The 52800-nt window shown below is 69.8% G+C and carries 64 protein-coding genes (2 of these 64 running past the window's edge); 35 read left to right on the top strand and 29 right to left on the bottom strand.

The genetic code is table 11. From position 1 onward, the window contains the following. Nucleotides 1-127 carry the 3' portion of a DUF2256 domain-containing protein gene (locus CPCC7001_RS15960; RefSeq protein WP_369699351.1) on the top strand. It extends 83 nt beyond the left edge of the window, so only the last 127 of its 210 coding nucleotides appear in the window; its start codon lies beyond the left edge, outside the window; the stop codon is at nucleotides 125-127. Here CPCC7001_RS15960 and CPCC7001_RS00540 read toward each other — a convergent pair. Then, nucleotides 34-1356 carry an aminotransferase class I/II-fold pyridoxal phosphate-dependent enzyme gene (locus tag CPCC7001_RS00540; protein WP_006911446.1) on the bottom strand — a complete coding sequence of 441 codons (1323 nt, stop codon included), beginning with the start codon at nucleotides 1354-1356 and terminating at the stop codon, nucleotides 34-36. The two genes, CPCC7001_RS15960 and CPCC7001_RS00540, sit on opposite strands and share 94 nt — an antisense overlap. Before the next feature lie 40 nt (nucleotides 1357-1396). Further along, entirely contained in the window at nucleotides 1397-1672 is a 276-nt protein-coding gene (locus CPCC7001_RS00535; protein ID WP_006909360.1) for a hypothetical protein, read from the bottom strand. Between the two features lie 129 nt (nucleotides 1673-1801). Here CPCC7001_RS00535 and CPCC7001_RS00530 point away from each other — a divergent pair, with 129 nt between their 5' ends. Further along, entirely contained in the window at nucleotides 1802-2071 is a 270-nt protein-coding gene (locus tag CPCC7001_RS00530; RefSeq protein ID WP_006910921.1) for a YciI family protein, read from the top strand. A 23-nt stretch (nucleotides 2072-2094) separates the two neighbouring features. Here the strand turns inward: CPCC7001_RS00530 and CPCC7001_RS00525 are convergent, their stop codons facing one another. Further along, nucleotides 2095-2448: a c-type cytochrome gene (locus CPCC7001_RS00525; protein WP_043369224.1), complete on the bottom strand. Its 354-nt coding sequence runs from the start codon at nucleotides 2446-2448 to the stop codon at nucleotides 2095-2097. A gap of 101 nt (nucleotides 2449-2549) precedes the next feature. Further along, entirely contained in the window at nucleotides 2550-2915 is a 366-nt protein-coding gene (locus CPCC7001_RS00520; protein WP_006909361.1) for an AbrB family transcriptional regulator, read from the bottom strand. 182 nt (nucleotides 2916-3097) lie between these two features. Here CPCC7001_RS00520 and CPCC7001_RS00515 point away from each other — a divergent pair, with 182 nt between their 5' ends. Together CPCC7001_RS00515 and CPCC7001_RS00510 are read left to right on the top strand one after the other, a co-directional pair. Then, nucleotides 3098-3607 (top strand): hypothetical protein, encoded by a 510-nt coding sequence (locus CPCC7001_RS00515; RefSeq protein ID WP_006911406.1) that lies wholly within the window; start codon nucleotides 3098-3100, stop codon nucleotides 3605-3607. Next, nucleotides 3600-4130 carry a Nif11 domain/cupin domain-containing protein gene (locus CPCC7001_RS00510; protein WP_043369222.1) on the top strand — a complete coding sequence of 177 codons (531 nt, stop codon included), beginning with the start codon at nucleotides 3600-3602 and terminating at the stop codon, nucleotides 4128-4130. The genes CPCC7001_RS00515 and CPCC7001_RS00510 overlap by 8 nt, the downstream gene beginning before the upstream one ends. Here CPCC7001_RS00510 and CPCC7001_RS00505 read toward each other — a convergent pair. From CPCC7001_RS00505 to CPCC7001_RS00485, 5 genes are all read right to left on the bottom strand, one after another. After that, a complete protein-coding gene (locus tag CPCC7001_RS00505; RefSeq protein WP_006911160.1) occupies nucleotides 4066-4512 on the bottom strand; it encodes a phosphate-starvation-inducible PsiE family protein in 447 nt (148 codons plus the stop codon). The two genes, CPCC7001_RS00510 and CPCC7001_RS00505, sit on opposite strands and share 65 nt — an antisense overlap. A 119-nt stretch (nucleotides 4513-4631) precedes the next feature. Next, entirely contained in the window at nucleotides 4632-4880 is a 249-nt protein-coding gene (locus CPCC7001_RS00500; protein ID WP_006909442.1) for a hypothetical protein, read from the bottom strand. 42 nt (nucleotides 4881-4922) lie between these two features. Next, complete coding sequence (locus tag CPCC7001_RS00495; protein WP_006909532.1) at nucleotides 4923-5261, bottom strand: hypothetical protein; 339 nt, start codon at nucleotides 5259-5261, stop codon at nucleotides 4923-4925. Nucleotides 5262-5266: 5 nt separating this feature from the next. Continuing rightward, nucleotides 5267-5632 carry a YkvA family protein gene (locus CPCC7001_RS00490; protein ID WP_006909268.1) on the bottom strand — a complete coding sequence of 122 codons (366 nt, stop codon included), beginning with the start codon at nucleotides 5630-5632 and terminating at the stop codon, nucleotides 5267-5269. 40 nt (nucleotides 5633-5672) lie between these two features. Next, a complete protein-coding gene (locus tag CPCC7001_RS00485) occupies nucleotides 5673-6593 on the bottom strand; it encodes a sigma-70 family RNA polymerase sigma factor (RefSeq protein ID WP_043368418.1) in 921 nt (306 codons plus the stop codon). A 181-nt stretch (nucleotides 6594-6774) separates the two neighbouring features. Between CPCC7001_RS00485 and CPCC7001_RS00480 the strand changes: the two genes are divergently transcribed. Together CPCC7001_RS00480 and CPCC7001_RS15415 are read left to right on the top strand one after the other, a co-directional pair. Continuing rightward, nucleotides 6775-7281, top strand: coding sequence for a DUF2214 family protein (locus CPCC7001_RS00480; protein ID WP_006911653.1), 507 nt, complete (start codon nucleotides 6775-6777; stop codon nucleotides 7279-7281). A 120-nt stretch (nucleotides 7282-7401) separates the two neighbouring features. After that, the gene (locus CPCC7001_RS15415) at nucleotides 7402-8157 is read left to right on the top strand and encodes a peptidase (RefSeq protein ID WP_225867128.1); all 756 of its coding nucleotides are present in this window, start codon (nucleotides 7402-7404) and stop codon (nucleotides 8155-8157) included. 55 nt (nucleotides 8158-8212) lie between these two features. Here the strand turns inward: CPCC7001_RS15415 and hisIE are convergent, their stop codons facing one another. Beyond that, a complete protein-coding gene (gene hisIE / locus CPCC7001_RS00470) occupies nucleotides 8213-8860 on the bottom strand; it encodes a bifunctional phosphoribosyl-AMP cyclohydrolase/phosphoribosyl-ATP diphosphatase HisIE (protein ID WP_043369218.1) in 648 nt (215 codons plus the stop codon). A gap of 107 nt (nucleotides 8861-8967) precedes the next feature. Between hisIE and CPCC7001_RS14890 the strand changes: the two genes are divergently transcribed. The 11 genes from CPCC7001_RS14890 to CPCC7001_RS00420 all read left to right on the top strand — a co-directional run bounded on the left by CPCC7001_RS14890 (nucleotide 8968) and on the right by CPCC7001_RS00420 (nucleotide 19268). Then, nucleotides 8968-9435, top strand: coding sequence for a 6-carboxytetrahydropterin synthase (locus CPCC7001_RS14890; RefSeq protein WP_043368417.1), 468 nt, complete (start codon nucleotides 8968-8970; stop codon nucleotides 9433-9435). Next, nucleotides 9432-10394 (top strand): permease, encoded by a 963-nt coding sequence (locus CPCC7001_RS00460; protein ID WP_006909169.1) that lies wholly within the window; start codon nucleotides 9432-9434, stop codon nucleotides 10392-10394. Before CPCC7001_RS14890 ends, CPCC7001_RS00460 begins: the two co-directional genes overlap by 4 nt. Further along, nucleotides 10394-11062: a TIGR03943 family protein gene (locus CPCC7001_RS00455; RefSeq protein ID WP_043368416.1), complete on the top strand. Its 669-nt coding sequence runs from the start codon at nucleotides 10394-10396 to the stop codon at nucleotides 11060-11062. The genes CPCC7001_RS00460 and CPCC7001_RS00455 overlap by 1 nt, the downstream gene beginning before the upstream one ends. After that, nucleotides 11062-12426, top strand: a complete 1365-nt coding sequence (locus CPCC7001_RS00450; RefSeq protein ID WP_006911739.1) for a hypothetical protein — start codon at nucleotides 11062-11064, stop codon at nucleotides 12424-12426. The genes CPCC7001_RS00455 and CPCC7001_RS00450 overlap by 1 nt, the downstream gene beginning before the upstream one ends. A 24-nt stretch (nucleotides 12427-12450) precedes the next feature. Next, nucleotides 12451-12870: a Fur family transcriptional regulator gene (locus CPCC7001_RS00445; protein WP_006910444.1), complete on the top strand. Its 420-nt coding sequence runs from the start codon at nucleotides 12451-12453 to the stop codon at nucleotides 12868-12870. A gap of 53 nt (nucleotides 12871-12923) precedes the next feature. Then, nucleotides 12924-13385, top strand: a complete 462-nt coding sequence (locus CPCC7001_RS00440) for a lectin-like protein (protein ID WP_006910235.1) — start codon at nucleotides 12924-12926, stop codon at nucleotides 13383-13385. Between the two features lie 25 nt (nucleotides 13386-13410). Beyond that, complete coding sequence (locus CPCC7001_RS00435) at nucleotides 13411-14586, top strand: GTP-binding protein (protein WP_006910051.1); 1176 nt, start codon at nucleotides 13411-13413, stop codon at nucleotides 14584-14586. Between the two features lie 199 nt (nucleotides 14587-14785). Continuing rightward, the gene (locus CPCC7001_RS00430) at nucleotides 14786-16249 is read left to right on the top strand and encodes an iron uptake porin (RefSeq protein WP_006909950.1); all 1464 of its coding nucleotides are present in this window, start codon (nucleotides 14786-14788) and stop codon (nucleotides 16247-16249) included. A gap of 114 nt (nucleotides 16250-16363) precedes the next feature. Then, nucleotides 16364-16507: a hypothetical protein gene (locus tag CPCC7001_RS15410; RefSeq protein ID WP_006910725.1), complete on the top strand. Its 144-nt coding sequence runs from the start codon at nucleotides 16364-16366 to the stop codon at nucleotides 16505-16507. 143 nt (nucleotides 16508-16650) lie between these two features. Then, nucleotides 16651-17724 carry an extracellular solute-binding protein gene (locus CPCC7001_RS00425; protein WP_006909710.1) on the top strand — a complete coding sequence of 358 codons (1074 nt, stop codon included), beginning with the start codon at nucleotides 16651-16653 and terminating at the stop codon, nucleotides 17722-17724. Beyond that, nucleotides 17721-19268 (top strand): iron ABC transporter permease, encoded by a 1548-nt coding sequence (locus CPCC7001_RS00420; protein WP_006909939.1) that lies wholly within the window; start codon nucleotides 17721-17723, stop codon nucleotides 19266-19268. Before CPCC7001_RS00425 ends, CPCC7001_RS00420 begins: the two co-directional genes overlap by 4 nt. Before the next feature lie 3 nt (nucleotides 19269-19271). On the opposite strand, the gene CPCC7001_RS15405 is transcribed toward CPCC7001_RS00420, so the two are convergent. Together CPCC7001_RS15405 and CPCC7001_RS00415 are read right to left on the bottom strand one after the other, a co-directional pair. After that, nucleotides 19272-19412, bottom strand: a complete 141-nt coding sequence (locus CPCC7001_RS15405) for a hypothetical protein (protein WP_006909386.1) — start codon at nucleotides 19410-19412, stop codon at nucleotides 19272-19274. Nucleotides 19413-19503: 91 nt separating this feature from the next. Further along, nucleotides 19504-20100, bottom strand: a complete 597-nt coding sequence (locus CPCC7001_RS00415; RefSeq protein WP_006911730.1) for a Crp/Fnr family transcriptional regulator — start codon at nucleotides 20098-20100, stop codon at nucleotides 19504-19506. Between the two features lie 217 nt (nucleotides 20101-20317). On the opposite strand from CPCC7001_RS00415, the gene CPCC7001_RS00410 reads away from it, so the two are divergent. From CPCC7001_RS00410 to CPCC7001_RS00400, 3 genes are all read left to right on the top strand, one after another. Continuing rightward, entirely contained in the window at nucleotides 20318-20854 is a 537-nt protein-coding gene (locus CPCC7001_RS00410; RefSeq protein WP_071778238.1) for a hypothetical protein, read from the top strand. Then, nucleotides 20854-21864, top strand: a complete 1011-nt coding sequence (locus CPCC7001_RS13855) for a hypothetical protein (protein WP_050757012.1) — start codon at nucleotides 20854-20856, stop codon at nucleotides 21862-21864. Before CPCC7001_RS00410 ends, CPCC7001_RS13855 begins: the two co-directional genes overlap by 1 nt. Nucleotides 21865-21996: 132 nt before the next feature. Beyond that, nucleotides 21997-22890: a hypothetical protein gene (locus tag CPCC7001_RS00400; RefSeq protein WP_198006430.1), complete on the top strand. Its 894-nt coding sequence runs from the start codon at nucleotides 21997-21999 to the stop codon at nucleotides 22888-22890. A gap of 21 nt (nucleotides 22891-22911) precedes the next feature. Here the strand turns inward: CPCC7001_RS00400 and CPCC7001_RS00395 are convergent, their stop codons facing one another. The 4 genes from CPCC7001_RS00395 to CPCC7001_RS00380 form a co-directional block, all read right to left on the bottom strand. Further along, on the bottom strand, nucleotides 22912-23811 hold the full coding sequence (locus CPCC7001_RS00395) for a bile acid:sodium symporter family protein (RefSeq protein ID WP_006909565.1): 900 nt from the start codon (nucleotides 23809-23811) through the stop codon (nucleotides 22912-22914). 5 nt (nucleotides 23812-23816) lie between these two features. After that, a complete protein-coding gene (locus CPCC7001_RS00390; RefSeq protein WP_006909978.1) occupies nucleotides 23817-24203 on the bottom strand; it encodes a YidH family protein in 387 nt (128 codons plus the stop codon). A 79-nt stretch (nucleotides 24204-24282) separates the two neighbouring features. Next, nucleotides 24283-24735 carry a DUF1622 domain-containing protein gene (locus tag CPCC7001_RS00385; protein WP_006911220.1) on the bottom strand — a complete coding sequence of 151 codons (453 nt, stop codon included), beginning with the start codon at nucleotides 24733-24735 and terminating at the stop codon, nucleotides 24283-24285. A 3-nt stretch (nucleotides 24736-24738) separates the two neighbouring features. Continuing rightward, nucleotides 24739-25752, bottom strand: coding sequence for a formylglycine-generating enzyme family protein (locus CPCC7001_RS00380; RefSeq protein WP_006910124.1), 1014 nt, complete (start codon nucleotides 25750-25752; stop codon nucleotides 24739-24741). A gap of 116 nt (nucleotides 25753-25868) precedes the next feature. Here CPCC7001_RS00380 and CPCC7001_RS00375 point away from each other — a divergent pair, with 116 nt between their 5' ends. Together CPCC7001_RS00375 and CPCC7001_RS00370 are read left to right on the top strand one after the other, a co-directional pair. Beyond that, the gene (locus tag CPCC7001_RS00375) at nucleotides 25869-27686 is read left to right on the top strand and encodes a mechanosensitive ion channel family protein (RefSeq protein ID WP_156796621.1); all 1818 of its coding nucleotides are present in this window, start codon (nucleotides 25869-25871) and stop codon (nucleotides 27684-27686) included. A 228-nt stretch (nucleotides 27687-27914) separates the two neighbouring features. Beyond that, on the top strand, nucleotides 27915-29540 hold the full coding sequence (locus CPCC7001_RS00370) for a mechanosensitive ion channel family protein (protein ID WP_006910126.1): 1626 nt from the start codon (nucleotides 27915-27917) through the stop codon (nucleotides 29538-29540). Nucleotides 29541-29674: 134 nt separating this feature from the next. On the opposite strand, the gene CPCC7001_RS14885 is transcribed toward CPCC7001_RS00370, so the two are convergent. Next, nucleotides 29675-29824, bottom strand: coding sequence for a hypothetical protein (locus CPCC7001_RS14885; protein ID WP_006911577.1), 150 nt, complete (start codon nucleotides 29822-29824; stop codon nucleotides 29675-29677). A gap of 78 nt (nucleotides 29825-29902) precedes the next feature. Here CPCC7001_RS14885 and CPCC7001_RS13850 point away from each other — a divergent pair, with 78 nt between their 5' ends. After that, complete coding sequence (locus CPCC7001_RS13850) at nucleotides 29903-30175, top strand: hypothetical protein (RefSeq protein ID WP_050757011.1); 273 nt, start codon at nucleotides 29903-29905, stop codon at nucleotides 30173-30175. A 3-nt stretch (nucleotides 30176-30178) separates the two neighbouring features. Continuing rightward, nucleotides 30179-30622 carry an alpha-ketoglutarate-dependent dioxygenase AlkB gene (locus CPCC7001_RS13845; RefSeq protein ID WP_006909392.1) on the top strand — a complete coding sequence of 148 codons (444 nt, stop codon included), beginning with the start codon at nucleotides 30179-30181 and terminating at the stop codon, nucleotides 30620-30622. Nucleotides 30623-30755: 133 nt separating this feature from the next. On the opposite strand, the gene CPCC7001_RS00360 is transcribed toward CPCC7001_RS13845, so the two are convergent. Beyond that, nucleotides 30756-32258: an arylsulfatase gene (locus CPCC7001_RS00360; RefSeq protein WP_006910947.1), complete on the bottom strand. Its 1503-nt coding sequence runs from the start codon at nucleotides 32256-32258 to the stop codon at nucleotides 30756-30758. An 83-nt stretch (nucleotides 32259-32341) separates the two neighbouring features. Between CPCC7001_RS00360 and CPCC7001_RS00355 the strand changes: the two genes are divergently transcribed. Next, nucleotides 32342-33343, top strand: coding sequence for a helix-turn-helix domain-containing protein (locus CPCC7001_RS00355; RefSeq protein WP_006909864.1), 1002 nt, complete (start codon nucleotides 32342-32344; stop codon nucleotides 33341-33343). On the opposite strand, the gene CPCC7001_RS00350 is transcribed toward CPCC7001_RS00355, so the two are convergent. Genes CPCC7001_RS00350 through CPCC7001_RS00340 form a run of 3 tightly spaced genes read right to left on the bottom strand, consistent with a single transcriptional unit; the run spans nucleotide 33340 to nucleotide 36527 of the window. Then, a complete protein-coding gene (locus CPCC7001_RS00350) occupies nucleotides 33340-34335 on the bottom strand; it encodes an HAD family phosphatase (RefSeq protein WP_050757010.1) in 996 nt (331 codons plus the stop codon). The genes CPCC7001_RS00355 and CPCC7001_RS00350 overlap by 4 nt on opposite strands. A 10-nt stretch (nucleotides 34336-34345) precedes the next feature. Next, nucleotides 34346-36046 carry a SulP family inorganic anion transporter gene (locus tag CPCC7001_RS00345; protein ID WP_225867127.1) on the bottom strand — a complete coding sequence of 567 codons (1701 nt, stop codon included), beginning with the start codon at nucleotides 36044-36046 and terminating at the stop codon, nucleotides 34346-34348. Between the two features lie 10 nt (nucleotides 36047-36056). Continuing rightward, on the bottom strand, nucleotides 36057-36527 hold the full coding sequence (locus CPCC7001_RS00340; protein WP_043369202.1) for a Fur family transcriptional regulator: 471 nt from the start codon (nucleotides 36525-36527) through the stop codon (nucleotides 36057-36059). Nucleotides 36528-36631: 104 nt separating this feature from the next. Between CPCC7001_RS00340 and CPCC7001_RS00335 the strand changes: the two genes are divergently transcribed. Beyond that, on the top strand, nucleotides 36632-37579 hold the full coding sequence (locus CPCC7001_RS00335; RefSeq protein ID WP_006910403.1) for an NAD(P)-dependent oxidoreductase: 948 nt from the start codon (nucleotides 36632-36634) through the stop codon (nucleotides 37577-37579). Here CPCC7001_RS00335 and CPCC7001_RS00330 read toward each other — a convergent pair. Genes CPCC7001_RS00330 through CPCC7001_RS00310 form a run of 5 tightly spaced genes read right to left on the bottom strand, consistent with a single transcriptional unit; the run spans nucleotide 37567 to nucleotide 41989 of the window. Then, complete coding sequence (locus CPCC7001_RS00330; RefSeq protein WP_006911713.1) at nucleotides 37567-38577, bottom strand: lysylphosphatidylglycerol synthase domain-containing protein; 1011 nt, start codon at nucleotides 38575-38577, stop codon at nucleotides 37567-37569. The two genes, CPCC7001_RS00335 and CPCC7001_RS00330, sit on opposite strands and share 13 nt — an antisense overlap. Next, nucleotides 38574-39803 (bottom strand): nickel pincer cofactor biosynthesis protein LarC, encoded by a 1230-nt coding sequence (gene larC, locus CPCC7001_RS00325; RefSeq protein WP_006910035.1) that lies wholly within the window; start codon nucleotides 39801-39803, stop codon nucleotides 38574-38576. Before larC ends, CPCC7001_RS00330 begins: the two co-directional genes overlap by 4 nt. Then, the gene (locus tag CPCC7001_RS00320; RefSeq protein WP_006910065.1) at nucleotides 39803-40447 is read right to left on the bottom strand and encodes a hypothetical protein; all 645 of its coding nucleotides are present in this window, start codon (nucleotides 40445-40447) and stop codon (nucleotides 39803-39805) included. The genes larC and CPCC7001_RS00320 overlap by 1 nt, the downstream gene beginning before the upstream one ends. Beyond that, nucleotides 40444-41208, bottom strand: coding sequence for a DUF554 family protein (locus CPCC7001_RS00315; protein WP_006909566.1), 765 nt, complete (start codon nucleotides 41206-41208; stop codon nucleotides 40444-40446). Before CPCC7001_RS00315 ends, CPCC7001_RS00320 begins: the two co-directional genes overlap by 4 nt. Nucleotide 41209: 1 nt before the next feature. Beyond that, on the bottom strand, nucleotides 41210-41989 hold the full coding sequence (locus CPCC7001_RS00310; RefSeq protein ID WP_006910433.1) for a hypothetical protein: 780 nt from the start codon (nucleotides 41987-41989) through the stop codon (nucleotides 41210-41212). Between the two features lie 78 nt (nucleotides 41990-42067). Here CPCC7001_RS00310 and CPCC7001_RS00305 point away from each other — a divergent pair, with 78 nt between their 5' ends. Beyond that, nucleotides 42068-42925, top strand: a complete 858-nt coding sequence (locus tag CPCC7001_RS00305; protein ID WP_006911353.1) for a lipopolysaccharide assembly protein LapB — start codon at nucleotides 42068-42070, stop codon at nucleotides 42923-42925. On the opposite strand, the gene CPCC7001_RS00300 is transcribed toward CPCC7001_RS00305, so the two are convergent. After that, complete coding sequence (locus tag CPCC7001_RS00300; RefSeq protein WP_050757009.1) at nucleotides 42867-43271, bottom strand: hypothetical protein; 405 nt, start codon at nucleotides 43269-43271, stop codon at nucleotides 42867-42869. The two genes, CPCC7001_RS00305 and CPCC7001_RS00300, sit on opposite strands and share 59 nt — an antisense overlap. 97 nt (nucleotides 43272-43368) lie before the next feature. Between CPCC7001_RS00300 and xth the strand changes: the two genes are divergently transcribed. Both xth and CPCC7001_RS00290 read left to right on the top strand, forming a co-directional pair. Further along, nucleotides 43369-44205: an exodeoxyribonuclease III gene (xth, locus tag CPCC7001_RS00295; protein ID WP_006910872.1), complete on the top strand. Its 837-nt coding sequence runs from the start codon at nucleotides 43369-43371 to the stop codon at nucleotides 44203-44205. Between the two features lie 42 nt (nucleotides 44206-44247). Next, on the top strand, nucleotides 44248-45993 hold the full coding sequence (locus CPCC7001_RS00290) for an alpha/beta hydrolase (protein ID WP_006909347.1): 1746 nt from the start codon (nucleotides 44248-44250) through the stop codon (nucleotides 45991-45993). Nucleotides 45994-46001: 8 nt separating this feature from the next. On the opposite strand, the gene CPCC7001_RS00285 is transcribed toward CPCC7001_RS00290, so the two are convergent. Then, complete coding sequence (locus tag CPCC7001_RS00285) at nucleotides 46002-47474, bottom strand: FAD-linked oxidase C-terminal domain-containing protein (RefSeq protein ID WP_006909104.1); 1473 nt, start codon at nucleotides 47472-47474, stop codon at nucleotides 46002-46004. A gap of 161 nt (nucleotides 47475-47635) precedes the next feature. On the opposite strand from CPCC7001_RS00285, the gene hemL reads away from it, so the two are divergent. From hemL to CPCC7001_RS00255, 6 genes are read left to right on the top strand one after another with little or no spacing between them, the layout of a single operon-like run. Next, complete coding sequence (gene hemL / locus CPCC7001_RS00280) at nucleotides 47636-48952, top strand: glutamate-1-semialdehyde 2,1-aminomutase (protein WP_006910529.1); 1317 nt, start codon at nucleotides 47636-47638, stop codon at nucleotides 48950-48952. A 6-nt stretch (nucleotides 48953-48958) separates the two neighbouring features. Then, a complete protein-coding gene (locus tag CPCC7001_RS00275) occupies nucleotides 48959-50083 on the top strand; it encodes a TRAP transporter substrate-binding protein (RefSeq protein ID WP_006909139.1) in 1125 nt (374 codons plus the stop codon). A gap of 2 nt (nucleotides 50084-50085) precedes the next feature. Continuing rightward, complete coding sequence (locus tag CPCC7001_RS00270) at nucleotides 50086-50634, top strand: TRAP transporter small permease subunit (protein WP_006909256.1); 549 nt, start codon at nucleotides 50086-50088, stop codon at nucleotides 50632-50634. 5 nt (nucleotides 50635-50639) lie between these two features. Next, nucleotides 50640-52013: a TRAP transporter large permease subunit gene (locus CPCC7001_RS00265; protein WP_006911621.1), complete on the top strand. Its 1374-nt coding sequence runs from the start codon at nucleotides 50640-50642 to the stop codon at nucleotides 52011-52013. Between the two features lie 7 nt (nucleotides 52014-52020). After that, on the top strand, nucleotides 52021-52425 hold the full coding sequence (locus tag CPCC7001_RS00260) for a YccF domain-containing protein (RefSeq protein WP_006911774.1): 405 nt from the start codon (nucleotides 52021-52023) through the stop codon (nucleotides 52423-52425). A 37-nt stretch (nucleotides 52426-52462) separates the two neighbouring features. Beyond that, the gene (locus tag CPCC7001_RS00255; RefSeq protein ID WP_006909849.1) at nucleotides 52463-52663 is read left to right on the top strand and encodes a Nif11-like leader peptide family natural product precursor; all 201 of its coding nucleotides are present in this window, start codon (nucleotides 52463-52465) and stop codon (nucleotides 52661-52663) included. A 7-nt stretch (nucleotides 52664-52670) separates the two neighbouring features. Here the strand turns inward: CPCC7001_RS00255 and CPCC7001_RS00250 are convergent, their stop codons facing one another. Then, a protein-coding gene (locus tag CPCC7001_RS00250; protein ID WP_156796619.1) for a hypothetical protein crosses the window boundary here: on the bottom strand, nucleotides 52671-52800 show its end. Its footprint extends 1184 nt past the window's final position; 130 of the gene's 1314 nt are visible here — the last part of the coding sequence; its start codon lies beyond the right edge, outside the window — the gene reads right to left on this strand; it ends in the stop codon at nucleotides 52671-52673.

Below are 52800 nucleotides of genomic sequence, written 5' to 3'. Positions count from 1 at the left end.
CCGCAAGTGGAAGGCCGTCTGGGAGGAGGTGCGCTACTGCTCGGACCGCTGCCGCAGCAGTGCCCGCACGCCGGAAAACAGACGCCGCAGGGCCTCCTCCAGCTCGGAGGCGGACAACAGCCCGTAGCTGATCCGAAGAACGGCGCCATCCACCGGCAGCCCCGCGACCCCGCCCTCGAGACCGAAGCACTCGCCCGCGATGGTGGCCACCCGGTGCTCCAGCACCAGCCGCCGCATCAGGGCCAGACCGCGACCGGCCGGCACGGTTGCTCCAGCCGCCCGGGATGCTCCCGCCGAGCGCCCCGGCTCCACGGCCAGAAGCCCGTAGAACGCCCCGTCCGGGTCACCCAGCAGCCGCACGGGCAGCCCCTCCTGCCGGGCCCGGGCCACGGCGTCAAGCAGCTGACGGCGCCGATGCTGCAGTGCACCGATGCGCGGGGCACACCAGGCCGGGCCGGCGCGCAGGGCCGCCACCGCCGCCCGCTGCATTAGCCGTGGCGGACAGATCAGCACGGTGTCCTGCACCTTGGCCAGGGCCTCGGCCAGCTGACGCGGCACCGCCATGAAGCCCAGCCGCCAGCCGGCCATGCCATACGCCTTGGAGAGGGTCTGCAGGGTCACCGTGTGGGCCCCACTGCCCGGAAGAGAGCCGGGACTCCAATGGGGTTCGCGGCCATGCACGAACAGGGCGTAGGCCTCGTCGGCGATGTGCAGCAGGCCGTGGTGGGCGCAGAGGGCATTGATCGCCTCCATCACCGGCCTGGGCATCACCGCGCCGCTGGGGTTGTTGGGTGACACGGTCACGATCGCCCGGGTCCGCGGCGTGATGGCGGCGGCCAGGCGCTCGGGGTCGGGGATCAGGCCGGCGTCCACGGTCAGGGGCCGACCACCCGCCAGCTGGATCGCCATCACGTGATTGAAGTAGTAGGGCAGCGGCAGGATCACCTCCGAGCCGCTGTCGCAGATCACCTGGGCGATGGCGTGGAACGCCATGTTGCTGCCGGCGGTGACCATCAGGGTGCTGGCCTGAAGGTCGAGGCCGTGATGCGTGGTGAAACTGGCGGCGATGGCGGCCAGCAGCTCCGGATCACCCGCCACCGCGCCGTAGCGATCCAGGCTGGCTCCAGAGCCCGAGGCCCCGGGTGTGGCTTCGGCCATGGCGGGATCAACCGCATGCACCACCGCTTCGGCCACGGCCTTCGGGGGCCCCCAGCCCACCATGCCCTGGGCCAGGGAGAGAGTGCCTGGCGTGCGGGACACCAGGGCGGCCAGCTCAGGAATCACCGGACTCAGCACCCCGGCAAGCCGGGCTGCCGGCCCCGGGCCGCCGGGCAGCCCCCCATTCCCGCTCAGCATGGCCGGTTCCCTGCCGGAGGAACCCCGGCGTTCAGGACGATCAGAGGTTGTACTTCTTGGCCGTGCGGGCCTTGCAGATCGCCTTGGCCTGTTCCTGGGTCTTGCGGTTCTTCATCTCCTGCACCACGCAGTCGCAGGTGTAGTCGGCCATGCCGGCTGGAGCAGGCTTGCCGGAGGCTTTCACCTCATCATTCACGGCTGCCAGGCAGTACTTGCGGATCATGAAGTCCATCATGTTGGCCCGGGCCGGCAACCCGGACGCCAAGACGCCGGCGACCAGAATGATCAGAGCGGCAACGTGCTTGGACTTGGGCATCGGTTCGCAGACGGGACAACAGTGAGACCAGTCCTATCACTGCCAGGCCAGCGAACCGAACGGCGGGCCGCCACCTCGTTCCGCTTTCCAGACCGGCCCCGATAGGGTCAGCGGAGCCACAACGCTGCCATGGCCCGCTTCGTCCTGTGGGGCACCTACTGCGACAATGCCCTGGAGAAACGCGCTCCCTTCCGCGAGGAACACCTCGCCGGCCTGAAGCAGCAACAGGAAGCCGGCACCCTGATCACCCTGGGGCCGACGGAAGGCAGCACCCATGTGTTCGGCATCTACGAGGCGGAGTCCCGCGAGCAGGTGGAGGCGCTGCTGCACAACGATGTGTACTGGCGCCAGGGGATCTGGACCCGGCTGGAGGTGCATCCCTGGATTCAGGCGTTCTGAATCCGCGAGGTCTGCCGCGGCTGTCAGCTGCGCGGCCAGCCCGCCTGGGCCTGCTCCCACACCCAGCGGGCCACGGCCACAACGCCGTCGTCTCCGAGCACATCGCCGTAGCCACCCATCTGGCCCACACCGGCCGCGGCGATGGCCGCGATCGCCTGCTCCGAAGCCACCCCCTGGCGCTCCAGGGCAGCCAGCCGGAGAGTCTTGCGGCGGCGGATGATGTTGCCGCCGTTGAGGTGACAACCGGCGCAATGATTCTCAAACAGCCTGGCTCCATCGGCCGCAGGCAGCGCTGCTGAAGCGGCCTGCACCGGAAGCGACACAACCAGACCGATGATGAGCAGCGCCACGGCGGCGCGTCTGAACCAGGACTGCATCACGGGCCGAAGCTCCAGAACCACAACAAAGCCTGCCAGAAGCCCGGTGGCGACTGGCAGGCGGCGCCGGCTCCCGGCCGGATGTCAGGGAGTGGGACGGATCAATCCTCGTCTTCGTCGGTGGAGCCGGCGGGGATGAGGCGGATCTGCTTGCGGCCCAGCTTGATCTCGAACTCGTCACCGGGCTTCAGGTCCAGCAGGGCGGTGTAGGCCTTGCCGATCAGCAGGTTGCCGTTGCCCTGAACGGTGGCCACGTAGCTGAGCTTGCGTCCACCCTTGCCGACCTTGCCGGAACCGCCGAGCTCAACACCCTTGGCCTCCAGCAGGGCTTCATAGAACGCCGTAAAGTTGAGGCGCTCTCCCCCATCCTTCTTGGTGGAGACGTAACCGCAGGCGCGGACGATCTCCGATTTGGTCACATCACCAAGTTCCTTGACCTTGGCGAGCAGTTCAGATCCGGTGAGCATCGATCGGGGTGGCAGTAGGGGGAATCTTCCCTCTGTGACATCTCAAATGTACATCACCGCATGCGCATGACAAGGATCGTGAGAGAGCATGGCTGGCGGAACAGAAATTCACCCCGGCGTAGGCCCCCGACAAGCAGGAGGGTGCGCCAGGTGATAGAACACGGCCAGCACCCCCCGGGTGGATGAACCGCTTGCGCATCCTGGAAGCCAGGGATCTGAATCAATTGCTGGCGGTGTATCAGGACGCGGTGTCGACCCAGGCCGTTGACCTCTACACACCCCTTCAGATTGCGGCCTGGTCAGGCCATGCCCAGCGCAGCAATGTGATCGCCCGCTGCCTGGCGGCGGGCTACGGCCTGGGCATCCACAGGGAGGGCAATCCGTCCTGCCTGGAAGCATTCGGCATCCTCCATCCCTCCGATCGCCTCGCTCTGCTCTACTGCCGGGGTTCAGCCTGCCGGCAGGGGCACGCCACGGCCATTCTGGAGCGGCTGGAAGCCCACGCCCGCGCTGCTGGCGTTCCCCAACTGCGCACCGAAGCCAGCCAGCTCTCGAGGCCGTTGCTGCTCCGGCGGGGCTGGACCATGGAGGCGGAGGAAAACGTGGAACTCGGGGGCGAACAGTTCCTCCGGTGGCGGATGATCAAGCCCCTGTCTCTCCTGCCTGCTGGCGGTGACCCCAGCCGTGGCTGAAGCCCAACTGCAGCAATTTCTCCAGAAAGTGCGCCAGCTGAATGCCTTCGTGGCGCTCACCGAGGCGGACCCGGCCCTGCGTGACGCTCTGAGGGACTGCTCCCATCACCACGAGGTGGTGGCCCTGGCCCGCGACTGTGGCTTCGAGATCGGTCGGCGCTGGGGGGAGCAGCGGGCTCCGTTGCCCGCCGGCTCCAACCTGCTGCGTGGTCCCTGCCCTCCCGAAGGCCAGGAATGCACCGAGGTGCTGGTCCAGGGCGAGGGCTGGAGACTGGAACGGATCCATTCCTGCACGGCCTCCACACCCCCCGGTCAGTGGTACGACCAGCCGGAGAGCGAATGGGTGACCCTGCTGCAGGGATCGGCCCTGCTCCAGTTCGCCGATGAGGAGGTGCCCCGCAGCCTGGGCCCTGGTGACAGCGTTCTGATCGCTCCGCACCGGCGCCACCGGGTGGTGGCTACTGACCCCGCCCCCGGATCCGTATGGCTGGCCCTGTTCTTTCAGGAGGCTTCCGCAGGGTGAGGGACCGCACCAGCCAGTAGGCCGCGGCCAGGGCCAGCACCGCAACGCCCAGGCCCGCCAGCAACTGGGGCTTGCTCTCGGCACCGGCCGGCAGCACGATCACCTTCCGGGCCACGGCGGTCATCGCCGTGAGCAGCACCAGCTCGATCTGCACCACATGACGGCGCAGATAGGAGGTGATGTTCTGCAGCACCTCCACCGCAATGAGCAGGTTGAGCAGATCACCCAGCACCCGGTTGAGCTTGTCGCCGAGCCACGGCGTCTCCGGAACGCTCAGCGCCAGAACCACCTGCCAGATCAACTGACAGGTGGCGGCCGCCATCACCACCACCAGCACCAGGCCCAGCAGCTTGGCGAGCTGCTGTTCGGCGCGATCGATCACATAGAGGTAGTTGACGTCGTCAAACAGCCGTTTGACCAGGGAACGAAACCGGGGCAGGGGTCATGGGGCGACGGCGCCCATATCTTGCATCAACACTCCGGGGTTGCCGGCTCAGCCGTTCAGTTCTGGAACAGCTCGTACTGGGGGCGGGCCTGGGTGTCGCCGGGCGGATTCTCCAGCTCGGTGTCACAGGTGATGGCACCATCCGGCGCGGTGACGCAATTGGTGGGTTTCACCTTGGTGGAGGGGCCCACCGTGCTTCCAGGCCCCAGCAGGAAGCTCTCGGTCTGGGCCAGACCATGGCGGGGCGCCAGCAGAGCCCCGGCAACCATCAGGCTGGCGAGCAGCAGGGCATTGAAGGCAACCATGACCGGTAGACACCGCGATGGCCCCACTCTGGCGAAACCGGTTCAGTCGTGCAGCTCCCCGCGGATTTCCTGCAACAACAGATCGAGCTGGCCCAGCGAGGTTTCTTCGATCCCGCCGGTGGGGCCTGGGGCCGATGATCCGGACACCCCTTCAGCGGCTTCACGCTGCCAGCGCTCCTCGATCGCACACAACCGGCCTGCCAGACCCGCCAGTCCCTCACCGGCATAGGTGCGCTGGAGCGTCTCCAGCAGCACCGGCATCCGGATCGAACTGGCCTGCAGCGCCCGGCGCAGATCCGCCTGGGTGCGGCCGGTGTGGCGCAACCAGTCCTTGAGGAAGGCCTGAAGCTCGTCGAGCTGATCAGGACTGAGGCTGGCCATCGGCATCAGCGGCCCAGGGGAAACCAGCGATCCAGTCTGCGCTGCGCCCGCAGCCGGATCGCCTCGGTGCGATGGCGGCCGCAGATGCCCAGGAGGGCGGTGAGGGCCACGAGGTCATCGCTGAATCCAGCCACAGGAATGAAATCGGGAATCAGATCGAGCGGCACCAGCAGATAGGTGAGGGCCGCCAGCACCGTGAGCTTGGCCGGGGCGGGCGTGTCGTCATCCAGCAGCAGTTCGAGGCACTCGAGGGCCGGCCGCGCCAGGCTGCGGCCTGCCCGGCGCAACAGCTTCAGCAGCAGGGCTTCATCCACCACGGTGCTCTCGAGAACTTCGCCCTCGAGCACCTCGGATTCAACAGACTGGGACACGGACAGCAGCAGCGGCCGACCTTCACATTGTGGGGGGCCCTCAGGCCTCCACCAGGCCGCACTCGATGCCGGTTTTCCGCAGTTTGCGCAGCGCCCGCTGCACCACCTGCCGGCAATATTCGCGGCTGCAGTCGAGCTGGCGAGCCACTTCAGCCAGCGTGCGCCATTCGTGGCTCCCATCCAGACCGAAGCGCAGCATCACCACCGTGCGCTCCTTCGGCGTGAGGTTGGAGGATTCCAGCAGCTTCCACACCGAGGCGCTGCGCTCGGCCAGTTCGGCCCGCTCCATCGGAGCCAGTTCCGGACTGGGCAGCACATCCACCAGTTCGGAGGGATCTGCCTTCGACTTCACCACCCCCTGCAGGCTCACGGTGATGCTGCGCAGTTCGCAGCCCAGCAGTTCCTCCACCTCCGCCAGCGGCAGCTGCATCTCCCCTGCCAGAGCCTTCGGGCTCGGCGACACCCCGTGCGACTGGAGGTAACGGGCCTTGGCGGCGCGAAGGCGGGTGAGCTTTTCGTTCACATTGACGGGAATCCGAATCGTGCGGCTCTGGGTGGAGAGCGCCCGGTTGAGTCCCTGGCGGATCCACCAGTAGGCGTAGGTGCTGAAACGGTGACCGCGGGTGGGGTCGTACTTCTCCACGGCGCGGGTGAGGCCGAGGGTGCCCTCCTGGATCAGATCCAGCAGGTCCAGACCTTTGTTCTGGTAGCGCTTGGCCAGGTTCACCACGAGCCGGAGATTCGCCGTGATCATCTGATTTTTGGCCCGCTCCCCCAACCGCAGCACGCGCTTCTCCCTGTCGTCGTACTCGCAGGCAGGTCCCTGACCGCCGGCTTCGCGGCAACGCTCCTGCAGCACGGCCATGGCCTGCACCTTGCGGCCCAGGGTGAGCTCCTGTTCGGGTGTGAGCAGCTGATGCCTGCCGATCTCACCCAGATAAGCGCTCAACGAGCTAGCCATGGTTTCCGTACCCAATGAAATGAAGCTACGGACTTTTCAGGCCAAACAAGAAACCAGCGGAAAAGCTTCCAACTTTCCGATCTAGTGCTGAATTTCAGCAACACTTCAGCATCACACGGCCACGCGCACCAACGCAGATCGGAAGCAACCGCTAACATCCCACGCTGTTCACAACCCTGGGATGGCACTGCTGGCCGCACTTCCCTTCGACCTGCCTGACGGTGTCCTGCCCAGAGCCGGGGTGGCCTATGTGCACTACCTCAGCTTCATGGTGTGCTTCGGCGCCCTGGTGCTCGAGCGCCGGCTGATCGCGCCCAACCCCAGCCGGCAGAACGCCACCTTGATGGTGATCACGGACATCGTGTACGGCCTCGCCGCCCTTGCCCTGCTGGGCAGCGGCATCCTGCGGGTGCTGGTGTACGGCCAGGGAAGCAGCTTCTACACCGAAAATCCGCTGTTCTGGTGGAAGGTGGGCCTCTACCTCTCGGTGGGTGCCCTGTCGCTGTACCCCACGATCACCTACATCCTCTGGGCCATCCCCCTGCGCAAGGGCGAGCTGCCCCAGGTGAGCGAGGCCCTGGCCGTTCGCCTCGGCTGGATTCTGAACATCGAGCTGGCCGGGTTCGCCCTGATTCCGCTGCTGGCCACCCTGATGGCGAGGGGGGTGGGGCTGCCAGCCGCCGGCTGAGCTTGTCCTGCATGCAGGGATGGGCGTTTCGCTCCCCTTCACCTTCCTGACACCCCGCCGATGCTGCTTCGCCGGCTGTCTCCGCTGCTGGGCCTCACGGGCTTGGTGCTTCCGGCCTTCTTGCTTGCGGCTGTCGCAGCCCCGCAGCAGGCCCGGGCCGCTCAAGCCTGCCCGCGGTTGCAGCAGAGCCTGCCGGTGCCTCCGCCCGAGCCGGGTTCCCGCCCTGGGGCTCCAGCGGCCGTCCAGGCCAGCGACTACCGCCACCGGATCCGCCCGACCCATCTCGGCTGGCCGCGCCGCGACATCTGGTGCGTGTGGATCGAACCGGGCGCCAGTGACGGCCCAGCTGCCCGCTGGGACAGACGCTGGCGCCAGGCGGTGGATGCGGCCCTGAACGAATGGAGCAGCCTGCTGCCGATCGTCGTGGTGGACGACCCGCAGCGCGCCCAGGTGCAGGTGCTGCGCCGCCGGCCGCCGTTGCGGGGTGGCCGTGCCAGCCATGGCCGCGCCGAACTGGAGCTGTGGAAGGTTCAGCGCGACGAGCGCTGGGCCCTGGAGCCGCGGGTTCTGGTGAGCATCAGTCCGGCCCAACGGCTGGAAGCCACCCAGGCCACGGCACTGCATGAACTCGGCCATGCCTTTGGCCTGTGGGGCCACAGCGATGTGGCCACCGACGCGATGGCCGCCGTGCCCGGGGCCCAGCCCGTGCTGGTGCTCAGCGCCCGGGATCGCGCCACCCTGCTGTGGCTGCAGCAGCAACCGGCTCTGGGCGCAGGTTCAGGCGCGGTACGCCCGCCGGAGCCTGCGCAGGAGCAGAAACGACCCGGCGGCGGGGAGGGGCGCCCCTGGCGGATGGACTCAGGCTCCGACCGATGAGCCAGTGATCGTCGCGCCCCGGGCGTGTGATCGGGATCACTCCGCCGCCTGCTGGTCAGGGCCTTCGCGGGGCCCCACGCCGCGCCGCCAGCACCTGCTGCACCTGGCGCCAGCTCACGCCGTGGTGGGCCAGGGCCACCTGCAGGTGGAACACCAGGTCGGCCGCCTCTCCGGCGATGGCGTCGGCCTGGTCGTCCTTGCAGGCCATCACGAACTCGGCGCTCTCCTCGCCGATCTTCTTGAGGATGCGGTTGGCGCCGCCCTCCAGCAGCTTGTTGGTGTAGCTCCCGGGCTCGGGACGGTCGCGGCGACCCTCGATCACCCGCATCAGCTCGGTGCACACATCCGCCGGCGGCGGCGGGGCGGCGGCACCGCCCTCGGTGGGCAGCGGGCCCTGCTCGTAGAAGCAGCTGCGGGCGCCGGTGTGGCAGGCAACCTGGCCGGCCTGCTCGATGCTGAGCAGCAGCACGTCGGCATCGCAGTCGTAGCGGAGCCCCCGCAGCCGCTGGATGTGGCCGCTGGTGGCGCCCTTGTGCCAGAGCTCCTGACGGGAGCGGCTCCAGTAGTGCACCTCCCCGGTGGCCAGGGTGCGCTCCAGCGCCTCCCGGTTCATCCAGGCCACCATCAGCACGGCCCCATCCAGCCAGTCCTGGGCCACGGCGGGGATCAGGCCGTCGGCGTTGAAGCGCAGCACCTGCGCCAGGGCGTCGGCCGATGGCCAGGGGCCCGTCGACCCCTCGGCAGACCGTGGGTCACGCTGAAATGGTGCTGCCAAGGCCACCGCTCTGCCGCTTGCGGCAATCCTCCTCCATGCCGTCTCCCGCGGCCCACAGCTGCAGCAAGACCTTCCGGGGCTACCCCTGCTGCCACCGGCAGTGGCGCCATCCCGGGCACTGCCGCTTCGTGCACGGCTACAGCCGCGGCTTCACCTTCTGGTTCGCCGCCAATCGCCTCGATGCCTGCGGCTTCGTGGTGGATTTCTCCAGCCTCAGGCCCCTGGAGGCGCAGCTGGCCGCCCAGTTCGACCACACCTTCCTGGCCAATGCCGACGATCCCCTGCTGGAGCAATGGCAGGCTCTGCATGCGGCCGGGGCCCTGGATCTGCGGGTGATGGAGAACGTGGGCATGGAAGCCAGTGCCGCCCTGGTGTGGGAGTGGGCAAATGCGCTGCTGCTGGAGCGGGACGGCGGCCGCACCTGCTGCTGGAGGACCGAGGCGCGGGAGAACAGCCGCAATGCCGCCTGCTACGAGGCCGTGCCCTCCTGGTTCCAGCCGTGAGCCTCACCCGCCTGGCCACCGCCTGGGCCCTGTTCCAGGGGTTGCTGCTGGAGGCGCTGCCCTTCCTGCTGATCGGGGTGGCGATCGCCTCCCTGGCCCGGCGCTTCGCGCCCGGCGGGAGGTGGCTGCGGCGACTGCCCTCCCACCCCGTGTGGGGCCCGCTGGCCGGAGCGGCCCTGGGCTTCGCCCTGCCGGCCTGCGAGTGCGGCAACGTGCCGGTGGCGCGGCGCTTGCTGGTGGGGGGGGCACCGGTGGGCACAGGCCTGGGATTTCTGTTCGCCGCGCCGGTGCTCAACCCGATCGTGCTGGCCAGCACCTGGGCGGCCTTTCCCGACCAGCCCTGGATGCTGCTGGCCCGCCCCCTCGGGGCAGTGGTGCTGGCCCTCGGACTGGCCCTGGTGCTGCGCCAGCTGCCGGAGGGGGAGCTGTTCCGCGCCGACCTGCTGGAGGAACGGCGCATCAACCAGCCCCTGAGCCAGGTGAGCCTGCTGGAGCGGCGCACCGGCCTGGTGGGCCTCACCGCCCCGATGGCGCCGCCGGAACCCGTGCAGCGGCCCAGCTGGGCCACGGTGTTGCGGCACGGCAGCCGGGAGTTCACCGACCTGGCCCTGCTGCTGGTGATGGGCTGCGCCATCGCCGCCCTGGTGCAGAGCCTGCTGCCGCGCCAGTGGCTGCTGGCGGTGGGAGCCGCCCCCACCCTGTCGATCCTGGCGCTGATGCTGCTCAGCCTGGTGGTGTCGGTGTGCTCCAGCGTGGATGCCTTCCTCGCCCTGGGCTTCGCCGCCCAGGTCACCCCCGGCGCGCTGCTGGCCTTTCTGCTGCTGGGTCCGGTGATCGACCTGAAGCTGGTCGGCCTGCTCGGACTGCTGTTCCGGCCCCGGGGCCTGGTGCTCACGGCGGCCGGAGCCAGCCTGCTGGTGCTGCTGATCGGGCAGTGGATCAACCTCTGGAGGCTGTGATGGGGAGGTTCGCGGGCCGACTGCTGCAAGCCGTGCCCCTGGCCCTCTGGGCCGCCGTGCTGCTGCGCAGCGCCGCCGACGGGCGCCTGGATCTCCTGCTGCGCGAAGCCTTCCATCCGCTGGTGTGGGGCGCGGGGCTGCTGCTGCTGGCCCTGGCCCTGTTGCGGTTGGCCGGCCCCACCGAGCGGCCGGAACGCGGCACGGCCTGGCGCGACCTGCTCACCGCTGCCATGGCCGCATTGCTGCTGCTGCTCCCCCCCAACCCCTCCTTCGCCGATCTGGCCAGTCAGCGACCGAGCGATGAAACGGCCGAGGCGGAGCTCAGCTTCGTGCTGCCGCCGGCCCAGCGCAGCCTCACCGACTGGGTGCGGCTGCTGCGCAGCCAGCCCGATCCGGCCCTGTTCGCCGGCGATCCCGCCCGGATCAGCGGCTTCGTGCTGCCGGTGCCCGGCGAGGCGCCCCAGCTGGCCCGCCTGCTGGTGCGCTGCTGCCTGGCCGATGCCACCCCGGTGGGGCTGCCGGTGCGCTGGCCTGCCGGCGAGCCCCTGCCCCAGGCGGACCAGTGGCTGGCGATCAAGGGCACCATGGCGGTGGACTCCGGCCGCCTGGTGGTGGTGCCGGAAGAGATCCGCCCGATTCCGCGGCCGGAACGGCCGCTGGAGCCCTGATGCCGATCGCCCCACCCCATCGGCCGCTGCTGGCGGCGCTGGCCGTGCCGGCCGTGCTGGCGGTGATCCAGCAGCAACTGCTGCTGCGGCTGCCACCGAGGCTGGAGGGGCTCGGCAATGCGCCGGCCAGTTCCGGGCCCGCCGCCCTGCAGGCGCGCTTCAGCCGGCCGATGGATCCGGCCAGCCTCCAGAGCGGCAGCCGCCTCGATCCGCCGCTCGCGCACCGCTGGCTCGGCAGCGGCGACAGCCTGCTGCTCAGCCTCGCCGAAGGGCAGACCCTGCGCCAGCCGCTGCAGCTCGACCTGTCGGGCAGGGATCGCCGGGGCCTGGCCCTGCCCGCCAGCCGCTGGCTGTGGGATCCACGGCCGCGGCTGCTGGCGGTGGTGAGCCAACCCGGCGGAGAGCAGCTTCAGGTCCGGGATCACGATGGCCGCTGGACACCGATCAGCCCGGTGTGGCCCGCCATCCCCGTGGCCGTGCCCCTGGGCGATGGATCCGGCGTGGCCGCCGCCAGCCGCGACCCCTCGGGGCAGCTGCGGCTGTGGACCATCGCCCTGCGGCAGCGGAATCTGGCCAGCCAGGACCAGGGCCTGGTGACCCTGCAGGTGGAGCCGCCCCAGCCCCTGGGCGACCCGGCCGTGACGTTCGCCCATCTGAGCAGCAACCGCCGCGGCGAGCTCCTGGTGCAGAGCGGCAGCCTCGAGGAGGCTGGCAGCACGGCCCTGCTGTTGCGCCCCAGGGGAGATGGGCGGCCCCAGGGGCGCAGCAGGCCGCTCCCGTGGCAGGCAAGCGGGCCGATGCTGCTGCTGCCGGGGGGTGGCGCCGTGGTGGTGCCGGACACCGACGGACTCCATCTCGAAACCCTGCCGCCGCGCCCGCCCCGCCGCCAGACCCTGCCCGGCAGCCGCGATCTGAGCAGCTTCTGCCCGCAGGCGGGCCGGGCGGTGCTGCTGCGGCACTGGCCGGATTTCCGCCGCTCCCTCGAGCTGGTGGAGCCGGGCCGGGCCCCGCAGCAGCTGTGGCTCGGCAGCCAGGCGGTGGTGGCCAGTGCCTGCAGCCGTGGCGGCGAGCGGGTCTGGGCCCTGCTGGTGGAGGGCCGAGGCGAACCCGAGCTCTCCATCCTGGTGCTGGACCGCCGCGGCACGGAGCTGGCCCGCCGCCGGCTCGAGGGCTGGGAACTGGAGCCCGGAACCGGACTGCAGTACGACCCGAGCAGCGAGCAGCTGCTGGCGGCCCTGCGCCCGCTCGGGGGGATCGACGCCCCACCGGCCCCGGCCCAGCCCGTGCTGATCGACGCGGCCAGCCTGGAACTGCGCCCGCTGCCCAGGCCGGTGAGTCAGGTGCAATGGCTGCCTGCGGGCTAGAACGGCTCCACTGATCGCAGGTCCGTGGGTCCGAAGCTCAATGCCAGGCAGAGCCGGTTGCTGGACGCGCTGCGCCAGGCCGGAGAGGAGCTGTCGGGCCAGGATCTCCACGCCCTGCTGCGGGCGGGCGCCACGCCGATGGGGCTGGCCACGGTGTACCGCCAGCTGCAGCAGTGGGGACTGGTGCGCTGCCGCCATCTGCCCAGCGGCGAGGCCCTGTTCGCCCCCACCGAGCGCGACGATCACCACCTCACCTGCGTGGACTGCGGCCACACCCAGCGCCTGGACCGCTGCCCGGTGCACGGCCTGACGTTGCCCCAGGGCGAGCTCGGGGGATTCCTGCCCCTGTTCCACACCCTGGAGTTCTTCGGTCTGTGCCAGGCCTGCCAGCAGCGCCAGGGCTATGCCTCTTCTCCACCGCTTTCTCCATCCCGCAGCTCCTAGCCTGAGGGGAGCGTCGTCGTAGGTTTCGGGCTCAGCAGCATGGGCGTCGCAGCATGAGCGAGGTTGTTGACCGGCTCACCGGTCGCGGCTTCCGGGTGTTCACCCGCAAGCGCAGCGCTTACGTTCTGCTCGAAGGCCCCCTGAGCTGGAAGAAGGCCCGCAAGCGGGCCCGTCGGTTGGGGGGCGATCTCGCCACGGTGAACAACCGCAGGGAGAACCGCTTCCTCACCAAGCGCTTCTCGCCCATCGCCGCCGATGACTGCGGACTCTGGATCGGCCTCAAGCGCAACAACCGCACCGGCCGTTTCGGTTGGTCCTCCGGTCAGCGGGCCAAATACCGCAACTGGCTGCCCGCCGGCACACCCGGATACCGCCGGGCCGAGCCGAGCCTCGAAGCCAGCCAGAAGTTCGTCCATCTCTATTTCAACCCCAACGCCTTCGGGCGCTGGAAGAATTCCGACAACACCTACCGCGATGTGCTGATCGGTGGCGGCATCGCTGAATTCAGCCTCTAGACGCCCCCGCAGTTTCCCTCCATCCATGCCCTCTTCCACCGCCAGCTCCCAGGAGAGCCCCCAAACGGGCACGGCCCCAGGCGCCGTTGCCGAGAGCCCGCCGAGTCCCCTGCCGGTGACGATCCTCACGGGCTTTCTCGGGGCCGGCAAGACCACACTCCTCAACCACATCCTCTGCAATCAGCAGGGGCTCAAGACCGCCGTGCTGGTGAATGAGTTCGGCGAGATCGGCATCGACAACGATCTGGTCGTGGCCACCGGCGACGACATGGTGGAGCTCAGCAACGGCTGCATCTGCTGCTCGATCAACGGCGAGCTGCTGGATGCCGTCTACCGGATCCTCGATCGCCCCGACCCGGTCGACTATCTGGTGGTGGAAACCACCGGCCTGGCCGATCCGCTGCCGGTGGCCATGACCTTCCTGGGCAGCGACCTGCGGGACACCACCCGGCTCGACTCGATCATCACCCTGGTGGATGCCGAGAACTTCGGCCCGGAGATTCTCGACGGGGAGGTGGCCCGGGCCCAGGTGGTGTACAGCGACATGATCCTGCTGAACAAGTGCGATCTGGTCGATGACCAGCGGCTGGACGCTCTGGAGGACGAGCTGCGCCAGATCAAGACCGACGCCCGCATCCTGCGGTCGGTGAAGGGGGAGGTGCCCCTGCCGCTGCTGCTGAGCGTGGGCCTGTTCGAAAGCGACCGGGTGGTGGCCCAGCAGACCGCATCCACAGCCCATGACCACGGCCATGACCACAGCCATGACCACGGGCACGACCACAGTCACGACCATGCCGATCACAGCGGCTGCGATCACGACCATGGCCACTGTGAGCACGACCATGCCCATGGGGATGACCACCAGCACGGGTCCGCTGCCGACCATGCCGCGATCGAGGGTTTCACCTCCCTCTCGTTCGAGAGCGAAGGGCCCTTCGCCCTGCGCAAGTTCCAGAACTTTCTCGACAACCAGCTGCCCGCAGGCATCTTCCGGGCCAAGGGCATCCTCTGGTTCAACGAGAGCGAGCGGCGGCATGTGTTCCACCTGGCCGGCAAGCGCTTCTCGATCGACGATTCCGACTGGCCCAGCGCCGCGCGCAAGAACCAGATCGTGCTGATCGGCAAGGATCTCGACCACGCCCAGCTGCGCCGCCAGCTCCAGGCCTGTGTGGCCAGGGACGCCGGCAAGGGCTTCGGCTGAGGGTTCACCGCTGCGGCGATCCCCGTTGGTCACGGCGGCTTCAGCCTCATGGCCCAGGCGCCGCCTGCGCAGTGGCCCCAGCTTGGAGTGCCCCGTGGCTGGGCCGGAGGAGCCACCGGACCCGATCCGGTGACGCATCAACTGAGAACCATTATCATTCTGTGATTCGCCCTGGGCGCTTCCCGGGTGGTCCCTTCCCATGAACCGATTCCACCGCCTGCTCCTGGCCCCCGCAGCTCTGGGCCTGCTGGCCCCCGTGGCCGCCACGGCTTCTGAGATCAGGACCGAGCTCAACATGGACGGCGTCAACCAGTACGCCTCCCAGGAGCAGGTCACCAGCATCTCCCAGTTTTCCGACGTTCAGCCCACCGACTGGGCCTACCAGGCCCTCTCGAACCTGATCGAGCGCTACGGCTGCGTCGCCGGCTATCCCGACGGCACCTACAAGGGCCAGCGGGCCATGACACGTTTCGAGGCGGCCGCCCTGCTCAACGCCTGCCTCGATCGCGTCACCGAGGTGACCGATGAGCTCAAGCGCCTGATGGCCGAGTTCGAGAAGGAGCTCGCCATCCTCAAGGGCCGCGTCGACGGCCTCGAGGCCAAGGTGGGTGAACTGGAGGCCAGCCAGTTCTCCACCACCACCAAGCTCAGCGGCCAGGCCACGATGGTGCTCGGCGGCGTCGGCAACACCGGTTTCGGCGACAACGTCACCGCCAACTACGACGTGCAGCTGAGCTTCGACACCAGCTTCAGCGGCAAGGACCTGCTGCGCACCACCCTACGAGCCGGCAACTTCGGCAGCTCGGTGTTCGGCAATGGCAACTCCGCCCTGGGCATCAGCTTCGGTGAGGAAGACGCCGCCGACTCCGTCTTCATCGATCGCCTCTTCTATCAGTTCCCCATTGGCGAGAACGTCATCGCCACCGTGGGTGCCAACGTCGCCCAGGACGACATCGTGCTCTGGCCCACCGCCTATCCGGTGGACATGGGCCTCGACATCTTCAACTACGCCGGCGCCCAGGCCACCTACAACAAGACCCAGGGTGCTGGGGCCGGCCTGCAGTGGCAGAGGGAAGGCTGGGCCTTCACCCTGGCCTACGTCTCTGACATCGGTGCCGCCTCCGACTCCAGCGTCGGCGCCGGGCGCGACTTCATCGTGACCGCACAGGGCGGCTACATCGGGGAGAACTGGGGCGGTGCCATCGCCTACACCTACTCAGACTCGGATCCGTTCGAGGTCTTCCCCACCAGCTCCAGCAACAACGTGGCCGTCAGCGGCTACTGGCAGCCGATGGAAGCCGGCTGGGCACCCTCCATCAGCGCCGGGCTCGGCTGGTCGGACATCGACCGTCGCTCCAGCGACGAGGCCTGGAGCTGGATGGTGGGCCTCACCTGGGATGACGTGTTCATCAAGGGCAACAGCCTCGGCATGGCCCTCGGCAGTGTCGGAGTGGTGGACGGGGGCAAGTGCGGCACGGTGGGAACCTGCAGCAACAGCCTCTGGGTCGACGGCGCGGACGGTGACGACAACCTGGCCTACGAGCTCTGGTACAACTGGCAGGTCACCGACAACATCGCCGTGACACCCGCCTTCTTCTACATCGAGAACACCGGGGCGGATGACAGCTTCGGCGGCATGCTGAAAACCACCTTCTCCTTCTGAGGAGCAAGGCGTCGGAGGCCAGAAGGCTTCCGAGGCCTGTTCTGCTGCAACGGTGGCCGTCACAACACCACACCCGGACGTTCTGGCTAGCATCCGAGCATTGCCGGGAACTTCATGGCTGAAGCGCTGTTGTGTATCGGTGTTCTCGGGATGCTCGGACTGGCCTTCTGGCTCACCACCGATTCCGATGACGACAACGGCGGCGGCGGCATGATGCAACCCGTGCTCATTCCCGTGCGGGTGCGTCGTTACGACTGAGCAGGGCTGAGCAAAGGGATCCGGGGCAGCATCACCCTGACGTGGTGACATTTGCTACACCGCTCTGACTCCTTTGGTCGGAGATGGTTCCGAGGCCATCTTTAGGTTCTGGGGCGTGCACGTGATGCTTCGCCTCCTGGATGATGAGCCTTCAACGCCTTCGCCTGCCAGCGCGCTCCTGCCTGGCGCTGCTGCTCACCGCGTTCGCAGCCGTCGGCTGCGGCGGCCAGCAGCCGAGGGCCACGGAGGGCGACGGCGGCAACCGTGATCTGGCGGGCACCGAGGTGGGTGTCTACTCCGGCCGTCACTACAACACCGACAAGGAGCTCTACAGGGAGTTCACCCGCCGCACCGGCATCAAGGTGAACCTGCTGGAGGCCAAGGATGATGCCCTGATCGAGCGGCTGCGCACCGAAGGCCAGAACACCCCGGCGGATCTGCTGGTGCTGGTGGACGCGGCCCGTCTCGACAAGGCCACCCGGATGAACCTGTTCCAGCCGTCCGACTCCGCCGAGCTCGACAAGGATGTGCCCGCCAACCTGCGGGACTCCCAGGGCCGCTGGTTCGGCCTCACCCGCCGGGTGCGGGCCGCCATCGTCAACCCCGACCAGGTGGATCCGAGCACGATCCGCACCTACGCCGATCTGGCCAACCCGGCTCTCAAGGGCAAGCTCTGCCTGCGCAACAGCAAGAGCGTCTACAACCAGTCGCTGGTGGCTGACCAGCTGATCCAGCGCGGCAACGCCGCCACCCGCGACTGGGTGAAGGGCATGGTGGCCAACACCAGCCAGCCCTTCTTCACCTCCGACACGCCCCTGGCCCGGGCGGTGGCCAAGGGGGATTGCGGCGTCGGCGTGGTGAACACCTACTACGTGGCCCGCATGCTCTCCGGCGACAACGGCGCTGAGGACAAGACCCTGGCCAGCGGGCTCAAGGTGGTGTTCCCCGATCCGGCCCACGTGAACATCAGCGGCGCCGGCGTGACCCGCTACGCCAGCAACCCCGCTGGCGCCCTGCGGCTGCTGGAGTTTCTCGCCTCTCCCACCGGCGGCAAGGGGTATGCCGAGGCCAACAACGAGTACCCCCTCACCGGCTACGGCGACAATGCCCTGCTGAAGGATTTCGGCACCTTCCGCGCCGATGACGTGTCCGCCGAGCAGATGGGAGCCAAGAACAAGGAGGCGGTGGAACTGATGCAAGCCAACGGCTGGCAGTGATCGCCGAGCCTGCCGCCTGGGGCCCCTCGGGCCAGACCCTGCCCCAGCGCTCCCTGCTGAGCGCTGGGGTGCTGGTGCTCAGTGGGCTGGCGCTGCTGCCGGTGCTGGCCCTCGTGGCCTTCGCAGCCGTGGATGGGGGGCTCGATCGGCTCACCCTCGGCCACGAGGGCGCCGCCCAGATCCGCAACACCCTGTTGCTGGTGGCGAGCGTGGGGGTGCTCGGCGCCGCGCTCGGCACCGCCACGGGCTGGCTCACGGCCAACTGCCAGTTCCCGGGGCGCCGCTGGCTGCGCATCGCCCAGCTGCTGCCCCTGGCCACGCCCACCTATCTGCTGGCCGCCACCGCCATCGACCTGGGCAGCCGCCTGAGCTGGCGGGTGCATGGGCTGGGCTGGGCCGTGGCCGTGCTCACCCTGGCCACCTACAGCTATGTGTTCCTGCTCAGCACCGAGAGCTTCGCCGTGAGCGGCAAGCGCCAGCTGGAGGCCTGCCGCTCCCTGGGCATCGGCCCCTGGGGCAGCTTCCGCCGCGTGGCCCTGCCGATGGCCCTGCCTGCCATCGGCGCCGGCATCGCCCTCAGCGGCATGGAAGTGGTGAACGAGCTGGGGGCGGTGGAACTGCTGGGGGTCCCCACCCTCTCCAGCGGCATCCTGCAGCGCTGGCAGAACCAGGGGGATCCCCAGGGTGCCGTGGCCCTGGCCCTGGTGGCCCTGGTGATCGTGAGCCTGCTGGTGGGGGCCGAGCGGCTGCTGCGCCGCCGCAGCCGGCGCTGGCTGCTCGGCAGCCGGGGCGATCGGCTCGCCCCCTGGACGCTGCACGGCTGGCGGGCGCTGGTGGCCCAGCTGCTCACGGCCCTCCCCCCCCTGGCCACCCTGGGGCTGCCCCTGCTCTGGACCGCCATGAGCTGGGATCAGCTGCAGGGGGAATCGGTGGCCGAACTGGCGGGCCTCAGCGGGCGCACGCTGCTGCTGGCGCTGGTGGCGGCGGGGATGACCATGGCCGTGGGCCTGGTGCTGGCCATCGCGCGGCGCTGGATTCCTCAGCCCCTGATCCAGCAGCTCACGTTCGTGGCCGGCATGGGCTACGCGGTGCCGGGCACCGTGCTCGCCCTGGCCTTGATGCTGCTGGGGGGGCCCTTGGGCCTGAGCCCTCTGCTGCTGCTGCTCTGGGGCTACAGCGACCGGTTCCTGGCCGTGGGCAAGGGGGGCCTCGATGCCGGGCTGGAACGCATCCCGCCGAGCGTGGATGAGGCCGCCACCGGACTGGGCTGCAGCTGGATCCAGGTGCTGGGCCGGGTGCACCTCCCCCTGCTGCGGGGCCCGCTGCTGGTGGGGGCCCTGCTGGTGTTCGTGGACACGGTGAAGGAGCTTCCCCTCACCTTTGCCCTGCGCCCCTTCGATTTCGACACCCTGGCGGTGCGGGTCTACCAGTACGCCGGCGATGAACGCGTCGGGGCGGCGCTGATTCCGGCCCTGCTGATTCTCGCTCTGGGGCTGGTCGCCTCCCTGGCCCTGGTGCCGAGCCTGGACGAGACGAGCAGCTGAGGCTCAGTCGCGGCCGCAGCGGCACTTGCCGCCTTTCCAGTTGGAGCACTTGGTTTTCTTGCAGCCCTTCTTCTTGGACTGGGAGAGGCCACGGCGGGCGGCGGCATCGGGTTGGTCGTTGGCGGGACCGATCGGCTGGGCCATGGTGCGGCGAAGGGAGAGAAAGGAAAGGGAAAAGGGAACAAGTGGAGGGGAGAGCCGGATGGGAGCGAAGCGAGCGTCCGGCAGGGCGGGCTCAGGCGCTGGCCAGCGGGGCCGACTCCACCAGGGCCGGCGCCAGGCGCAGGCCCGGCTCGCCGGCGGGCACCTCGATCAGCTGGGCCTGGCGGATCCGCGACATCAGCCGGGTGGTGGTGACGCGGGTGGTGCCGATCAGTTCGCCGATGCGCTCGTGGGTGAGGCGGAACGGCAGGTCGCACCAGGAGCCGCAGCGGCGCCCCATGCGCCGCACCAGCAGGGCGAGCAGGGCATGGAGGCGCTGCTCGGCGCTGCCGAGATGGCGGATCCGCAGCAGCTGCAGGGTCCACTCGTTCACCGGGTCGAGGCCCGGCGCCGCTTCCACCTCGGCGGAGGTGCTGAAGCAGAGCGGCGTGAGCGCCTCGACGCAGACGCCATCGCTGCAGAGGCGGCTGGTCTGCAGCTGATCCCCGGGCTGAAGAAAGGCCAGGGTCATCCCCTCGGTTTCCTCGCAGGGGCAGTACACGCGGGCGACGCCGTCGAGCACTTCGATGCAGCCACCATCACCGCGGCGGGACGGATCCAGCAGCACCGAATGGCCGGCGGGAAGGCGCACGGCGCTCAGGGCGGCATCCGGAAGCAGGCGGAAGGACATGGCCAGGAACGGGGCCTATTGCGAATGACTCGCAAGCTAAACAATCACTGCGACTTTTGCAAGCGATTCTCAATAGCGAGTGACTGCTGCGAGTCTGGCCGCTGCGGGCCTGGCCACCGCCGGGGTCGTGCAGCACTCCGCAACAGCAGACTGACATCGGCCACGCCCCTGCTCAGGATGAGTGGAAATCCCACAATCCGTTGGGGACAGACCCTTCATGGCGAGCCACACCCCGATCTGTCGACCCAGTACCAAGGACTCCCTTGGCAGGCTGTTGCTGCTGGCGGCTTCCGCCACAGTCCTGGCCGCAGCCCTGCCTGCCGATCCGGTCAAGGCCGAGACCACCGAGCTCTACACCCTCGAAACCACCTGCACGGTCAAGGGCGGGCAGCCCCAGCCCTGCGTGGTGAAGGCGATGGACGACGAGGAGGAGGGCGTCACCACCTACCTGCACAGCCTTGGCGGCTCGGACTTCTCGATCCGGGTCAGCGACGATGCCCCGCTCACCATGAGCGCCATGGCGCCGGGAAGCAGCAGCTGGGTGCAGCTGGGCCAGGCCCACGCCCGCTTCTCCACCAACACGATCTGCTTCAACGGCGGGGAGCTCTGCGTCGTGAACCCCAACTACCTCAACAGCGTGCGGGAGGACAACCCCGACGCCTCTGCCGGGCGCGATCTGGTGGGGGTGAAGTTCGGCGCTGACGGGCGGGTGGTGATCACCTGCTGGGACGAAGGCTGTGAGGAGGTGAAGTGATGCGGCGCTCACGATCCCTGTTCGGCCTGCTGCTGGCAGGCGTGCTGGCCTTGCCGGGGGTGCCTGCCCTGGCCGCTCTGGAGGTGAGCGGAGATCCCACCGCCACCACCAGCCAGCCCGAACTGCTGGCCCGCAAAGGCGGCAAGAAGGGCGGCAGGAAGGGCGGAGGCCGCAAGAAGAGCGGCAAGAGCAGGAGCAAGAGCGGCTTCAAGAACAGCAGTTCCGGTCTCAGCCGCGGCTCCAAGAAACCCAAAGGTGGCTACAAGAAGAACGCCCGCAAGAGCGGCAACCCTTCGCTGAACCGCAAATCCGCGAAGGGTTCTGGCAAGCGCAAGAGCGGAAGCAACGACCGCAACCGAACGGCGTCCAACCGCAACCGGAATCGCAACGAGGACCGCAACCGCACGGCTTCGAACCGCAACCGGGATCGCAACAGCGACCGCAACAGGGACCGCAATCGTGAGGACCGGCGGGACCGAGCCGAGGACCGCCGCGACTGGCGGGACGATCGCCGTGATGACCGTTGGGATCGGTGGGACGATCGCCGCGACGATCGCTGGGATCGGGTCGACCGGCGCTGGGACCGCTGGGATGACCGCTGGGATCGCTATCCCGGCTGGGCGCGCCCGGGTTGGGGCTATGCACGCCCGTGGAACTACGGCTGGTACGGCGGCTGGTCCAGTCCAAGTTGGGGCTGGTGGGGCGCCAGCGCGGCCGCCTGGGGAGTCTCCAGCCTGGCCACAGCCGCCGTGATCAACTCGGCCGTGGACAATGCCGTGAGCAACCACACCACCTACATCACGGTGCCGAACAGCGACTACGGGCTGCTCTACGGCACCGTCGAGCCGGTGGGCACCGAGTCGGTGTCGTTCGAGGCCATCTCGGGTGACACCACGATCACGATGGAAGCCGACTGCAGCGACGGCACGCTCAACGGCAGCCGGCCGAACACCGCTGCGGAGGCCGAACTGCTCAATGCCGCCTGCCAGGTGGCCTACGGCTCGGTCTGAGGTCCGTGGTCAGCCCCTGTGGGAGCGGGTAGCTTCGGACGGCCCGTCCGGAGCTCCGCTCCTCCTGCTTCGATGTTCAACCAGGTTGCCGGTGTCTCGCGGTGGGCCCTTGCCGCCGTAACGCTGCCGCTGGTGGCGCAGCTCGCGGGCAGCCCGCCAGCCCGCGCCGAGGCCAACCCCGCCGCCGCTCAGGGCAGCGGCAGTGATGGCTTCGAGGGCCCAGAGGAGCCTTCGATGCCGTCGGAGCCGGTCGAGCTGCCGGTGGAGCAGGCGAGCGAAACGGTGCCGGAATCCGACTGGCGCGGCACGGTGGAGCTCTATGGGTTCGCGCCGCTGCGCGCCACCGGCAGCGTCACGATCCGCGGCTTCGAGAGCGATGTGGACTCCGATCTCGGCGACATCCTCTCCGCCCTCGACTGGGCCACCTTCGTGCGGGCCAGCGTGGAAAAGGGCCGCTGGGGCCTGCTCACAGACCTGAGCTACGTGAAGCTGTCCGGCGAGGACGGCACGACGGGGCCGCGCGGCCGCTTCACCGGCAACACCAAGGTATCCACCACGCAGGGGATCTACGACTTCGCCCTGCGCTACCGCGCCGGGGCAGAGGAGACGGCGATCGCGGAACCCGGCGCCTTCACCTTCATGCCCTACGCGGGCGTGCGGGTGCTGGACATGGGCCTGGATGTGCAGGCGGAGATCCGCGAGGTGGATGGCACCCGCCGCCTTGAGGCGGAGCGCTCCTTCGGCCGCACCTGGGCCCAGCCGCTCCTGGGCTTCCAGGCCACCTACTTTCTCTCCCCCAAGCTGCGGGCCTTCGCCAGGGCCGACATCGGCGGCTTCGATTTCTCCGGCGCCAAGAACTACAGCGGCAACGCCCAGCTCGGCCTGGGCTACGCCGTGGGCAACAACACCGACATCAACCTGTCGTGGCGCTATCTGGGCATCAACTACAGCAACGGGGATGAGCGCCCCAGCGGCATCCGCAGCTATCAGAACGGCATCGAGCTGGGGGTGAAGTTCTTCTTCTAGAGGCCTCCTGCCTGGCCAGCCTCAGCTGGCCAGTTCCCGCTGCTGCCAGCGCAGAAACACAGTGGACACGATCACGGTGATCAGCACGTAGGACAGGATGCCGGGAATCAGTTCGGGCAGCACCGAGGGTGGGGCATAGGTGAGGGCCAGGTCGGCGGCCAGGCCGGTGTTGCGCATGCCGATCACCAGCCCCACGGTGCGACGCTCCAGGGGATCAGGGCCCGCCAGGCCGTATCCCATCGCCAGGCTGAGCAGGCTGAGGGCGGCCATTCCAGCCAGTCCGACCAGGTTCCGCTGAAGAAAAGGGCCGAGGTGGCGAGCACTCATCACCAGCAGCGCCAGCATCAGAGCAGCCAGCATCAGGGTGGCGAGCGTGCCCAGCACGCCGCTGCAGCGCCGAGCCAGTCCCGGTCGCCACAGGCCCAGGGCAACGCCGGCGAGCACCGGTACCACCTGCACCTTCAGCACCTGCACCGCCACGCCGATCGGCCTGATCTCCCAGCCGCTCACCTCCCAGCCGCTCACCTCCCAGCCCTGAATGCCGGCACTGGCCTTGAACAGGATCGCCATCAGGGGGATGGAGAGGATGGCCAGCAGCGCCGCGCTGATCTGCAGCCGTGCCGCCAGCTCGGCGGTGCCGCCACTGCTGCGCACCCGGAACAGGATGAGCGGAGCGCTGGGGCAGCCCAGCATCAGGGCCATGGCCACCCAGGCGGGCCTTGAGAGCAGGGCATGGAAGGGGAGCAGCACCAGAACCAAGCCAGCCAGGGGCACCAGGAAGCAGGTGGCCAGCACCACGCGCCAGAGGAAAGCCGGGCGATCCCGCAGCAGCACGAACGGGTACTCCTTCAGGCCCAGCCCAAGGCTGAACATGAGCAGGGTGATGGTGGCCGTGGCCAGCCACGCGGCAATCGGGGGCATGGCCGTCAGACTCCTGAAGTGCCGTTCACGAGCAGAAAAAACGCCACGGTTCCGATGAGCGTGAGGGCCACGGCCGTGAACACGGTGATCGACCTCTGATCCACATACACGAAGTCATCGCGGCGAATCAGCTTGAGCGTACGCAGGTGCTGCCGGGTGGCCGCCGCCATCGCCAGGATGCCGATGAGCACGAAGCCCATCGCCACCAGGCGCACGCTCAGCCCGGCATGGGCACTGCCGTCGAAGCGGCTGCGGTTGATGGCACCGATGATCTTGTCCAGACCGAAGCCGAAGCTGATCAGCGAGAGGCAGGTGCGGATCCAGGCCATCATCGTGCGCTCCGCGGCGGCCCGGTTGCGCTCCTTGGCCAGTTCGTTGGTGAGATTGGGCATGGGCCGTGATCAGGATCCGGGGTTGGGAGGCAGCCGCTGACGTGGCACGGCCTGCTCTGGATGGGTGGTGCACTTCAGATCATTGGGCCTCAAAGGGCAAGGAGGCACCGGAACCGGAGGGCCTGGATGGAGGCAGCTCACCGTCGGCCGAACGGCGCTCAGCGCTCTGCCGGTGCTCGTCCTCGAACTTCTGCTCCGCTTCCACTTCCCTGGCCAGGAACACGTTGAGGAAGGTTCGGATCACGGCCACCACAGCGAGCTTGATCAGGTTTTCATTGGACGGTGCCGTGGTGGTCGAAACGATGTCAGCCGCCAGCTGAAACTCCAGGGCCATCGACAGCCAGCTGCCGAAGGTGAGCCGGATTCTGTTGAAGGGCCGCGCCCCCACCCGGCGCCGCAGCCGCAGCCGCAGCGACTGGCGCAGGGTGACCAGCAAGCCGATCCCCACGCACACCACGGAGATGAACTCCAGCACCACGCGCAGGGAGCCCGCGCCCACCTCCAACCAGCTCTCCAGGGGAAGCGCGGCCATGGCTCAGACCCTCACCACGCAACGGAACCCCATATGGCAGGTGGAGGTGTCGATGCCCTGGGCCATGCGAGCGGCCGGACGGTAGCGGCGGCAGTAGCTGGGCGCGCAGAGGAACGAGCCTCCCTTCACCACCTTGCGGGGGATGGCGCCATGCTGGGAGTTGCGATCGATGCTGGCCTCCCGGGCGGCACTGGCACAGCAGCCACCCTCCGGTGCGGCCTCACCCCCTGGCCCCGCCGCACCGTGCTCGCCATACCAGGTGTCGGTCCACTCCCACACGTTGCCGATCATGTCCACGAGGCCATAGCCGTTGGCCGCGAAGGCGCCCACGGGGGAGGTGCGCTCGTAGCCGACGAGGCGGCTGTTGTGGTGCGGGAACTCGCCCTGGAAGGTGTTCGCCATGGCGCGCCCTCCCGGGTGGAGTTCATGGCCCCAGGCGAATTCGGTGCCACCCAGACCTCCCCAGGCGGCGAACTCCCACTCGGCCTCCGTGGGCAGCTGCTTGCCCGCCCACACGGCATAGGCCAGGGCATCCTCGTGGGCCACATGCACCACGGGGTGATGGTCGCGGCCCTTGATCGAGGAGCCCGGCCCCTCGGGGTGCCGCCAGTTGGCGCCAGGGATGTACTGCCACCAGCGGTAGGGATCGCCCGTGCCCACGGGACCGGAAGGCGGCACGAACACGATCGAGGCGGGTGCCAGCAGCTCGGGCAGCGCATCGGGGTAATCGGCCGGATCCGCGGCCCGCTCCGCCAAGGTCACGTGGCCGGTGGCCTTGACGAACTTGCGGAACTGGGCATTGGTCACCGGAGCCCGGTCGATCCAGAACCCCTCCACCTGGCGCTGATGGGCCGGGGCCTCCTCTGGGTAGTGGTGATTCGAGCCCATCGTGAAGCTGCCACCGGGGATCCACACCATGTCCCGGGCTGGGGGCCGCCCGGGGCAGGGGCGGCCGGACACCTTGCCGAAAACGGTGCCGGAGCCATGGGTACTGGCGCGATCGGGGCTCAGGGTCATGCAGCCAGTTCGGTCTGCCTGCAGTGTGATGACCCCTCCAGAGCTCCGCAACGGCGGTGACGCGGCGTGATGGCCAGCCAGCCGCCACCATCAGGACAGACCAGGAAGAACCAGGCATGGGATTGGAGACACGACCATGGCGTCGCTGGTTTGCCCTGGCTGTTCTGGGCCTGGCTCTGGTGGTGTTGGGCGGCAACCTGGGGCCTGCGAGGGCCAGCGACCCGGATTCCGGTGCCGCGCCGGGGCTGGCGGCCCGCAGGAACTGGTGGGATCTCGATCGGGGCCGACCCTGCGGCCGCTTCTGGTGCAGCCTGGTGGTGAGTCCCCACATCCCGCTCGGCCCGGGCGAATCGCGCATCCGCCTGGCCGTGGCGGGCGGTGATGGGAGCACCGCCCAGGACACCGCCGCCCGGGTGGAGGCCCGCTCCACGGCGGTGGCCACCAGCCTGAAGGATCTGGCCAGGCAGCTGGAGGCCAGCGTGCAGAACGCCCCGGAGCCTCCCCCCACCCTCGGCTCCGGGCTGTGGCTCAACCGGCAGCTGAAACCCCGCCACCCACGCACCCCAACGCTGGCGATCGGCACCAAGAACAACAACCCGGTGATCTACCTGCCGGCGGATGCCGGCAACCGCACACCCCAGGTGACGCTGATCACCCTCACCGAGCCTGACAGCCTCGCCAATGGCCTCGACACCGAGGCCCTGGCCCAGCGCTGGAAGACCATCCTGGAGCGCACCCTCAGCGAAGCGCTCTGGGGCGCCAGCTTCGATCGCGTCTTCCCGTGGGCCCGACCGGTGGTGGTGGCCCTGGCCGTCGTGCTGGGCGGCGGCGGGGTGCTGCTGTGCAGCCGCGCCGTGGCGCGGCGACGCGATCAGGCCATGGAGCTGGGCCGGCAGCTGGTCGCCCTGCAGCAGACCCGCTCAGACGGCCGCCATGCCCCCAGCCCTGGCAGCGAGGAGGCCACGGACAAGCAGCAGCTGAAGCAGGTGCAGCGGCTGGAGCGCGCCCAGCGTCACCGCAACCTGGCGATCAAGCTGATCCGGATGCTGCGGATCACCGTGGTGGTGATGGCGGCGATCCTGGCGCTGTTCGTGGTGCCCGGCAGCCGGCTGCTGGGCCTCGCCCTGCTGCGCCTCTCGGCCTCGATCCCGCTGATCTGGGGCACGATGATCCTGCTGGAAGGTGTGCTGAGCTGGGCCCTGGCGCGTCGGCTCAACCAGTGGGCCGACCAGGCCCAGCTGGCGGAGCCGAACTCGCGCCGGCCGCAGCTGCGGCTCGGCACCAATCTCGGAGTGCTCAAGGGCACGATCGGCACCGGCACAACGCTGCTGGGCCTCTACCTCACCCTGCTGGCGTTCGGGATCACCCCCCAGATCCTGGCCGGGGCCGGCATCGTGGCGGTGGCCGTGGGTTTCCTGGCCCGGGGGCTGGTGGAGGATCTGATCGGCGGCGTACGGATCCTCAGTGCCGACCTCTATGCCGTCGGTGATTCCATCGCCGCCAACGGCCATGCCGGCCTGGTGGAGGGCATGAACCTGCTCTACACCCAGCTGCGTGGTGGCGGCGGTGAACTGATCAGCCTGCCCAACGGCGCCATCCGGGAGTGTGAGAACCGCAGCAAGGACTGGGCCCGGGTGAACTTCGAGGTGGACATCGCCTGGCGCAGCGATCTCGCCAGGGCCTCCGCGCTGCTGCAGGCGGTGGCCACGGAGCTGGCCGCCGATCCGGAGTGGAACGCCCTGATCCTGGAGGAGCCCCAGCTGCTGGGGGTGGAGCAGCTCGACCAGAGCGGTGTGCGCCTCAAGCTCTGGATCAAGACCCAGCCCCTCAAGCAATGGAGCGTGGCTCGCGAGTACCGAAGGCGGCTGAAGGCGGCCCTCGATGCGGCCGGCATCGAACCCGGCATCCCCCAGCGCCTCTCGCTCCAGGCCTGATCCGAGCGGTGTGAGGCCGAAGGGATCGGCGCCAGCATCACGAATCTGCACCGCCCGCCACGCCAGACACTGACAGGGAGAGGCGGCTTCTCCACGCTGGGAGCACCAGGGCCGGAGCCTGCATGGCCCTGCCCCACGCTCAGCTTTCCCTCCATGCGCCAGCGTGATCGTTCTCGGCCCCCGGCCAGGTTCGGGCGGCTGGCCCTCGCGTTCGCCACGCTGACCGCGGTGCTCCTGATTGGCCTCGCACCACCGGCCCAGAGCTTCCTCCGGCTCGATCAGCTCGATTCGGCCGACCAGAAGACGCTGCCCGAGGGCTGTGCGGCGGAGCCGGCCGCCATCAGCCTCGACGGCCAGACAGTACTGGAGGTGCGCGGCACCGCCGGTGCCGAGAGCATCACCAGCGCGGCGAAGCGGGGCAGCCAGACCCTGCAGGAACTGGCCCGGAACCTCGCGATCGCCCCCGACGACATCGCGGTGAAACACCTGGATGGCGAGAGCTTCATCCTGCTGCAGCAGAAAGGACAACCCGTGCGGCGGCTGGGGATGCTGAACCAGCGCATCGCCGGCTGCTACGGCATGGAGCCGCAACGGCTGGCAGAGCTCACCCGCGATCAGATCCGCGCCGCGATGGTGCGCTACCGACAGGCCCATTCCCTGGACTCGTGGCTGCGGGGCAGCGCCCTGGCCGCCCTGGTGCTGGCGGTGTATGTGGTGTGGCTGCGGCTGCAGTTCCGCCTCAACGCACGGATCCGGCAGCTGATCGCCAGCCGCGACCGGTTCCTGCTGCAGCAGCTGGCCCGACTCGGGCTTTCCGCCCTGCTGGAGCCGGCCCAGGTGCGGCGGCTGCTGCAGGGCCTGCGCAGCGCCGTTCACTGGGGCCTGCTGCTGCTGATCAGCTACCTGCTGCTGCCATTGCTGCTGGGGTTCTTTCCGCCCACCCAGGGCATCGCCAGTGGGCTGAGGCTGCAGCTGCGCCAGCTCACCCTGGGCCTGCTGGACGGGGTGGTGGCCGCCATTCCGAATCTGCTCTCGATCGTGGTGATCATCGGCCTGGGAGTGCTGGTGGCCCGTGCGAGCAACAGTGTGTTCGAGGCCCTGCGGCTCGGCCGCCTGCGCATCCCGGGCTTCTACCGCGAATGGGCGCGGCCAACGGCGCGACTGGTGGCGATGCTGATCGCTGTGGCCACCCTGGTGATCGCCTTTCCCTACATCCCCGGATCCAGCAGCAGGGCGTTCCAGGGTGCCGGACTGTTCGTGGGGGTGTTCGCGGCGCTGGGCTCCAGTGCCGTGGCCGCCAACATCATCAGCGGTCTGCTGCTGATTTACACGCGGGCCTTCCGGGAAGGGGATTTCGTGGAACTGAACGGGGTGCTGGGCACGGTGCAGGACCGCACCCTGCTGGTGACGCGGGTGCAGACCCCCCACAACCAGCTGGTGAGCATTCCCAATGCCACCGTGATCAGCAATGCGGTGGCGAACTACAGCTTCTCCCGCCGCGAGATCCGCCAACCCGTGGCGCTGGCCTGCACGATCACCATCGGCTACGACGTGCCCTGGCGCCAAGTGGAGGAACTGATGCTGGCCGCTGCGCGCAGCGTGGAGGGGGTGACGGATGAGATGGAGCCGTTCGTACTGCAGACCGCCCTGAACGACTTCCACATCAGTTACGAGCTCACCGCGTTTCTGCGGGACGCCAACACCTACCGCCTGAGCCTCTCCCAGTTGCATGGGGCCCTGCAGGACAAGTTCGCCGAAGCCGGCGTGGAAATCCTCTCCCCCGGCTATCACGCCGTGCGCAACGGCAATCCCAGCACCGTGCCGAAGAACACGCCGCCATCGCTAGAGGCCTGAGCGAACGGCGGTAGCGGTGCAGCCGTATGGCAACACTGACATAAGTCGCACATGGGCTGGGGTCGAGGGTGGCTCTGGAACGGGACCAATGCAGGGGGTCCCGTGACTGAGGATCCTCCTCCGCCAGCAGTGCCTCAGCCCCTCAACAGGTGCACCCGGCGGGAGTGATGGGTGCGCAGCAGCGCCTGTTGCAGCATCACGGCCTCATGCCGGTCCACGCAGCTGGCGAACGGGCGGTGATCCAGATACACGAGATGGAGGTCCTTGGTCCAGATGGCAGCCATGAACGCTTTATAGATTCTCTTAAGGTTTTAAGAGGGCGTGAGAGCCTGCTGCAATCGGTCGATGTACCCATCGCCACCATGCCGACCCGCCCCCTGTTCCGGGCCGACCCGCCCCCCCACGGGTCCGAGTCGTGGGAGGTGCATCTGGAGCCCCATGGGTTGGAGGCAGCCGAAGCCGCGGCCCTCTTTCGCACCCTGCTGGCGCTGCCGGGCTGGCGGCAGGACACGATCCAGCTGTACGGCCGGACGCATCCCTTGCCCAGGCTGCACCGCTGGTTCGCCCTCTCCAGCCAGACCTATCGCTGGTCGGGGCTGGTGATGCGGCCCGAGCCGTTTCCGGATGCTCTGTAACCGGTGCTGCAGCGCCTGCGGGAGGCCAGTGGCGTGCCGTTCAACACGGCCCTGGCCAACCTCTACCGCGATGGCCGCGATTCGGTGGCCTGGCATTCCGATGACGAACCCGAACTCGGGGCCCATCCGGTGATCGCCAGCCTGAGCCTCGGCGCCACGCGGCGGTTTCTGATGCGCCGCAAGGCCGATCACCGCCATCGGCGCGCGTTCCAGCTGAGCCATGGCTCGCTGCTCTGGATGGCGGGGTCCACGCAGGAGCACTGGCAGCACTGTCTGCCGAAAACCGCGCGCCCGGTGGCCGCGCGCATCAACCTCACCTTCCGTGCCATCGGCCCCTATGGGGTGGTCGGCAGCGGCACGCCGTCCTCGAGGCTGGGGTTGCCGGAGAGCAGGGTGATCCCCGCGGGTGGGCCGGCGTCAGCCGGGGTGCGTTCCCGCTCCCGGTAGCCCATGCCGTCGAACACCCACGGCGGGGGCGGTGTGGAGAAGCTGGCGGTGGCCCCACCGGACAGGATTCACAGCGTGACCATCACGGTTCTCAGCGTGACCATGTCGCAGGGGAGCCACCACCGTGATCCCGTCAGGAGTGGCCGGTGGTGCTGGTCATCTTCTCCATCACCTCCTGCAGCGAGAAGCTGGCGGCCTTCTGGCGTGGCGGGAACTCCTGGAAGGTGGCGAGGAACTGGGCCACGTAGGCCTGGGCCGGCACCAACAGGAACACGTGGTCGAGAATCCAGTCCCAGTAGGTGTTGGAGGTGATGTCGGCCCGCTCGTAGGGGTCGGTCTTGAGGTTGAAGATCTTCGGCACCCGCAGAGCCACGAAGGGTTCCGCCCAGATCTGCAGCGTGCCGGTGGCGCGCTGCTCCATGAACACCATCTTCCAGTTGTCGTAGCGCAGGGCGGTGAGGTCACCGTCGTCGGAGAAGTAGAAGAACTCCACCCGCGGGCTCTTGTCCGTCTGGCCCGTCCAGTAGTCGAGCATGTTGTAGCCGTCCAGATGCACGTGGTAGTGCTGACTGCCGGCCTGATGGCCGGCCTTGAGCTTCTCCTTGATCTCAGGCTCTCCGGCGGCGGCCAGCAGGGTGGGCAGCCAGTCAAGGTGGCTCACGATCTCGGTGTAGAGCGTGCCGGGCGCGATCTTGCCGGGCCAGCGCACCAGGGCCGGCACCCGGTAGGCGCCCTCCCAGTTGGAGTTCTTCTCGTTGCGGAAGGGGGTCATGCCGGCATCGGGCCAGCTGTTCATGTGCGGCCCGTTGTCGGTGCTGTACATCACGATCGTGTCGTCGGCGATGCCCAGCTCGTCGACCAGGTTGAGCATCTCGCCGATGCAGTTGTCGTGATAGATCATCACGTCGTGGTATTCCGACTGCCAGCGGCCCGACTGCCCGAGATCCTGGGGCCGGGCATGGGTACGGAAGTGCATGTGGGTGGTGTTGAACCACACGAAGAAGGGCTCGCCGGAGGCCACCGCGTCACGGATGAACCGCTTGGCCTCCTTCATGAACTCCTCGTCGGCCGTCTCCATCCGCTTCTTGGTGAGCGGGCCGGTGTTCTCGATCCGCTGGGTGCCGTCGCCGTTGGCCCAGCAGTGCAGCACGCCGCGGGGACCGTAGTTCTTCTTGAAGTTGGGGAAATCCTCCGGCTGCGGATAGTCGCGCAGTTCCGGCTCCTCCTCGGCATTGAGGTGGTACAGATTGCCGAAGAACTCGTCGAAGCCGTGCATCGTCGGCAGATGCTCGTCGCGGTCGCCGAAGTGGTTCTTGCCGAACTGGCCGGTGCGGTAGCCCAGCGGCTTGAGCAGGCCGGCGATGGTGGGATCCTCCGGGCGGAAGCCGAGGGGGGCGCCGGGCAGGCCCACCTTGGAGAGGCCGGTGCGGAACACGCTCTGGCCGGAGATGAAGGCGGCCCGGCCAGCGGTGCAGCTCTGCTCGGCGTAGTAGTGGATGAAGCGCCCCCCCTCCTTGGCCACCCGGTCGATGTTGGGGGTCTGGTACCCCATCAGGCCGTCGCTGTAGCAGCTCAGGTTGCTCTGGCCGATGTCGTCGCCCCAGAGGATGAGGATGTTGGGCTTGCCGTTGGGCATGGCGGGGAGGGATGCCGTGGGGACTCCCGAACTGTGGCCAGGGATGGCCCGGGCGAACACTCGGAAAGTGCGAAATTTTTGGGATGGCTCGCTCCCGCAGCATCGACGGCATCGAGGACCTGCAGGGCCTGCTGCTCGGCGCAGACCTGCCGCTCACGATCACCCAACTCACCACGGGCAGGCTGCGTGGCGAGCTGCTTCCCCTGCGGCTGGGCCCGCTGAAGCTGCTGCGCCTCCACCTCGACCGGGCGATCCACGCCGCCGGCCCCAAGCCCGGCGACCGGCAGCTGATCACGCTCGATCTGAACGGGCACCTGGATGGGGGCGCGCCATCGGTGCCCAGCATCCGCAGCCACGGCCAACCCCTGCTGCCCACGGCCCTGTTCGGCCTCTCCACCGCCGGTGAGATCCACCTCACCACCTTCGGCCCGTGCGACCTGGCCCTGGTGATGCTCGAGCGGGAGGAATTCCTGCGCCGGGCCGAGCTGCTCGGCTGTCCGGTGCTGGAGGAAGCGCTGGCCCGCAACTGGCTCAGCGTGGATCCCCTGCGGTTCACGCGGTTACGGCGCCGGCTGTGCCAGCTGTTCACGGCGCTGCAGGCCGACCCCACCCTTGAGCAGCCGGCCGGGTTCGCGCGGCTGGTGAGCGGCGATCTGATCGCCCTGGTGCTGGAAGCCCTCGTGCACGGCGGAGAGGCCAGCGCCGGGCTGTGCCGGCCGCCCTCACGGATCGAGCTGGTGAAGGCGGCCCAGCGGTGGATGGAGGCCCACCCCGGCCAGCCCATTCACCTGGAGGGCCTCTGCCGGGAGGTGCACACGAGCCGGCGCAGCCTGATCCAGGGATTCCGGGAGCACCTGGGGATGGGCCCGATCAGCTACCTGCGGCTGCAGCGGCTGCACGGCATCCGCCGGGCACTGCTGGAGCCGACCCAGTCGGACTACGATCAGCGCGCTCGCGCGACTGGGGCTTTCTCACCCGGGCCACTCGCCCGGGCAGTACGCCGAGCTGTTCGGGAGCGGCCTCCGACACCCTGGTGGACTGCAGCAGACCCCGCGAACGCCCTCTGGCCGGCTCAATCCTCTTAGGAATCCGGGAATACCTGCTGCCAGTCTCGTCGCATGCTCACCACGGTCCAGCCCCGCTGCGACGCCTCGCTGAGGCCGCGGTCCAGCCTTCCGGTGGCGCTGGCCCGGTCGTAGGCCACTTCCCGCTCGGCATCATCGTGGTGCACCAGCACGCCGAGGCGCGGACCATCACCGGCGGTGGTCCACTCCAGCATCTCGAAATCCCCATCGGAGTTGCCGAAGGCCGCCTGCGGCCGGCGGCCGATCAGGGCCTCGATGGCCTGCGGTTTGGCGGCCCCGTCATTGATCAGCTGGGGTTCGGGCAGGCGCACGATCGACACGGCACCGTTCTTCATCACATACTCGGTTTTGATCAGGGAGCCGATCACCTGCTCGGGCGGCACGCCGTAGAGCTCCTCGGCCACCACGCGCATGAAGGCGGTGCCTCCGGCCGACACGATGATGGTGCGGAAGCCCTGGCTGCGCAGGTAGGCGAGCAGCTCCTGCATCGGCAGATAGACCATCGCCCGGTACGGGAGGTTCGTGCGGGGGTGACGCGCCGTGGCGAACCAGTCGCGCACCACCGCGCTGAAGGCCTCGGTGGTGAGGCCGGCATGGGTCACGCCCACCAGTTCCAGGATCCCGGCCATGCCGAGGCTGCGGAGATCGGTGTCATGGCCGGGGGCCACGGCCCTGGCGATGGCGGGGCTCTCCAGCAGCTTCGGATCGGCGGCGGCCAGCTCCCGGGCCCGGTCGATGGCGAAGGCGAGCTGGATGTACATCGGCTGCTCCGACCAGAGCGTGCCGTCGTTGTCGAACACGGCGATCCGCTCCGCCGGGGGCACGTAGCCCGGGGCGCCCGGCGTGGTGACAGCGGCCACGAAGGCCAGGATCCGCTGCCGCGCATCGCCAGCACGCCAGGAGGGAAGGGGCTGGCCGGCGAGCGCGGCGGTGAACGGGGCCATCCAGATCAGCGGGGAGAGCAGCAGGGTGGGGATCAGGCTACGGAGCATCACAACCCGATCAGGCGCCAGCGGCCGTCTCTCCGGCTCCGGCCGTGCGCAGATAGTGCTCCACCGCCCGTTCCACATTGCGGCGCATCCTCGGCCGCCCCAGGCGTTGCCCCAGCTCCGAGCGCCGCACCACCGCCAGCACGGCCGGGTTCAGGCCCGCCAGCCACAGCTCGATGCCCTTCTGCTGCAGCTGCCGCTCCGCCTGGGTGAGGGCCTTGAGGGCGGTGTACTCCAGGTCGATCAGGGCGCTGCCATCGAGCACCACCACCCGGGGGCGGTGCTGGTCGATCAGGCGGCGGATCCGGGCGGCAACACCGTCGGCATTGGCGAAGAAGAGGCGCCCCTCAGCCCGCACCAACAGCAGGCCGGGCCAGGCCTCATCGCTGCTGTGGCGGAGCGAGAGGGGGCGGAACACGTCAGTGCCGGGCTTGCGGCCGATGGCATACACGGGCGGGTTGATCTCCTGCTGCACCAGGGCCACCAGGGAGAGAATCACCGCCACCAGGATTCCCTTGAGGGTGCCCAGCAGCACCACCCCCAGGAAGGCCACCAGGGCCCAGCGGAACTCCGCATGCCGCACCCGGCGGATCGCCAGGAACTCGGCCGGCGCGATCATCGGCAGGGCGTAGACCACCACCACCACAGCCAGGGCGGCCTGGGGCATCACGGCAATCAGCGGCGCCAGCACCAGCAGGGTGGCCAGCGCGGCGGCGGCCGTGACCAGGGCGGCCAGCTGGGTGCGGGCCCCCGCCTGCCGGTTCACGGCCGTCTGGGACGTACCGCCACCGGCCGCCATGGCGCCGAAGCAGGCCCCCAGGGCATTGGCGGCCCCCAGGGCCAGCAGCTCCCGGTTGGCATTGGGGGGAGGCTCCTCCGGGCCCCGGAAGGCCCGGGCGGCGGCGGCGCTTTCCGTGAAGCTCATCACCGCGATGCCCACGGCAGCGGGCCACAGCTGGGCGCTCTGGCCCAGCGGCGGCAGGGAGAAGGCGGGCAGCCCTCCGGCCACGGCACCGATCACGGCGATGCCGCGCTGCTGCAGGCCCAGGGCGGCACTCAGCACCACCGCCGCGGCCACCACCAGCAGCGGTGCCGGCAGCTGGGGCCAGCGGCGCTGCAGCACGATCAGCAGCAGCACGAGCAGGCCGGAGAGGGCCACCGTGACCAGGGACGCGGCTGGAACCTGGGCCGCCACGGCCGCCAGATCCCGGAAGAACCCCGCCTTCTCGATCGACACCCCCAGGAGTTTGGGCAGTTGATCCACCACGATCACCAGCCCGATGCCGGTCTTGAAGCCCACCAGCACCGACTCGGAGATGAAGCTGGCCAGAAACCCGAGCCGCAGCACGCCGGCCCCGATCAGCATCGCCCCCACCAGCAGGGCGAGCTGGGCACTGGTGGCCAGGGCAGCACCGCTGGCCTCCCCACCGGAGCCCACAGCCAGCTCGCTGCCCACCAGGATCGCCAGGGTGGTGGTGGTGCTCACGCTCAGGGGCCTGGAGGTGCCGAGCAGGGCGTACACCAGCATCGGCACCAGGGCCGTGGTGAGGCCCACCTGCACCGGCAGGCCGGCGATGGTGGCGAAGGCAAGCGCCTTCGGGATCACCACGGCGGCGGTGGTGAGTCCGGCCAGCAGATCCGGCTTCAGCCAGGGGCGCTGGTACGCCGCCAGCCAGGAGGGCAACAGGCGCTGGGCGAGGGCGGGCAACGGCACGGCAGCGGGTTCAGGCACTCTCGGCGCAGCTGGGACAGAGGGCCCGCACGGTGAGCACGCAGTCGAGCAGGCGGAAGGCATGGGCCGCGGCCGCGTCCTCGCCGGCCGCCAGCACGGCCGTGTTCTCGAATTCCTCGGTGCGGCCGCAGCGCACGCACACCAGGTGGTGGTGATCCCGGTGGGTGTCGCCGGCCAGCTCGAAGCGGCGGCCCCCTTCCGGCAGCTCCAGCTCCTGCAGCAGGCCCATGGAGCTCAGCAGGCGCAGGGTGCGGTACACCGTGGCCAGCGACACCCGCTCCTGGGCCTTCAACAGCCGCTGGTGCACCTCCTCGGCGCTGAGGTGGGTGCCTTCGCCGATGCGCTCGAACAGGGCCAGCACCCGCTGGCGCTGGGGTGTGAGCCGCTGGCCGCGGTCGTGCAGGCTGGTGCGCAGCCCCTCGCTGGTGGTGTCCCCGGCAGCGGGGCCCGCTTTGGAACCCAGGTTGGAACCCAGGTTCGACCCGAGGTTGGAACCAAGGTTGGATGGGGAAGGCACCGCAAACAGCCCCGGCTTCTCAATAATAGGCTCAGTTGCGAAGGCTCGCCATGGCGCCCAGCCTCTCCCCTGCCGCAGGCGCCGACGCCCCCCGGGCGGTGTTCCTCGATGCCCTCAGCCTCGGCCCGGTGGATCTGGCACCGATCACCGCCGAAGCCCAGCTCACCTGCTGGCCGAGCACCGGTCCTGAGCAACGGCTTTCGCGGCTCCAGGGCGCCGCGGTGGCGATCACCAACAAGGTGTGCCTTGATGCCCCCCTGCTGGCCCAGCTGCCCCAGCTGCGGCTGATCTGCACCGCCAGCACCGGCACCGACCAGGTGGATCTGGAGGCCTGCGAAGCCCGGGGCATCACGGTGCGCCACGCCGGCCGCTACAGCCGCCCTTCGGTGGTGCAGATCACCTGGGCCCTGATCCTGGAGCTCACCTGCCAGCTGCAGCTGCGCCGCCGGCAGGTGCTCGCCGGCGATTGGCAGCGCAGCCCCGTGTTCGCCCTGGTGGAGCCGGCCTTCGATGAACTGGCCGGCCGCCACCTCACCGTGGTGGGGGCCGGTGACATCGGCCGGGGCGTGGCCGCGGTGGGTGACGCCTTCGGCATGACCGTGCACCCGATCACCAGCCGCACTCCGGCCCAGGAGCTGGAGGTGGCCCTGCGCCAGGCCGACGTGGTGAGCCTGCATGCCCCCCTCACCGCCGCCAGCCGCCACCTGATCAACGCCGAACGGCTGGCCTGGATGAAGGCCTCGGCGGTGCTGGTGAACATGGGCCGCGGCGGCCTGATCGACACCCCGGCCCTGGTGCGGGCCCTGCAGGAGGGAGCGCTGGCCGGCGCCGCCCTCGATGTGCTGGAGCGGGAGCCTCCCGGCCCGGAACTGGAGCCGCTCAAGGGTGTGCCCAACCTGATCCTCACGCCCCACATCGGCTGGGCCTCACGGCAGGCGCGGCAGCGGCTGGTGGCCACCCTTGCGGCCCACCTCGCCGCCTTCCGTCAGGGCTGCTGATCCAAGGGCTGGTCGAGTCGCCGATCCAGGCGCTGATCGGCGCGGGCCGTGAGGGCGGCCAGCAGATCGGCCAGGGTCACCACCACCCGGTAGGCGATGGCGATCGCCAGCAGGGGGGCCTCGGGAATCTGGCTGCCCAGCCGCAGCAGCAGCACCGCCTCGAACACCCCGAGGCCGCCGGGAGCTCCCGGCACCAGCAGGCCGGCGGTCCAGGCCAGGGCGAACCCCGCCAGCCATCCCGTCCAGCCCAGGGAGCCCTGCAGATCGAAGGCCACCACACAACAGGCGAAACCGCTGAAGCGCAGCAGCACGAAAGCCAGCAGGGCCAGCAGGGGGCGCCAGGGATAGCCGCCGGGCAGCGGAGGGCTGGGGCCGGGCGTGGCCTCCTCCGCTGAAGCGGCCAGGCGGCGGGCCTGGCGGCGCTCCAGGGCGACGAGCAACGGCCGCAGCCAGCGGGGCAGCAGCAACGCCAGGGGGAGGAGGCCCAGCAGGGCGAGGCCGTCCTGCCAGCCATCGAGAGCCACCAGCGCCAGGGCCGCGGCCGCGGCCAGCAGCGGATCGAGCAGCACCGCCGCCAGGGCCTGGGGCCAGGAAGCACCCCCGCGCAGGGGGCCGGCCGGGTCCCGCAACTGGCTCAGGCGGGTGGTGAGGTGCCAGATGCCGCCCGGCAGGAACTTGCGCAGGTTCGTGTCGAGGTACATCCGCACGATCGCCGCCCAGCGGGGCCGCAGCCCGAGCCAGGCCAGCAGCACCGCGAAGCCCAGGCCATTGACCACCAGGCTGAGCAGGCTGAGCCCCAGGCCCAGCACCAGCCACAGCCAGCCCTGCAGATCGAGGCTGAGCTGCAGCATCTGGCGGCCGTGGTTGGCCAGGGCCGCCAGCAGAAACCCGAAGCTGAGCAGGGTGAACCACAGCCCCAGGCCCCCCGGCGGCGTCGGCAGCCTCAGCCCCTGCAGCCGCTGGCGCAGAGCGGATTGCCAGGCGTCGAGCAGCGTCATGGCAGCTCCGCGGGGCCGGCTTCCCCGGCGGGCTCCTGCCGCAGGCAGCCCTGCACCACCGCCCGCACCTGATCCAGGGGCAGGGCGTGGCGGGCGGCCAGGGCCAGCAGGTCGTCGTGCTCGGGCTTGCTGCGCCAGCGGCCATCGGGCAGCCGCGCCTCCTTGATCCGCACCGCACCCAGGGGGGTGGAGAGGTCGCGGCTGCGGCGCGGCAGCACCCAGCGTGGCTGGTGACGCTCCCGCAGGCCCAGGGTGCTGCTGTGCTGCCACCACACGGCGCGCAGGACCTCGGCGGTGTGGGGCTGGGCCAGGGCGGTGACCAGCCAGCCTGGGCGGCCCTTCTTCATCAGGATCGCCTGGCAGAACACCTCCAGGGCTCCAGCCCGGCGCAGGGCCTCCTGGAAGGCCGCCAGATCCTCCGGGGTGAGGTCGTCGATCTGAGCCTGCTGCTCCAGCACCGTTTCGCAGTGGGGCTGGCCGGCGCCGGCCGGCGCCAGGCCGGTGGCCAGCACCAGACGCAGCAGGTTGGGGCGGTCGAGCCCGCGCGTGCCCAGGCCCACCCCCACCCGCTCGGGGCGGTGGGCCGGGGGCAGCCCGAAGCGCTCGCACCACACCGCCGCCAGGGCGAGTCCGGTGGGGGTGGTGAGTTCGCCCGCCGGAAAGCCGGCCGAGGAGGCCAGGGGCACACCCCGGAGCCGGGCGATCTCCAGCACCGCCGGCGCCGGCACCGGCAGCACGCCATGGGCCGTGGTCACGCTGCCATGGCCGGCGGGGGGTGGCGTGCACTGCAGCTGCTCCACCCCCAGATGGAGCAGGGCGGCGCACACCCCCACCACATCCACCAGGGCATCGAGGGCGCCCACCTCGTGGAAGTGCACGGCCTCGGCGGAGTGGCCGTGCACGGCGGCCTCGGCCTCGGCCAGCAGGACGAACACCGCCAGCACGCGCTCCCGAAGGGAGCTGGGCCAGGGGGCCTGCTCCAGGGTGCGGCGGAGGCTGGACCAGAGGCGATGGGGTGGATCGGGCTCCAGGGTCACCACCTCCAGGTGCAGGCCCCGCAGGCCGCCACTGCGGCGTTCGCTGATCTCCAGCCGGTACGACTCCGCCAGCCCCAGCGCCGCCAGCGGCGCGTGGATCACCGCCTCGGGCACCCCCAGATCGAGCAGGGCCGCCAGCAGCATGTTGCCGGCCAGGCCGGTGGGGCAATCCAGCAGCGCCAGGGGCATCAGCCGGCCTCCGGCCGCCGCCGACCCAGGCGCGGCGCAGCCTCCAGCAGCGTCTGGGCCTCGCCCTCCAGATCGCTGCGGTTCTGCCGCAGGGCCTGATCCACCTCCCGCCGGGCCCGGCGCTGTTCCCGCTGGGCCGTGGCCACGTCGTGGCCGGAGAGGCCCCAGAGCCGGCCGAGCAGGGCGCGGTCATCGGCGCCGCCCTGGCTCTCGCCGTAGATCAGCTCCTCAGCCGCCATGCCGGCCTGGAGCACGCGGCTCCAGCGGCGCAGGTCCTCCAGCGGCAGCTTGGCGCTGGCGGGGGGATCGAGTTCGGTGGTGCCCCCGGCGCTGAGACCTGCCTGCAGGCAGGCCAGGCTGCCGATCAGCACCTGGCGCACGGGCATCGCTTCGGCGCGGGCCACCACCACATGGCCTGCCTCGTGGACGGCGATGCGCCGCAGCCGCCGCTCCCCTCCGGGCAGGGCTTCGGCCAGCAGATGGCCGCCCCGGCCGCCGAAGCGGGCGGCATCCACGGTGAGCCCGCCGATGGACACGCCCGCTGTGAGGGCGATCCACCAGGGCGAGAGGCCCAGCAGCGGGCCCAGCACGGCCAGCAGGCTCACCAGGGCCACGGCCACACCGGCGGCGAGGGGCGAGGTCATGGCTGCATCGCCCAGCCGAGGGCCGGGGCCAGGCCGAGGGCCACCAGGCCGTTCACCACCGAGGGGTGGGGCAGCTCGAGCAGATCCAGGGCCAGGGCGAGCACGAGGATGCCGCCCACGGCGGCGGTGAACAGCACCACCGGAGAGCCGGAGGGATCACTGAAGCCGCTGGCCGCCAGGGCTCCGGCGCCCGAGAGGGCGAACTGCAGAACCCCGAGGGGGAGCAGCACCCAGAGCAGCACCAGCCCCACCGCCGCGGCGAACACGGCGGCACTGAGGCCATCCAGCCCGGCCTTCACCAGCAGCAGATCCGGATCCCCCAGGGCTCCGTTGCGCAGACAGCCCAGCAGGGTCATCGGGCCGATACAGAAGAGCACGAAGGCCCCGCTCACCACCTCGGCGGCATGGCGCTGGGGCCGGGAACTCTCCTGCAGCTGTCCATCGCCCTCCCGATGGGCCTGGCCCAGGCGGCGCAGCCAGCCGTCGAGGCGCCGCTCCAGCGCCAGGCCATGGCCGAGGGCTCCCCCCAGCATCACCACCAGCAGAGCGGCGAGCACCGCGGGGAAGGGGCCAAGCCGCAGCTGCCAGAGGGGCTGCACCATCTCGATCGCCAACAGCAGGGTCACCACCCCTAGCCACTGCTGCCACTGCCGCGTGAGTTGCGGCTTCAGGCGACGACCGAGGGCGGCGCCCAGCCCTCCGCCCAGCAGCACGGTGAGGAGGTTGATCCAGGTGCCACTGGTGGCGGCCCAGAAGGCCATGTCAGCGGGATGGACGGATCACGGCCGTGCGGCCCGGACCGCGACGGGCCGCCGCTGGCCGTGCGGCGCCATCCCCTCCTCTGCCGCCACCCTTGCTGCCGCCACCCTTGCTGTCGCCCTTGTCGCCACCGCCATCGCGGCGGCCCTTGCCGCCACGGCTGCCGCGCTGGGCCACGGGCGCCAGCACCTCGAAACCCTCGAGCTGCAGCGCTTCGCCTTGGCGCCGCATGTCGAGCGCCACGAAATGGCGCAGATGGTCCAGGGGGATCTCCCCCTTCAGCTGCAACTTGAACGGGATCGGCCTGCTGCCATCGGCGCGGGGCATCTGGCGCACCTTCACCACCAGATCACCCGATTCGGGGCGGGTGTAGATCAGCTCGCCGCGGATGGAGAAATAGTCGTCGCCCTCGGGCAGCGCATCGGCAGGGGCTGCGGCGGCTTCCGCCTCGGTCTCGGCATCGGTTCCGGCATCGGCCCCATCCCCATCCCCTTCGGCCAGGGTGCTGGGCTCCCACACCCCCACCATCTGGAGGTGCAGACCCTCGGGCTCGCGGGAGCGGGGGTACACCACCCACAGGTGGGGCTGCTCGAGGTCGAGATGGCGGCGCATCAGAGTGAGCAGGCGGCCCAGCACCACCGCCTCGATGGTGCTGCCATCGGCGGTGTGGATGGCGCCCCGGGTGGGCTGGTCCGCGTCGGTGGGCACATAGGTGCCCCTCACCACGCCGATGGCCCGGTACTGCAGCGGCTCCGTGACCGGTGGGATGGGGTGTTGGCGCATGGCGCCCAATGTAGGGGTCGTGCCAATGACTGAGGGTAGGGAGGCAGACTGAGCCCAGCGGTTCGAGTGCCTGCGCCCATGCCCCCAGCCCCGCGCCGTCAAGGTCTCTGGTTGGGCCTGGCGGCGACTGGCCTGGCGGGTGCCTGCCTGGCCGCAGGCTGGTGGCTGGGCCAGCTGCAGGGTGGTGGGATCCCGGAACGCAGCGCCTCCCGTCCCCGTCTGGAGCGGCAAGCGGCCGATCTGCGGCGGCGGCTGGACAGCGGTGAAGCCAGCGTGGCGGAGCAGCAACGGCTGCTGGAGCTGCTGGTGGCTCTCGACCGCAAGGCGGAAGCCACGCCGCTGCTGGAACGGCTGGCCGACCAGCAGCCGGAGCGCTGGTCGCTGCGGCTGCTGCTGGCGGAACTGCGCCGCGATCAGGGTGACCGCAGCGGCGCCGAGCGGGAACTGCGCCAGTTGCTCAACCAGCGCCCCGACCAGGTGGAGGCCCTGCAGCTGATGGCGCTGATCCAGGTGGAAACCGGGCGCACCGCCTTGGCGCTGAGCCAGCTGGAGGCCGCCCTCAAGCGCGCCACCACGCCCACGCCGAAGCCGAACGCCGTGCCGATCGGCCTGCTGCTGGCGAACGTGCACCAGCGCAACGGCCAGCCCGGCAAGGCCGAGGCCGAGCTGATCAAGCTCAACACCCGCTTCCCCAAGGATCCCAGGCCCCTGCTGGCCCGCGCCCTGATCCAGCAGGAGCGGGGCGACACCAAGGCGGCGCAGGGCACCCTGGCCCAGGCCAAGGCGCTGGCTGGGGACAAGGGCGATGCCCGCCTGGATGAGGTGGCGGCAGCCTGGGGACTGGCGGCGATCCGGCCGAAGCCGCCCAAGACTCCGGTCAGGGAGAACGCAGGGGAGCCGCCCCCGGCGACGCCGTCTGGGAGTCAAAGTCCCTGAGGGCGGCGTCCACCGCATCGCCCGGAGGGGTGGCGTCGTCGAGGGCGGTGGCCCGCCGCAGCCGGTTCATCAGGTCGATCGGATTGGTGGCGTCGAGCACGTTGCTGTTGGTGCGGGGGGCCCCGGTGCCCACATCACGGCCGTTGTCCTCGATCGGTCCGCCGAGGGTCTGGCCGTAGCCGGCCTGCTGGGCTTCGGCATGGGGAGCCACGCCAGCCAGTGGCAGCAGGGCGGCACCAAGGGCGACCAGGCCGCCCTGAAACAGCTTGGGGCGGCTGAGCGGGCGGCGGCGGGCGGCGGGCCCGCTCAGCAGGGGTTGATGGATCGCTGGGCTGGTGGGGGCCATGCGGCGGATCTTCAGGCCATCGAGTTGATGCTAAGGGCGTGGCAGGGGCTGTGCCGGCCCCGGTGGCCCAACATGGCGCGGCGGAGCCTCCCTGCCCATGCGCCTGGCCAGCTGGAACGTGAACTCGGTGCGCACCCGCCTGGAGCAGGTGACGACCTGGCTGGAGCAGGAGCGCCCGGAGGTGCTCTGCCTGCAGGAAACCAAGGTGGCCGACGAGCTCTTTCCCCACGACGCCTTCCAGGAGCTGGGGTATGCCACCGCGATCAGCGGCCAGAAGGCCTACAACGGCGTGGCCATCCTGAGCCTGCTGCCGCTGGAGGATGTGCGGATCGGCTTCGAGGCGCTGCTGCCGGGCGACGCCGAAGCCCAGGAGCTCAGCACGCAGAAAAGGGTGATCAGCGCCCTGGTGGATGGGGTGCGGGTGCTGAACCTGTATGTGCCCAACGGCAGCGCCCTCCGGAGCGAGAAGTACGCCTACAAACTCCAGTGGCTCGCCTGCCTGCGCCGCTACCTGGCGGTGCAGGAGGAACAGGGGGATCCCCTCTGCATGCTGGGCGACTTCAACATCGGTCCGGAAGACCGCGACCTCCACGATCCGGACCGTCTCACCGGCGGGATCATGGCCAGCGAGGCGGAACGCCAGGCCCTGCGCGAGGCCCTCGGCGATCGCCTCACCGATGCCTTCCGCCTGTTCGAGCCGGAGGCCGGCCACTGGAGCTGGTGGGACTACCGCACCGGCGCCTGGGACCGTGACCGCGGCTGGCGCATCGATCACATCTACCTCTGCGACACGCTGGCGGCCTGTGCCACGGGGTGCCGGATCCACAAGCACACCCGCGGCAACGTGCAGCCCAGCGATCACGCCCCGGTGGTGGTGAACCTGGCCTGGCCCGAGGAGGACCCGGAGGATGCGATGGAGGACGAGCCCGGCTGATGCCGCACGCCTAGCGTGAGGCCACTCATCCGCTGAGCCAGCATGGCCGAGGGTCTTGTCCAGCCTCGGGATCCTTCGTTCTCCTCCATCCGGCCAGCACCTTCAGACCGCACGGCAGAACGCACGTCAGCGCGCCTCGGTGCACCGGGCTTCGGCCGGGCACTCGGGCTCGCCGCCCTGGCCGCCAGCCTGTGGCTGGGCGGCGGCGCTGCACGGGCGGGGGAATCGATCTCCTTCTCCTACGGGCCGCTGATCCGCTCCCTCAAGGTGAGCTCCCTCGAAACCTTCGCTGACAGCGGCGCCATCGAGGACGATCTCGCCTTCTTCCTGCAGGCCGTGCCGCCGGAGCAGCTTCCGATGCTGCGCAAGGCCCTCACCACCAAGGCGGAGGTCGATCCGCTGATCGTGTCCCGCTTCTTCAACAGCAGCATGGGAGCGGATGTGCTGAAGCGGCTCGGCAAGGCCATCACCCTGCTGCGGGGCGGCAACGGCCAGCTGGCCCTGCGGTCCGCCCTGGTGAACGCCGCCTTCTCCGAGGACGGACTGACCCTCCTCTCCACCCTCAGGGAGTTGCCGTCCGACATCCAGATCCATGGCGAAAAGGTGCTCGGCGCCGAGAAGGCCACCAAGCGCGTGATCGCCGCCACGGAGCAGCTCAACACCGCGATGCGCCAGCTCACGGCGCAAGAGGCCGAAGCCCAGCCCCCGGTGGACTACGCCACCCTCGTGGATCCGCGCCGGCCCGGGCCCCACACGGTGAGCGAGCAGGTGTGGACGCTGAACGATCCCCAGCGCAACCGCAGCCTCTACGTGGACGTGTACAGGCCGGCGATCGCCGGTTCAGGTCCGATCCCGGTGATCGTGTTCTCCCATGGCCTGGCCTCCCGGCCGGAGGACTTCACCATCGCCCTGCGGCAGATGGCCTCCCACGGCTATCTGGTGGCGGCTCCCCAGCATCCCGGCAGCGACACGATCTGGCTGAAGGAGATGCTGCGGGGCCTCCACGCCGATCTGTTCGACGTCAACGATTTCGTCAACCGCCCCAAGGACATCAGCTTCGTGCTCGATGAGCTCGAGCGCCGCAATGCCGGCTCGTTCCAGGGCAGGCTGCAGCTGGAGTCGGTGGGCATCGCCGGCCACTCCTTCGGGGGCTACACGGCCCTGGCCGTCGCCGGCGCCCGGGTGGATCCCGCCTATCTGAAGGAGGAGTGCGAGCGCCCCTACGCCGCCCTGGACATCGCGCTGCTGCTGCAGTGCCAGGCCCTCCGGCTCCCTGCCGAGCAGCTTCAGGGGCTGCAGGATCCCCGTGCCGTGGCCGTGTTCGCCGCCAACCCGGTGAACCGCGCCATCTTCGGCCGCAAGGGACTGGAGCAGATCAAGATCCCGGTGGTGCTGGCCTCGGGCAGCTACGACCCGGCCACCCCGCCGGCCCTGGAGCAGGCGGCCTCCTTCACCTGGCTCAGGGCGCCGGAGAAGTACTGGCTGATCGTGGAGGGGCAGGCCCACGTGAACTTCACCCAGATCGATCCGGGCATCGGCAAGGCGATCAAATCGATCACCGATCTCACCCTCCCCAACCAGGGGCTGATCGGCAGCTACATGCAGGCGATCACGGTGCCGTTCTTCGGGGTCCACCTCCGCCAGGACCCCGCCTTCCGCCCCTTTCTGCGCTCGTCCTACGCCGAGTACCTGGCCAAGGACCAGCGCTTCAAGCTGTTCATGGTCAGCGGGGCCTCCTCCCAGGCGGTGGCCGACGACATCGAGGCGTTCCGCCAACAGAACCCCTGAACCACCGGTCAGACCACCACCACCTCGGCCGGGAGCTTCAACCCCTGGGCTTCGAGCACGGCCACCCGCCGGGCCGACTCGGCGCAGGTGCGGGGGGTGGGGAAGATCTTGCCGGGGTTGGCCCTGGCCTCCGGATCGAAGGCCCGCCGCACCAGCTGCATGGTGGCCAGGTCGTCGGGACTGAACATCCAGTCGAGGTAGCAGCGCTTGTCGCTGCCCACGCCGTGCTCGCCGGTGATGCTGCCGCCCGCCTCCACGCAGAGGCGCAGGATCTCGGCCCCCAGCTCCTGCACCCGCTCGCCGATGCCCGGCTCGCCGGCCCGGTAGAGGATCAGGGGATGGAGATTGCCGTCGCCGGCGTGGAACACGTTGGCCACCGGCAGTCCGAAGCGCTCGCTGAGCCGCTCGATCGCCGCCAGCACCCGGGGCAGGGCACTGCGGGGCACCACGCCGTCCTGGAGGTAGTAGCTGGGGAAGCGGCGGCCCAGGGCCGAGATCGCCGACTTGCGGCCCTTCCACAGCTGGGCCCGCTCGTCCGCATCCCAGGCCTGGCGCACCTGGCGGGCGCCGGCCTGCCGGCACAGGGCGGTGGCCAGCTCCACCGCCGCGGCCACCTCCCGCTGCTGGCCGTCCAGCTCGATCAGCAGCACCGCCGCCGCGTCGCGGGGGTACTCGTCGTAGCCGAAGTAGTCGTCCACCGCCTCGATCGTGAGGCGGTCCATCATTTCCATCCCCGCCGGCATCACCCCGGCCGCCGTCACCAGCCGCACCGCTTCGCCGGCGGCCTCCATGGCGGTGAAATCGGCCAGCAGCACCGCCACGCTCTGGGGGGCCTGCAGCAGCCGCAGGGTGATGGCGGTGGCGATGCCCAGGGTGCCCTCGCTGCCGATGAAGGTGCCGCGCAGGTCGAGTTCGGGGGTTTCGTCCAGGTCGCTCCCCAGGGTGGTGACCGTGCCATCGGGCAGCACCACCTCAAGGCCCAGCACGTGGTTGCTGGTGACGCCGTACTTGAGGCAGTGCACGCCGCCGGAGTTTTCGGCCACGTTGCCGCCGATGCTGCAGGCCACCTGGCTGGAGGGATCCGGGGCGTAATAGAAGCCGTCGCCCGCCACGGCCCGGGTGACCCAGCTGTTGATCACGCCGGGCTGCACCACCACACGCCGGTTGGGCAGATCGAGGTCCAGCACCCGGCGCATGCGGCTGGTGGCCACCACCAGGGCCTCCGTGTCCGCCACGGCTCCGCCGGAGAGGCCGGTGCCGCTGCCCCGGGCCACGAACGGCACCCCCTGGCGGTGGCAGAGGGCCAGCACGTCCGACACCTGGCGGGTGGTTTCCGGCAGCACCACCAGCGGCGGCTGATGGCGGTGCAGGGTGAGGCCGTCGCAGTCGTAGGCCAGCAGCTCCTGCCGGGCCGCCACCACGGCCCTGGGGGGCAGAAGCCGGCGCAGCTCGCGCTCCAGTGCTGGCCAGTCGATACGCACAGGGCCGGTCAGTTGTGATCCGAAACTACTGACAAACCGTTGGGGAGGGTCTTGGGCCAGGATGGGAAGCGGTCCTTCCGTAACGCTCTGCCGTTACGGCGCTGCGCCCAGCCGTTGCGAACGCCGACCAACCTCCCGACAACCCCACCGCGGAATCCGCCTTGACCTCGGCTCCCGTTTCGGCCCCCGCCCTGAACACCACCCGCTCCCAGGAGCTCTTCAGTGCCGCCCAGGCGCTGATGCCAGGCGGCGTGAGTTCGCCGGTGCGGGCGTTCCGCTCCGTGGGGGGCAACCCGATCGTGTTCGACCGGGTGAAGGGCGCCTACGCCTGGGATGTGGATGGCAACCGCTACATCGACTACATCGGCAGTTGGGGCCCCGCCATCTGCGGCCATGCCCACCCCGAGGTGATCAGTGCCCTGCATGCCGCCCTCGACAAGGGCACCAGCTTCGGCGCCCCCTGTGAACTGGAGAACCAGCTGGCGGAGCGGGTGATCGAAGCGGTGCCGTCGGTGGAGATGGTGCGCTTCGTGAACAGCGGCACCGAGGCCTGCATGTCGGTGCTGCGGCTGATCCGCGCCTTCACCGGCCGCGAGAAGATCATCAAGTTCGAAGGCTGCTACCACGGCCACGCCGACATGTTCCTGGTGAAGGCGGGCTCGGGGGTGGCCACCCTGGGGCTGCCCGATTCCCCCGGCGTGCCGCGCAGCACCACTGCCTGCACCCTCACGGCTCCCTACAACGACCTGGAGGCGGTGAAGGCCCTGTTTGCCGAGAACCCCGGCGAGATCGCCGGCGTGATCCTGGAGCCGGTGGTGGGCAACGCGGGCTTCATCCCGCCCGTGCCGGGCTTCCTGGAGGGGATTCGCGAACTCACCAAGGAGAACGGCGCCCTGCTGGTGTTCGACGAGGTGATGACCGGCTTCCGCATCAGCTACGGCGGCGCCCAGGCCCGCTTCGGCGTGACGCCGGACCTCACCACCCTGGGCAAGGTGATCGGCGGCGGTCTGCCGGTGGGGGCCTACGGCGGCCGCGCCGACATCATGGCGATGGTGGCCCCGGCGGGCCCGATGTACCAGGCCGGCACCCTCAGCGGAAACCCCCTGGCCATGACGGCCGGCATCAAGACCCTGGATCTGCTCAAGCAACCCGGCACCTACGAGAAGCTGGAGGCCACCACCAAGCGGCTGATCACCGGCATCCTCGACGCGGCCCGGGACGCCGGCCTGCCCATCTGCGGCGGCTCGATCAGCGCCATGTTCGGCTTCTTCCTCTGCGAGGGGCCGGTGCGCAACTTCGAGGAGGCCAAGGCGGCCGACGCGGCCCGTTTCGGCAAGCTGCACCGCGCCATGCTGGAGCGCGGCGTGTACCTGGCCCCCAGCGCCTTCGAAGCCGGCTTCACCTCCCTGGCCCACAGCGACAGCGACATCGACGCCACGATCGCGGCCTTCAAGGAGAGTTTCGCCGCGGTGGCCTGACCCCGGTTGACGCTCCCCCGCCGCCAACTCCTCCAGGCGGCCGCTGCAGGCAGCTCGGCCGCCCTGCTGGGCGCCTGCACCATCCGCCGGGCCGGCACCACCACCGGCGCAGCCCTGCCGTCCGTGCGCTGGCGGATGGCCACCAGCTGGCCCCATGCGCTGGACACGATCTACGGCGGCGCCGAAACGGTGAGCCGCCGGGTGGCCGAAATGAGCGAGGGCCGCTTCCAGATCCAGCCCTTCGCGGCCGGAGAGCTGGTACCGGGGCTGGAGGTGCTGGAGGCGGTGCAGAGCGGCTCGGTGGAGTGCGGCCACACCGCCAGCTACTACTACGTGGGCAAGAACCCTGCCCTGGCCTTCGGCACGGCGGTGCCGTTCGGCCTCACGGCCCAGCAGCAGAACGCCTGGCTCTATGAGGCCGGCGGCCTGGAGGCGATCAACGGGGTGTACGCCGACTTCGGCGTGATCAGCTTTCCCGCCGGCAACACCGGCGCCCAGATGGGCGGCTGGTTCAAGCGCCGGCTGGACGGCCCGGCCTCGCTGCGGGGCCTGAAGATGCGCATCCCGGGCCTGGGGGGCAAGGTGATGGCCGCCCTGGGGGTGAACGTGCAGGTGCTGCCGGGCGGCGAGATCTACCTGGCCCTGGATCGCGGCGCCATCGACGCCGCCGAGTGGACCGGCCCCTATGACGACGAGAAGCTGGGGCTGGCCCGGGCTGCCCGCTACTACTACTACCCCGGCTGGTGGGAGCCAGGGCCCACCCTCACCGCCCTGGTGAACCGCCAGGCCTGGCGGCGGCTGCCGAAGGCCTATCAGACGATGTTCAGCGTCGCCTGCCAGGAGGCCAACCTGGGGATGCTGAGCCGCTACGAGGCCCTCAACGCCGTGGCCCTGAAACGGCTGCTCCAGAGCGGCACGCAGCTGGTGAACTACGGCGAGGCCATCCTCACGGCTGCCGCCGAAGCGTCGGAACAGCTGCTGGCCGAGATGGCGGCCGGCGACCGCGGCTTCCGGGAGATCCACGACCAGTGGCGCACCTTCCGCCGCCAGGTGCAGGACTGGAACGAGGTGAATGAGTATTCCCTCTCCCGCTTCACCTACCGCGGCAAGGCCGGCGGAGGCGACAGCTGACGATGCCGGCACCGCCTGAGCGCCAACCCGCCGCCCGCCTGGTGGCCGCCATCGACCGGCTGAACTGCTGGGCGGGACGGCTGGCGGGATGGGCCCTGGTGCTGATGCTGATCCTCGGCTGCTGGAACGTGATCGGCCGCTACGCCGGTCTGCTGCTGGGCCGCAACCTCAGCTCCAACGGCCTGATCGAGGCGCAGTGGTACCTGTTCGCGCTCGCCTTCCTGCTGGGTCTGGGCTGGACCCTGCAGCGCCAGGGCCATGTGCGGGTGGATGTGCTGCAGTCCCGCTGGCCCGAACAACGGCGACGCACGGTGGAGCTGGCCGGCACCCTGGGGCTGCTGCTGCCGTTCGTGGCCCTGGTGCTGATCGTGTCGGCGGCGCCGACGATCGAGAGCTGGCGCATCGCCGAGGCCTCTCCCGATCCGGGCGGACTGCCGCGGTTCTGGGTGAAGGCCCTGATCCCGCTTGGCTTCCTGCTGCTGGGCCTGCAGGGCATCGCCGAGGCGATCCGCCTGCGCCTGCAGGGGCGTGCGCTGAGGCGGCGGCGCTGAACGGCATGGAGATCGAGCTGCTCGGCTACGTGATCGGCTTCGATGCCGGCGCCTGGCTCGGGGCGGGCATGTTCGCCACGCTCGTGCTGGCCCTGCTCAGCGGCTACCCCGTGGCCTTCGCCCTGGGCGGGGTCTCGGTGCTGTACGGCCTGCTGGGCATGGCCCTGGGGCTGATCGATCCCTCGTTCCTCTCGGCGCTGCCGCAGCGGATCTTCGGGATCATGGGCAACTTCACCCTGCTGGCGATTCCGGCCTTCGTGTTCATGGGGGCGATGCTCGAGAAATCGGGCATCGCCGAGCGGCTGCTGGTGGCGATGGGGCACCTGCTGGGTCGACTGCGCGGCGGCCTGGCCCTGGCGGTGGTGCTGGTGGGGGCGCTGCTGGCGGCCACCACCGGCGTGGTGGCCGCCACCGTGACCACCATGGGGCTGATCTCACTGCCGGCGATGCTGCGGGCCGGCTACGACCGCTCCCTGGCCTGCGGCGTGATCACCGCCTCCGGAACTCTGGGGCAGATCATTCCCCCCAGCATCGTGCTGGTGGTGCTGGGCGACCAGCTCGGAGTGTCGATCGGCGATCTCTTCCTGGGCTCGCTCATTCCGGGGCTGGTGATGGCCGGCGCCTTTGCCCTCTACGTGCTGGTGATCACGACGCTGCGGCCCGAGCTGGCCCCGCGGCGCAGCACCGCCGAGGAGCGGGCCATGCCGGCAGCCACCTTGTTGCAGGTGGTGCTGCAGCCCCTGGGGCTGATCCTGCTGGTGCTGGGCAGCATCTTCTTCGGCGTCGCCACCCCCACCGAGGCCGGTGCCCTGGGCGCCCTCGGGGCGGTGGTGCTGGCAGCGCTGCAGGGCGGTCTCAACCGCCAGGGCTTGGCCGAGGTGAGCGATGAAACCCTGCGCACCACGGCGATGGTGATGGCGATCCTGCTCGGCTCCACCGCCTTCAGCCTGGTGTTCCGCGGGCTGGGGGGCGATCAGCTGATCTCCGGGCTGCTGCTCAACCTGCCCGGCGGCCGGGTGGGGTTCCTGGCGATCGCGATGCTGGTGATCTTCGCCCTGGGCTTCTTCATCGACTTCTTCGAGATCGCCTTCATCGTGGTGCCGCTGCTGCTGCCCACGGCCCGGGAGCTGCTGGGGCCCGCCGAGCTGCTCTGGTTCGGGGTGGTGATCGGCACCAACCTGCAGACTTCCTTCCTCACCCCGCCGTTCGGCTTCGCCCTCTTCTACCTGCGTGGCGTGGCCCCGCCGGATCTGGCCACCGGCGCCATCTACCGGGGGGCCTGGCCATTCGTGGGAATCCAGCTGGCCGTGCTGCTACTGGTGGTGATGGTGCCCCAGATGGTCACCTTCCTCCCCTCGCTCGCCGCACCGGCCGGCTGAAGCCCCCATGCTGCGCTTCCTGCTCAACGTTCTCTGGTTTGTTCTGGGCGGCTTCGTGATGGGCCTGGGCTGGTGGCTGGCCGGGCTGGTGGCCGCCATCACGATCGTGGGCATCCCCTGGGCCAAGGCCTGCTTCGTGATCGGCAACTTCTCCTTCTGGCCCTTCGGCTACGAGGCCGTGAGCCGGCGGGAGCTCACCGGGTCCATGGATCTCGGCACCGGCCCGCTGGGTCTGGTGGGCAACATCGTGTGGTTCCTGGTGGCCGGCTGGTGGCTGGCGATCGGCCACCTGAGCTCGGCCCTGGCCTGTTTCGTCACGATCGTGGGCATCCCCTTCGGGATCCAGCACATCAAGCTGGCGCTGATCGCCCTGGCCCCGATCGGCATGGAGGTGGTTCCCACCTCCCGCTGAGGTGAGCTAGACAGGCGCCTGGAAGCCACACGCTGCCATGACCGCCGCTGGCCTCAAGGGCCTTCTCAAAGCCGCCTTCAACGATCCCGCCCTGGAAGCCCGCCTCACCGCCCCCGGCGCTGACACGGTGGCGATCGCCGCTGAGGCCGGCTACACGATCACGGCCGAGGAGATCAGCCAGGCCCTCGAAGGCTGGGAGGAGTGGCGGATCAGCAGCATCCACGACGTGGAGACCTGACCCTCTCCTATGGGGGCGGCAGCGGCTCCACCCGGAACGCACAGGGGCAGAGCCGTTCGATCAGCTGCCGAGGGGTGGCCTCTCCACAGAGCAGCAGCCGGAGCGCCGGCCAGATGAACTGGGTGTTGTAGGCGTTG

The sequence above is a fragment of the Cyanobium sp. PCC 7001 genome (assembly GCF_000155635.1).
In the GTDB taxonomy this organism is placed as follows: Bacteria; Cyanobacteriota; Cyanobacteriia; order PCC-6307; family Cyanobiaceae; genus NIES-981.
The sequence above is the reverse complement of the archived record's forward strand: the minus strand, read 5'-3'. Positions and strand labels throughout refer to the sequence as shown.

Coding starts and splice junctions, on each gene's coding strand:
- CPCC7001_RS00540 (WP_006911446.1), bottom strand. CDS start 1,356: ATGCTGAGCGGGAATGGGGGGCTGCCCGGCGGCCCGGGGCCGGCAGCC.
- CPCC7001_RS00535 (WP_006909360.1), bottom strand. CDS start 1,672: ATGCCCAAGTCCAAGCACGTTGCCGCTCTGATCATTCTGGTCGCCGGC.
- CPCC7001_RS00530 (WP_006910921.1), top strand. CDS start 1,802: ATGGCCCGCTTCGTCCTGTGGGGCACCTACTGCGACAATGCCCTGGAG.
- CPCC7001_RS00525 (WP_043369224.1), bottom strand. CDS start 2,448: ATGCAGTCCTGGTTCAGACGCGCCGCCGTGGCGCTGCTCATCATCGGT.
- CPCC7001_RS00520 (WP_006909361.1), bottom strand. CDS start 2,915: ATGCTCACCGGATCTGAACTGCTCGCCAAGGTCAAGGAACTTGGTGAT.
- CPCC7001_RS00515 (WP_006911406.1), top strand. CDS start 3,098: ATGAACCGCTTGCGCATCCTGGAAGCCAGGGATCTGAATCAATTGCTG.
- CPCC7001_RS00500 (WP_006909442.1), bottom strand. CDS start 4,880: ATGGTTGCCTTCAATGCCCTGCTGCTCGCCAGCCTGATGGTTGCCGGG.
- CPCC7001_RS00495 (WP_006909532.1), bottom strand. CDS start 5,261: ATGGCCAGCCTCAGTCCTGATCAGCTCGACGAGCTTCAGGCCTTCCTC.
- CPCC7001_RS00485 (WP_043368418.1), bottom strand. CDS start 6,593: ATGGCTAGCTCGTTGAGCGCTTATCTGGGTGAGATCGGCAGGCATCAG.
- CPCC7001_RS00480 (WP_006911653.1), top strand. CDS start 6,775: ATGGCACTGCTGGCCGCACTTCCCTTCGACCTGCCTGACGGTGTCCTG.
- CPCC7001_RS14890 (WP_043368417.1), top strand. CDS start 8,968: ATGCCGTCTCCCGCGGCCCACAGCTGCAGCAAGACCTTCCGGGGCTAC.
- CPCC7001_RS00455 (WP_043368416.1), top strand. CDS start 10,394: ATGGGGAGGTTCGCGGGCCGACTGCTGCAAGCCGTGCCCCTGGCCCTC.
- CPCC7001_RS00450 (WP_006911739.1), top strand. CDS start 11,062: ATGCCGATCGCCCCACCCCATCGGCCGCTGCTGGCGGCGCTGGCCGTG.
- CPCC7001_RS00440 (WP_006910235.1), top strand. CDS start 12,924: ATGAGCGAGGTTGTTGACCGGCTCACCGGTCGCGGCTTCCGGGTGTTC.
- CPCC7001_RS00435 (WP_006910051.1), top strand. CDS start 13,411: ATGCCCTCTTCCACCGCCAGCTCCCAGGAGAGCCCCCAAACGGGCACG.
- CPCC7001_RS00430 (WP_006909950.1), top strand. CDS start 14,786: ATGAACCGATTCCACCGCCTGCTCCTGGCCCCCGCAGCTCTGGGCCTG.
- CPCC7001_RS15410 (WP_006910725.1), top strand. CDS start 16,364: ATGGCTGAAGCGCTGTTGTGTATCGGTGTTCTCGGGATGCTCGGACTG.
- CPCC7001_RS00425 (WP_006909710.1), top strand. CDS start 16,651: ATGAGCCTTCAACGCCTTCGCCTGCCAGCGCGCTCCTGCCTGGCGCTG.
- CPCC7001_RS15405 (WP_006909386.1), bottom strand. CDS start 19,412: ATGGCCCAGCCGATCGGTCCCGCCAACGACCAACCCGATGCCGCCGCC.
- CPCC7001_RS00415 (WP_006911730.1), bottom strand. CDS start 20,100: ATGTCCTTCCGCCTGCTTCCGGATGCCGCCCTGAGCGCCGTGCGCCTT.
- CPCC7001_RS00410 (WP_071778238.1), top strand. CDS start 20,318: ATGGCGAGCCACACCCCGATCTGTCGACCCAGTACCAAGGACTCCCTT.
- CPCC7001_RS13855 (WP_050757012.1), top strand. CDS start 20,854: ATGCGGCGCTCACGATCCCTGTTCGGCCTGCTGCTGGCAGGCGTGCTG.
- CPCC7001_RS00395 (WP_006909565.1), bottom strand. CDS start 23,811: ATGCCCCCGATTGCCGCGTGGCTGGCCACGGCCACCATCACCCTGCTC.
- CPCC7001_RS00390 (WP_006909978.1), bottom strand. CDS start 24,203: ATGCCCAATCTCACCAACGAACTGGCCAAGGAGCGCAACCGGGCCGCC.
- CPCC7001_RS00385 (WP_006911220.1), bottom strand. CDS start 24,735: ATGGCCGCGCTTCCCCTGGAGAGCTGGTTGGAGGTGGGCGCGGGCTCC.
- CPCC7001_RS00380 (WP_006910124.1), bottom strand. CDS start 25,752: ATGACCCTGAGCCCCGATCGCGCCAGTACCCATGGCTCCGGCACCGTT.
- CPCC7001_RS00375 (WP_156796621.1), top strand. CDS start 25,869: ATGGGATTGGAGACACGACCATGGCGTCGCTGGTTTGCCCTGGCTGTT.
- CPCC7001_RS14885 (WP_006911577.1), bottom strand. CDS start 29,824: ATGGCTGCCATCTGGACCAAGGACCTCCATCTCGTGTATCTGGATCAC.
- CPCC7001_RS13850 (WP_050757011.1), top strand. CDS start 29,903: ATGCCGACCCGCCCCCTGTTCCGGGCCGACCCGCCCCCCCACGGGTCC.
- CPCC7001_RS00360 (WP_006910947.1), bottom strand. CDS start 32,258: ATGCCCAACGGCAAGCCCAACATCCTCATCCTCTGGGGCGACGACATC.
- CPCC7001_RS00355 (WP_006909864.1), top strand. CDS start 32,342: ATGGCTCGCTCCCGCAGCATCGACGGCATCGAGGACCTGCAGGGCCTG.
- CPCC7001_RS00350 (WP_050757010.1), bottom strand. CDS start 34,335: ATGCTCCGTAGCCTGATCCCCACCCTGCTGCTCTCCCCGCTGATCTGG.
- CPCC7001_RS00335 (WP_006910403.1), top strand. CDS start 36,632: ATGGCGCCCAGCCTCTCCCCTGCCGCAGGCGCCGACGCCCCCCGGGCG.
- CPCC7001_RS00330 (WP_006911713.1), bottom strand. CDS start 38,577: ATGACGCTGCTCGACGCCTGGCAATCCGCTCTGCGCCAGCGGCTGCAG.
- larC (WP_006910035.1), bottom strand. CDS start 39,803: ATGCCCCTGGCGCTGCTGGATTGCCCCACCGGCCTGGCCGGCAACATG.
- CPCC7001_RS00320 (WP_006910065.1), bottom strand. CDS start 40,447: ATGACCTCGCCCCTCGCCGCCGGTGTGGCCGTGGCCCTGGTGAGCCTG.
- CPCC7001_RS00315 (WP_006909566.1), bottom strand. CDS start 41,208: ATGGCCTTCTGGGCCGCCACCAGTGGCACCTGGATCAACCTCCTCACC.
- CPCC7001_RS00310 (WP_006910433.1), bottom strand. CDS start 41,989: ATGCGCCAACACCCCATCCCACCGGTCACGGAGCCGCTGCAGTACCGG.
- CPCC7001_RS00305 (WP_006911353.1), top strand. CDS start 42,068: ATGCCCCCAGCCCCGCGCCGTCAAGGTCTCTGGTTGGGCCTGGCGGCG.
- CPCC7001_RS00300 (WP_050757009.1), bottom strand. CDS start 43,271: ATGGCCCCCACCAGCCCAGCGATCCATCAACCCCTGCTGAGCGGGCCC.
- xth (WP_006910872.1), top strand. CDS start 43,369: ATGCGCCTGGCCAGCTGGAACGTGAACTCGGTGCGCACCCGCCTGGAG.
- CPCC7001_RS00290 (WP_006909347.1), top strand. CDS start 44,248: ATGGCCGAGGGTCTTGTCCAGCCTCGGGATCCTTCGTTCTCCTCCATC.
- CPCC7001_RS00270 (WP_006909256.1), top strand. CDS start 50,086: ATGCCGGCACCGCCTGAGCGCCAACCCGCCGCCCGCCTGGTGGCCGCC.
- CPCC7001_RS00265 (WP_006911621.1), top strand. CDS start 50,640: ATGGAGATCGAGCTGCTCGGCTACGTGATCGGCTTCGATGCCGGCGCC.
- CPCC7001_RS00260 (WP_006911774.1), top strand. CDS start 52,021: ATGCTGCGCTTCCTGCTCAACGTTCTCTGGTTTGTTCTGGGCGGCTTC.
- CPCC7001_RS00255 (WP_006909849.1), top strand. CDS start 52,463: ATGACCGCCGCTGGCCTCAAGGGCCTTCTCAAAGCCGCCTTCAACGAT.